The following is a 54697-nucleotide window of genomic DNA, read 5'->3' as shown; positions in this document are numbered from 1 at the left end:
TACTTAAAGACGCTCCCGCAAAACGCGGTTCATTTTTTCGACAGGCGCGTCTTCGCCGGTCCATCGCTCGAAGGCCTCGACGCCCTGGTACAGCAACATCCACGCGCCGTCGACCGTCGTCGCACCCGCCTCGGCCGCGTCCCGCAGGAGTCGGGTCTCGATGGGGTCGTAGACGGCGTCTAACACACCGAGGTCGGCGTGCAGGGCCTCGGCTGGAACCGGCGACCGGTCTGCTTTCATCCCGACGCTCGTGCAGTTGACCAGTACGTCGGCCGCGGCGACGAGTTCGTCGAGCGCGTCGAGACCGTGCCCCGTCGCGTCGGGCACCTCCTCGGCCAGGTCGTGGGCCTTCGCCTCGGTTCGGTTCGCGATGTCGACGGTCATCCCCTCGTCGGCGAGGCCGAACGCGACTGCCCGGCCCGCGCCGCCGGCACCGACGACGACCGCGGTCCCCTCCAGTGCCACGTCGTGGTCCCGGAGTGCGCGGGTCGCACCGACGGCGTCGGTGTTGTAACCGGTCGGCGGATCGGTGGCGAAGTCGACGGTGTTGACCGCGCCGATGCGCTCGGCCAGCGGAGCCGGCTCGACGGCGTCCAGCACGTCCTGCTTGAACGGGATCGTGACGTTCAGCCCCGATACCCCCAGGGTTGCGGCCGATTCGACCCCTGTCGCGCCGGCGTCCGCGGGTGGCTCGAAGGTGACGTAGCGGGCGTCGATCCCCAGTTCCTCGTAGGCCGCCTCGTGCATCGGCGGCGACAGCGAGTGTCCCACCGGGTTCCCGATCAGTCCGTACACGTCCATACCGGTGGCGAGTCGTGGGGTCGGCATAATCGCACCGCTCCCGGTCCGGTCGCGCTCACTGCACGCGAACGCGGCCGCACGAATTGGCAAAGCTTTCGTGCTGGTGCCGTCTCCGCTGGGGTAGTGACTCGACTTCGCCATCCGCTCGTGGCGGTCGCCGTCGCGGTCGCCCTGACGGCACCGTGGGTCGCGGTCTTTCTCACCGGGGCCGGCGTGGGAATCGTCGCGGAGGTCGTCGTCAGCGGCGTGGCGATCCTCGGCGCGTCGTTCCTGCTCGCCTGGGGTGCCGAGACCGCCGAGAAGGACGTGCCACGGGCGTTCGCCATCGCGGTGCTGGCGGTGCTGGCGGTCGCCCCCGAGTACGCCGTCGACGCGCTGTATGCCTGGAGTGCCGGCGCTGGCGGCGCGACGGCCGAGGCGTGTTCGGCCCTCAGCTCCGCCCAGATCGAGGCGCAGGCGACGCCGGTCGCCGCCGCGTGTCACGACGCCAATCTCGCCATCGCCAACATGACCGGTGCCAACCGCATCCTCATCGGGATCGGCTGGGCCGGCATCGCCGCGTTCACCGTCTGGCGGTCGTTCGACACGCGGGACCCGGCGGTCGTAAACCGCGACGGGTGGCTCGGCGACGCCGTCCAGCTCGACGAGGACATCGCCACGGAGATTACGTTCCTCTTCCTGGCGACCGCGTGGGCGTTCGCGGTGCCGCTGGGTGGCGGCATCGACCTGCTCGATACGCTCTTGCTGGTCGGCCTCTACGTCGCCTACATCGGACTGGTCCTCAAATCCGACGTTGAACAGAGCGAACACACCGTCGGCGTGCCGAAGTATCTCCAGGGGTGGTCGCTCCCGTGGCGACCGCTGGCCGTGCTCACGCTCTTTGGCTACTCGGGGGCGATGATCTTCATCGCGGTCGAGCCGTTCGCCCACGGCCTCGAAGTCATCGGCATCCAGAACGGGATTCCCGAGTTCTTCATGATCCAGTGGGTCGCGCCGCTGGCCAGCGAGTCGCCCGAGTTGATCGTCGTCGCGGTGCTGGTCAACAAGGCCCGCTCGACGGCCGGGTTCAACGCCTTGATCTCCTCGAAGCTCAACCAGTGGACGCTGTTGATCGGGACCATCGCCGTCGTCTACTCGATTGCGCTCGGGTCGGTCGGGACGCTCCCGTTCGACGCCCGCCAGTCCGCCGAGATCTGGATCACCGCCGGTCAGTCCTTTTTCGCGCTGGCGATCCTCTGTAACCTCGAGATCTCGATCCGGGAGGCCGTCGTCCTGTTCGGGCTGTTCATCTCCCAGGTACTGATCGAGTTCGCCCTCATCAGGAGTCTGATCGAGTTGCCCATCACGAGCCACGACCTCCTGCTCGCGTACACGGCCGTCTACCTCGTCGGCGGGACGCTGTTGTTCGTCAAACGCCGGCACGCGCTCCGTCGGCTGTTCGGGCTGGCCGGTGACGCGGTCCGGACCGCCGTCGGTCGCGAGCCCGTCTACATGGAGCGAGCGGACTGATGCTCGGAATCGTCGTCTCCCGCGCGGATCGTGCTTCCGAACACGTCGGCGACCACCTCCGGGACCTGTCCGACTGGTCGGCGGTCGAGTGTCCCGACCACCCCGACGCCGCGGGCCCTGCCTACCGGACCGACGGGGCACAGCTCCGCGAGTTCGACGCGTGGCACCTCCACCTGGCCGACGCGGCCGACGCCTTTCCCGCTGACCTCGATTTGCTCGTCTTCGCGTCCCGGCACAGCGGCGAGACCGGCCCGTTGCTGACGGCCCACCACACGGGCAACTTCGGGCCGGCCGAACACGGCGGCGAGGACGACGCACTCGCACGAGCCTGTCCGCACGCTCACAGCCGCGTCCTCGACGCGCTGGCCGCCCACGCACCCGAGGACTACGAGGTCGGGATGGAGTGTACCCATCACGGCCCGACCGACGTGGGCGTGCCCTCGATGTTCGTCGAGGTCGGGAGCGGAGAGTCCGAGTGGGGCGATCCGGCGGCCGCCGAAGCGGTCGCACGGGCCATCCTCGATCTGCGTGGGGTCGCGCCCGACGCCGACCCGGAACCGGAGACGAACGGCGCCGACGGGGCGATCGCCCGCCGTCATCTCGTCGGGTTCGGCGGCGGTCACTACGCGCCGCGGTTCACGCGGATCGTCGAGGAGACCGACTGGGGCGTCGGCCACCTCGCCGCCGACTGGGGGCTGGACGCGATGGGCGACCCTGCCGCGAATCGCGACCTCGTGGACGCGGCCTTCGAGGAGAGCGCGGCGACGCACGCCGTGGTCGAGGGCGACCGTCCCAACCTCGAAGCCGTAATCGAGGGATTGGGCCACCGCGTCGTCGGCGAGACGTGGGTGCGCGAGGTCACGGGCGTCCCGATCGCGCTCGCGGGTCGGCTGGAAGACGCAGTCACCGCTGTCGACGACGGACTGCGGTTCGGCGAGCCAGCCACCGATGCCGATCCGGACGCGGAGTTCGAGACCGTGGCGCTCCCCGCCGAGTTGCTCGACAGAGCGCAGGGGATCGACCAGGAGCGCACGCGGGAACTCGTCGCGGCCCGCGCCCTGGCCTTCGAGACCGAGGAGAACGGGAACCGGGTCGCGGGCCGCGCGGCCGTCACTTCCCGTGGAGATTTCGCGATGACCGTCGACGGTATCGTCGACCTACTCCGGACGGCGTACGACTCGGTCGAGCGCCGCGAGGACGCCGTTATCGCCCGGGAAGAGACGTTCGACCCGGAGAAAGCGAAGACGCTGGGCGTCCCGGAAGGCCCGAAGTTCGGCCGCCTGTCCGCGGGCGAACCTGTCGAGGTGAACGGACGCACCATCCCACCCGACCGGGTCCGCTCCGAACGGGAAGATCGCTTCTCCCTGTGATTTAATCCGCTTCTAACGGGCCGAACGTAACGTATGACGGGCGGCTGACAGGAGGGGAAAGATAATTAATCCTGCTCTGCAATTTCCCCTTTAAATATGGACTCCATTATTAACGACGCCATGGAGGAAAGTGAGGAGGAGTCGGCACAGGCACCCCAGGAGACCGAGACGGGCGGAACGACGGCCACCGAGGACGTCTCCACGTCGGGCCAGATGTCCGACGAGGAACTGGCCAGCGTCGTCAAGGATCTCGAAACGAAGATCACCGTGGTCGGCTGTGGCGGGGCGGGCGGGAACACCGTGACCCGGATGATGGAAGAAGGGATCCACGGCGCGAAACTCGTCGCCGCCAACACGGACGCCCAGCACCTCGCCGACGAGGTGAAGGCCGACACGAAGATTCTGATCGGCAAGAAACGCACCGGCGGCCGCGGCGCGGGGTCGGTCCCCAAGATCGGCGAGGAGGCCGCCCAGGAGAACATCGAGGACATCCAGCAGTCCATCGACGGCTCTGACATGGTGTTCGTCACCGCGGGCCTCGGTGGTGGGACGGGCACCGGCGCGGCCCCGGTGGTCGCCCAGGCCGCACAGGAAGCGGGCGCGCTGACAATCGCCATCGTGACGATCCCGTTCACCGCGGAGGGTGAGCGCCGGCGGGCCAACGCCGACGCCGGGCTGGAGCGCCTGCGCGCGGTGTCCGACACCGTGATCGTCGTGCCGAACGACCGTCTGCTCGACTACGCGCCCTCGATGCCCCTGCAGGACGCGTTCAAGATCTGTGACCGCGTGCTGATGCGCTCGGTCAAGGGCATGACCGAACTGATCACCAAGCCCGGCCTCGTCAACGTCGACTTCGCCGACGTTCGGACGATCATGGAGAACGGTGGCGTCGCCATGATCGGCCTCGGGGAGTCCGATTCGGAGAACAAGGCCCAGGACTCCATCAGATCGGCGCTGCGATCGCCACTCCTGGACGTGGAGTTCGACGGTGCCAACTCCGCCTTGGTCAACGTCGTCGGTGGGCCCGATATGTCCATCGAGGAAGCGGAGGGCGTCGTCGAGGAGATCTACGATCGGATCGACCCCGACGCGCGGATCATCTGGGGCGCGTCGGTCAACCAGGACTTCGAGGGCAAGATGGAGACCATGATCGTCGTCACTGGCGTCGAGAGCCCGCAGATCTACGGCAAAAACGAGACCGAGGTCGAACAGGCCGCCGAGAACCTCGGCGACGACATCGACTACGTCGAGTAGTCTCGCGGTCCTCGTTCGCCGCGTTTCCGTTTCTGTTTCCGCTCTGCACCAATAGATAGAAAAAGGGGCAGGGGCTACACCGGGGTATGCAAGTACCGTACGACCTCACCTCCTACGTTCGGGTGCTGAAACTCGCCAGCACGCCGTCGTGGGAAGAGTTCTCCCAGATCGCCAAGATCGCGGGAGCCGGGATCGTCCTGGTCGGCCTGCTGGGATTCATCATTTTCCTGCTGATGAGCTTCATCACGAGCCCCCCCGTCTAACATGGGTATCTACGCTGTCAAAACCACGGCCAGTCAGGAACGCACCGTCGCGGACATGATCATGAACCGCGAGGAGCCGTCGATCCACGCGGCCCTCGCCCCCGACAGCCTCACCAGCTACGTGATGGTCGAGGCCGACGACGACGCCGTCTTCGAGCGCATCTCCGACGAGATTCCGCATATGCGCGGCGTCGTGCAGGGAAAAAGTTCCATCGCCGAAGTCGAACACTTCCTCTCGCCGAAACCCGACGTGGAGGGGATCGCGGAGGGTGACATCGTCGAACTCATCGCCGGCCCGTTCAAAGGCGAGAAGGCCCAGGTCCAGCGGATCGACGAGTCCAAAGACCAGGTCACCGTCGAACTGTACGAGGCGACGGTGCCGATTCCGGTCACCGTGCGTGGTGACCAGATTCGGGTGCTGGACTCTGAGGAGCGATAGGGCGTTCCGCTGTTCCTCCGCTCGCAGGGACTTCGAAGAACGATAGCAACTGCGACGAGCGCAGCGAGTCGCAGCTTTTTCGATTACGGTCAGTACCCTTTCCAGCGCGCCAGTAGCAACTGTCCGCCGAGGGACGTGACGAGGAACGCACCGATGCTGGCGGGGAACGGCGAGAGTGCGAGTAGCTTGGTCCCGGCGACGAAGAGGCCGGTGAACGCCGCGGTCGCGGCGGCGGCGGCCACGATGACCCACGCGACGGCCTTCCAGGTCCGGTCGTAGCTCGGCCAGTAGGTGTTGTAGCTGGTCGGGACGCCGACGGCCAGCGTCAGCAACAGGAGGAAGTCGGCCCCTTCGCCGTCGAACGCGAGGTGAAAGCCGTAGGCGACCGGGACGGCTACGAGGATGGCGGCGTAGATGGCGACGTTGCGCTGGGCGGTCGCGCGGTCCCAGAGCGAACGTTGGGTGTCGGCCGAGTGGGAAGGCATAGTCGACGCGTGGGCGGCGACGCGGATAAAAACAGGCGCGGCTTTTCCGGACCAGAAAATCGCCCGGTCGAGGGGGACTGTCTCAGGCCCTGGTGCCGTTGCCTTCGAGGCGGTCGATGACTTCGTTGATGTCGGCGGAGTCCTCGATGGCTTCCTTGACTTTCTCGCGGCGGCGCACCTCGTCGCTGGTGGCGTCGTAGGCGCGGACGTACTCGGCGCGGCTGTGTTCGTCGAAGGCGTGGCGGATCGCGAAGTAGCCGTCCGGGAGGACGGTCCCACAGACCTGACACTCGATGCGGTCGTGTTCGGTCGCCTGGTGGATGATGAGGTCCTCGACGCGGTCGAACCGCTCCGTGTCGCCCTCGATCGCACACTCCCAATGTGGCATCGACCTGATGCAGTCGGGCAACGGATAAAAACGTTCGCCAGGGCTTGCCGCGTGAAACCAGAATCCATATGGCCCGACCGACGAAACCCCAGCACGAGTATGGCCGGTAGGGCGACCGACGATGGGTTCCGGGTCGATATGCACGTGAAGATCCTCGACGACGAGGTGGTTCGGCGGGCCAAAGCGCGAGGCCTGGACGCGCTCGTGTACGCACCCCACTTCGAGCGCTTACCGGACATCGAAGAGCGAGCCCGGAAATACTCCGACGAGGAGTTGCTCGTGATTCCGGGTCGTGAACTGTTCACCGGGGACTGGCGGTCCCGTCGGCACGTCCTCGCCATCGGCCTCACCGACCCGGTGCCGGACTTTCTCACCCTCGACGGCACGATGGCCGAACTCCGCCGGCAGAACGCCGCCGTCGTCGTGCCCCATCCGGAGTTTCTGACGGTGAGTCTCGACCGTGACCAGATCCGGGAGTATCGCGACCGGATCGACGCCGTGGAAGTGTACAACCCGAAGCATCTGGATCGGGACAACCGACGCGCCCGCGAGATTGCCCGCGAGACCGACCTGCCGGCGTTCGCGTCGTCGTACGCCCACCTCCCACAGACCGTCGGCGAGGTCTGGACGACGTTCGAGGAACCGATCGACAGCACCGCGGATCTCGTGACCGCGTTGCAGGCTGGCGCGCCGCGTCGGATCTTCCACCGCGACGGGCTCTCGCACGCGCTGCGGTGCAAAGCCGAGTTCGCGCACCTGCTCTGGGAGAACACGTACAAGAAGTTCGACCGGATCTACCTGCAGGGCACCGAGCCGACCCATCCCGGCCACATCGCGTACCGCGACGAGTTCGACGACGCACGCCGCTACTGAGTCACATTCCAAGCGCCGTCGTCCCGTGGTCGATCAGTTCCTGGGGAACGTACGCGGGGGCGTAAAAGACCAGCAGGCCGATGATGAGCAACTCGACCCCCGTGATGATCAGCGTCGCCAGGTTGGCGTACTTGCTGGAGGTCGCGACGCCCACGGGCAGATTGAACTCCCTGTCCCACGGGTACAGCAGTGCGAGCCCGCGCTTGCTCCCGACCAGATCCAGAATGTAGTGGGTCAACACGCCCAGCCAGACGAACTGGAGGTTCTCGAACACGAACGGATAGGCCAGGAAGATGCCCAGCACGAGGAAGTTGTGAAGCGTCTTCCGGTGACGGCCGAAGGCTGTGTCGACGTCGGGAAAGAGCGCACCCAGCGTCACCGGAATCGTCACTTCGGCGATGGTGCGGAACGTCCCCAAGTCACCGGCCGGTTCGAGAATGTACCCCAGGCCGATGCTCAGGAGAACGGCATTCAGGACGTGGCCCTCTTTGTTCATCCGTGCGGTGGCAGGTCCGGCCCCCTCAAAGGCTTTCCCGTCCCGTCACGTCCGCTCGGCGACGTGATCGTCGAGTTCCGACAGCGCCAACCGTGCGATCCGTTCGCGGACCGTCGCGCGGTTCCCGTCGATCTCGTATCGGTCGACGCTGGCCGTCGAGGTGCTACTGCCCCACTCGCCGGCGTAGGCGACGGCGACGAAGGCGGTGCCGACGGGTTTCTCGGACGTGCCACCCTCCGGACCCGCGACGCCGGCGGTCGCGAGCCCCCAGGTCGTGCCCGCAGTATCGCGGACGGCCCGGGCGAGGTCGCGGGTGACCGGCCCGCTGACGACGCCGTGGTCGTCGAGCAGTTCGCGGTCGAGGGCGAGCAGTTCCCGCAGGGAATCGTAGGAGTAGGGGACCAGCGCCCGGTCGAGGTAGTCGCTGGCTCCCGGCGCGGCCGTCAACAGCGTCGCGACGAGCCCGCCGGTACAGCCCTCGGCGATGGCGACGGTGTGGTCGGCCTCGCGGAGCCGATCACCGACGGTCTCCTCGATGGGCGGGTCGGAGCCGAACTCGTGCATGGGCAGAGGGTCGGTGGCGGAGCGCTTGAAGCCGGCGGTGGCGACGATTCGCGGATCGACCGCAGTGGGAAAGACACAGGAGCGACCCGGACCCAGCGAACGTATGGACTACGAGCGGCCGCAATTTTTCCGTGTCATGCAGTACGCCGACGCCGCGGCGGGGGACGTCATCGACATGGTGAGTGGCAATCCGGACTGGGAACCACCGGGGGCGCTCCGGGAGGGATTGATCGAGTACGCCGACGGCGACCCCGAACAGTTCCAGTATCCCGCCAGCGAGGGCCTGCTGGAGTTACGCGAGGAGATCGCCGCCCGGCGCAACGTCGACCGCGACCAGGTGCTGGTCACCAACGGTGCCGGCGAGGCCAACCACCTCGCGATGGCCGAGGGGCTCGCCCGGGGGGCGGGCGACGAGGTCATCCTGACCGATCCGGTCTACCCCTACTACGCCGGGCGGACGAACCTGCTGGGCGGGCGAGCCCGGTACGTGGCGGTCGAGGACGACGGCCGACTCGACCCCGACGCGGTCCGCGAGGTCGCCAGCGACGACACCGCACTCATCGTCGTCAACAGCCCGAACAATCCCACCGGGGCGGTCTATCCCGAGGCGACGATCCGGAAACTGGTCGACGTGGCCGAGACCTACGACGCCCTGCTTGTGAGCGACGAGGTGTACGACCACTTCGATTACAGTGGCACCTTCACCAGCGCGCTCGCGGTCGACTCCGAGCACCGGATCGTCACCAACGCCGTCTCGAAGTCCATGGCGATCACGGGCTTCCGGGTGGGGTACGCTGTCGTCCCCGACTGGCTGGTCGACCGCTTCCGGACGCGGCATATGCTGACCAACGTGACGTGCAGTCGGCCGGCCCAGTACGCGGTCTGGCGAGCACTCAGGGAGACGCCGCCGGACTACTACGCTGAGAACCGTGCGATGCTCCGCTCGCGGGTCGACGCGTTTACCGACGCCCTCGACGAGGCCGGGGCCGAGTACACCACGCCCGATGGGAGTTTCTACGTCATGGCTCGCTTCCCGGACTTCTCGGGCACCATGGAGAACGTCGAGCGACTGATCGACGAGGCTGGCGTCGCCGGGATGCCGGGCGCGGCCTTCGGCGAGTCGCGTGCCGACTGGTTCCGGTTCGCCTTGGTGACGCCGCGCGCGCCCGAAGCCGCCGAGCGCCTGGCCGACTACTTCTCCGACGGGTAGCCGGTTACGCCGATCAGGGGGCGACGCGCTCCCGGTGGACTTCCTCGGTCTCGCCGTCTTCGGTCAGGGTCACGACGACCTCGTCGCCGCCGTCGTGGATCTGGACGACGATGTAATTGGCCGCTCCCGCCGGGTCGATGGCGTTCTCGCCCCCGGCACGCGTCGACTCGGCCCGCAGCGACCCGTCGCTCTCGAACTCGGCGGTCACCACCCGTGCGGTCGTCCCCCACGGGTTGTTCGCGTTCTCGGGGACCTGGACGCGGATCTCGTCGACGATGCGCATGGCACCGGTTCGTTCCCGGTAGACCGGTCGCGTCTCGCCGTCGACGGTCGCAGTCACGACGATCTCGTCCCCGTCTGGATCGAGGTCGACGGTCACCGATCCCGCATCCGCCGGCGTGTCAGTGGCGACTTCGTCACCCGCGCTCGTCGATGCGACGGTTACGGTCCCCGCTGGGGCCGACTCGGCGAACCGGACGTCGGCACTCCCGCCGTCGTCCGTGACGCTCACCGTATCGACGACTCGTGGGCGGAGCGCCGGCGGGTCGGACGCCGCATCGGTCTCGACGCCCTGCCAGAGGATCCGCCACTCCCCGTCGGCGGTGACGACGAGTGACCGGTACTCCACGGCGGTGCTGCCGACCGTTCGCGCCGAGACGACCGCCGCGTCACGCCCTTCGAGCACGGACGCCAGTTCGCCGTCCTCGAAGACCCAGTTCACACCGGTGATCGACCGGGCGTCCGCGGCGCTGGCGTTTCGCGTCCGGACCTCGGTCTCGACGCGCTCGACGCGCTCGACGGCCGGATCGAGCCGGAACGCCTGGTCACCCTCGACGTTGTCCGGGTGCATCGGGTGGTCCGGATGCAAGAGCGCGATGGCCCCCTCCCGGTCGCCCTCGACGGTTCGGGTTATGAACGTCTCGACGACGCTCGTCGGGGCGCCGTTCGACCCGGATTCCGAACCGTCCGCCGTCGACGTGGTGGTCCCCGCGTCCGTCGCCATCTCGGTCGTTCCGTCGGCACTCTCGTCGCCCCGGGTACAGCCGGCGAGTGCGGCGGCCCCGGCGGCCCCGAGCGCTGTCACGAATCGTCGTCGATTCATACACGACCGTACGCCCACCGGTCGTGTAAGACCGGCAGCGCCGTTGCTGGTCTGGAAACACTGTCCGGATCGACGACGGCCGCCCCGAGCCGGAATCCGGGGGTTCATACCCGAGGACGCCCCCACCTTCTCGCAATGAGCGACCGCGAGGGAACCGGGACCGAAACCGGATCGGTGTCGGCGACTGCCGAGAGCGACGGGGACGGGGACGACGCCGAGGACCCACCCTGGCGGCCGTACTTCGGCTACGACGTGCCCTACGAGAACCAGCCCGACGCCGTCGAGGCGGCCATCGAGGTCGGCCGGAAGAACGGCTACCTCGCGATGGAAGGCCCCTGTGGGACGGGCAAGACGATGGCCGCGCTGACCGCCGCGACGACGCTCGTCCGCGAGGACGACTACGAGCACGTCGTCGTCGTCACGCCGGTCAAACAGCAACTCGACCAGTTCGTCGAGGACCTCCGGGTCGTCAACTCGGGGCTGGACGACCCGCTGGACGGTATCGCCCTCGTGGGCAAACGCGACCTCTGTCCCTACGGCCGCGAGGACCTCTTTCCCCGGGACGCGAGCGTCCACGACCGCTGTGAGGACCTCCGGGAGGACACCGCCCGACTCGTCGAGGCCGACGGCGGGACCGACGGCCACAGCGGGGCCGCGGCCGACGCGGCGGTCGGCGGCGACGTGGACGGCGAGGACCAGTGGTGGGACCCGAAACGCGGGGCCGACCTCGCGAAGGCGGCCCGCCGGGACCCCGAGCAGTTCAACACGATGGCCGACGACCGACTGGAGACGGCCGGCGTCGAGTCGCCGTACCGGCGCGAACAGCCCCGGGCCCCGGAGGAGATGGCCGACGGCGACGATCCGCCGCTGTACTGCCCGTTCGAGGCAGACTGGTACGCTCGCGACAAGGGCTCGCCCGTCGACTTCAGCGACGGCGAAGACAACGTGCTCACCAGCGAGGAGTTCCTGCCCGAATCCGTCGCCCACGGTACCTGTCCCCACCGCGCGATGGGTGTCCTGCTCGGCGAGGCCGACGTGGTGATCGGCAACTACAACCATCTGTTCGATCCCGACTCACGGCCTCTGCTCTCGCAGGTGCTGGACGAGAGCACCTTCGTGATCGTCGACGAGGCCCACAGGTTAGAGGGGCGGGTCCGGGACCTGCTCTCGGATCGGGTGGGCCGGCACACCCTGGTGCGAGCACGCAACGACTGCAACCAGTTGCTCCAGCTCCGGGGCCAGAGCCGCGACCACGAACGCGAGGTCGACGACCGGCTGGCCAGCCACGACGTGCCCGCCGCGGCCGTCGAGGCGGCGCGGGACTTCTACGACGACGTGGTGGGCTGGCTCGACGAGCGGGTGACCACCCACCTCGATTCGGAGTTTGGCCGCGGCTGGGAGCAGGACCTCCGATCACTGCCCGAGGAGGACATGGAGGTCCCGCTTCGTGACCCCGAAACGGAGGAGATCGACGACCTCACCGAGTGGGCCGAACGGGAGGGGTACGGTGGCGACCTGTGGCGCTCGCTCGCGGCGGTCGGGACCGCCGTCGAGACGACGCTGGACGAACTCGGCGAGTCCCGGCAATGCGTCGCGGCCGCCGTGGGGGCGGTGATGGGCAACTGGTACGAACGCGATCACGCGACCGCGTTTCGGGAGATCGAACTCGAACACTCCCCCTCGGAGACGGGTGCGACCGCCACTCCCTGGCAGGAGGTCTACACCGCCGGTCTCCTGCTGTACGACTGTATGCCCGCCCAGGCCCTCCGGACGATCTTCGACGAACTCGGCGGCGGCGTCCTGATGAGCGCGACGCTGGAACCGCTCGACGTGTTCACCCGCGTCTCCGGGCTGGACGCCCTCGAACGGTCCGGGACCGGCGGGCTGGCGGCCTCCGAGGACGATCCGGGCCGCCCGGTCGAGACGCGATCGTACGGGCTCACCTTCCCCGAGGAGAACCGGGCGAGCTGGCTCGTCGACGCGACGGCCTACACCGCCCGCAACCGCGGCGACCCGGTCCGGGACCACGGCAACCGCACCCGCGACGAGTACGAACAGGTCCTCCGGACCGTGGCGCGTAGTCCCGGCAACGTGATGATCGCCATGCCGAACTACCGGGAGGCCGCCTGGGCTGGCAGTTACCTCCGGGACGTGGTCGAGAAGGACGTCCTCGTGGACGAGAGTTCGAGTAACGAGGCGACCGACGACCTGAAGCGGGAGTTTTTCGCCGGTCCGGGGAAGGTGCTGGTCACCAGCACGCGCGGGACGCTCACGGAGGGCGTCGACTACGACGGGGACAAACTCCACGCCTGTGCGGTCGTCGGCGTCCCGCTGGTCAACATCGGCTCGCCGCGCGTCCGCGCTGTCCAGGCCGCCTACGGGCGCGCGTTCGGCGACGACGTGGCCTTCGAGTACGCCCTGACCGTGCCTGCGGTCCGGCGCGCGCGACAGGCCATCGGGCGCGTCATCCGTGGGGCCGACGAGGTGGGCGTCCGGATGCTCGTCGGCGAGCGCTACACCGAGGACGCCGTCCACTCGGTCCACGAGTACCTCTCGCCCGCCGAGCGCAGCGAATTCGTCCGGATGACGCCCGATTTCCTCGGTCCGCAGTTCGACTCGTTCTGGCGCGACCACGACGTGCCCGAGTGACCCAGTGCTCGCCTCCCGACTTCGTTTCAGAAAGCATATGTGGCGTGATTCCCCGCTTTCAGTCGGATGCCTGAGTGTCAGAACTGCGGTTCTTTCGTGACTGAGGCGTACGTCCGGGTGTTCACGCCCGAGACTCTCGACGCACCGCGTGTCTGTCCCAACTGTGAGGACAAGATCAGGGACGGCAACGACGTCCGCGAGGCTCGCTCCTCGCGGTCCTGACGCGGTTTCCCCTTTTCGTCGCCCGTCGACTTCCGTCAGCCACCACGCCGGACCGACGGGTACACAAGTCCCCCGACGAACCCGTAGATATGGATCTCGAGGTCGAGGCCGTCGAGGAGATCGACGAGACGGCCGTCCCGACAGGCGTCGACGCGGCCGACTACGTCCTCTACGGCGGGAAAGGTGGCGTCGGCAAGACGACCATGGCGGCCGCGACCGCGCTGGCCAGCGCTCGCGACGGCACCGCCACGCTCGTCGTCTCGACCGACCCCGCTCACTCGCTGTCGGACACCCTGGAGACGGACATCCCCGCGGACCCCGAACGCATCCGCGAGGACATCCCGCTGTACGCCGCCGAGATCGACCCCGAGGAGGCCGTCGGCGACGGCCCCTTCGATTCCGAAGGTGGCCTCGGCGGGATGGGTGGACTCGGACAACTGCTCGGCGGTGGCGGGCCGATGGGCGGCATGGGTGGACAGGGTGAGCAGGCAGGTGGTGCGGGTCCGGTCGGTGGAGCGGGGCCCGACGCCGAGGGCGATGCGGCCGCGGCTGCCGACCCCCTCGCCGGGCCGATGCCCGGGATGGACGAGGCGGCCGCGATGCGACTCCTGCTGGAGTACATGGACGACGAGCGCTTCGACCGGGTGATCGTCGACACCGCACCGACGGGTCACACCCTCAGACTGCTCGAACTGCCCGAACTGCTCGACTCGATGATGGGCCGCCTGCTGAAACTGCGACAGCGACTCAGCGGCCTGTTCGACTCCCTGCCGTTCGGCGGCGGTGACGACGAGCAGGGCGCTGACATGGAGGACCTGGAGGTGCTTCGCGAGCGGATCGAGCGACTCCGGGCCGTGTTGCGCGATCCGGCGAAGACGGACTTCCGGATCGTGATGGTGCCAGAGGAGCTGAGCGTGATGGAGTCCCAGCGGTTGCTCGACCGACTGGAGTCGTTCGGGGTGCCCGTCGAGACCGTCGTCGTCAACCGCGTCATGCAGGACTTGACCGACGTGGCCGACGTGGAAGGCGACTGGTTCGTCTCGCCGGATCTAGAGGACTGTGAGTTCTGCCAGCGGCGGTGGCAGGTCCAGCAGAAGGCACTCAAAGAAGCCCAGGACCTGTTCCGGGGCCACGACGTGAAACGCGTTCCGCTGTTCGCCGACGAGGTGCGCGGGGAGAACCTGTTGCGGGTCGTCGCGGCCTGTCTCGACTAGTCGACCAGCCGCGAGACACCGACGCCCATCCCGACGATCAGCAGGCCCAGCAAGCCGTTCAGGACGAGTCCGATCTGCCGGCCGTTGACGAAGTTCTGGACGCCCAGCCCGACGAACACCGTCCCCACGAGCACGTGCAGTGCCAGCACCGCCGTCGACAGATCGAAGTCCATACCTCGACTCGGGGCCGCCGGACAAAAAGTCGCCCGAAACCCGCCCGTCGCCGCTCTCACTCCCGGCCCGGCACGACCAGTACGTGCAGGTCGTTGACGTTCGTCCCCGTCGCCCCCGTCCGGAGCAGGGCGTTCCGCTCGTCGAGGAACGTTGCCGTGTCGTTGTCCGCGAGCGCCCGATCCGCGGCCGCGTCGTCCACGACCGTGTCGGCGTCGACGAGCGCGCCGGCCGTCCCACTCTTCCCGTCCCGGCCGTCCGTGTCGACCGCCGCGAGCACAGTACCAGGGGGGAGCGACCGGGCCGCGCTCAGCCCGAACTCGCAGTTGGGGCCGCCGCGACCGTCGCCGTCGACCGTGACCGTCGTCTCGCCACCCGAGAGGACGACCGCTGGCGGGTCGACGGGGTCGCCGCTCTCGCAACTCTCCCTGGCCACCGCCGCGTGTGTTCGTGCCACTTCGCGGGCCTCGCCCTCGATGCCTGCGGCGAGAACCAGCGGCGTGAATCCGGCGTCGGCGGCCACCGTCCGGGCCGCGTCGATGGCTGTCCGCCCGTTCGCGAGGACGTGCGTCCGACCGTGCTCGAAAATCGGATCGTCGGCGTCCGGGGTCTCTGCGATACCGCCGGCCACGCCCCGCTCGATCCGCTCGTCGACCGCCGTCGGCGGCGTCACGCCGTAGTCGTCGAGGGCGCGTCGAGCGTCGGCAAACGTCGTCGGGTCCGGAACGGTCGGTCCGCTGGCGATCACCGATGGGTCGTCGCCGACCACGTCCGAGAACAGCAGGGAGATCACCGTGGCAGGGGCGGCCGCGCGGGCCAACTGACCGCCCTTGATCGCCGAGCAGTGTTTCCGGACGGCGTTGACCGCCTCGATGGGCGCGCCAGCCGAGAGCAGTGATTCGGTTACCTCCTGGAGGTCCGAGAGCGCGAGGCCGTCGGCCGGCGCGGGCAGGAGCGCGCTCCCGCCGCCGGTCAGGACCGCCAGGACCAGCGCGTCCGCGTCCGCATCGGCGGCGGCCGCTCGGACCGCTCGCGCGCCCTCGACGCCGCGCTCGCTCGGGACCGGATGGTCTCCCTCGCGGACGGTGACCCGCTCGGTTTCGACGGGGTCGTCGGTGACCACCACGCCGCCGTCGAGTCGGTCATCGAGGATCGGCTCCAGTGCGGCCGCGACCCCCGCCGCGGCCTTCCCGCCGCCGATGACGACCACGCGCTCGAACGCGCCGAGGTCGATCACGTCCCCGGCGACCCGGAGCTGGTCGCCATCGACCGTGAGCGAGTCGCGGACGACCCGCTCGGGACGGGCGGCGTCGATGCCTGCCTCGACGCAGGACAGCGCCAGATCGTGAGCGGGGGTCCGTGTGAGGTCGTCGCGGTCGTCGATCACGCGAGTTTCTTCGCCAACCGGTACACCCCGTCGCGCAGGCGGTCCGGAACGAATCGCAGCAGCGAGGAGTATTTTGCGACCTGCCCGACCGGGTAGCGCGGCTCCGGATCGGGCGAACAGGCCGCCTCCAGGATGGTCTCGGCCACGTCCGTCGGCGGGACCGACAGCGCGCTCGCCCCGCCGAAGGTCTGGCCCTCCTCGTAGAAGGCGTAGATAGAGTCGTAGGCCCCCGAGCGCTCGGTGCCGTTCTCCAGCTCCTCGTCGGCGCGGTCGTCGAAGTTGGTGTCGACGGGTCCGGGTTCGATCAGCACCGCGTCGAGGCCGTAGTCGTCGACCTCGCCCCGGAGTGCGTCGGTCAGCCCTTCGAGAGCGAACTTCGAGCCGTTGTAGACGCCCATGCCTGGCGTGGCGATCCGGCCCGCGACCGAGGAGACGTTGACGATGGTCCCCTCCCCCTGCTCGCGCATATGGGGCAGGGCCTCGCGGATCAGCCGGTGCGGGCCGTAGACGTTCACGTCGAACTGGTCGTGGACGCGGTCGGTCGGCACGTCCTCCAGCGGGCCGAACTGCGCGTAGCCGGCGTTGTTCACGAGACAGTCCAGTCGCCCTTCGTCTTCGACGACGCGCTCGATAGCGGCCTCGACGTGTTCGGGCTCGGTCACGTCGAGTTCCTGTGTCTCACAGCCTGCCTCGGCCAGGTCCTCGATGTCGGCCGTGTCACGCGCCGTGGCGTAGACCGTCCACCCCTCGTCGTCGAACGTCTGTGCCGTCGCGCGGCCGATACCGGACGACGCCCCCGTGATCAGCACCGTCTTGTCTTCCATACCGGTCGCCTCGCCCGGGTCGCTGTTAAATTGTGAGTATTTCTCCTGCCCGCACGGGCCTCCGACCGACGCGCGAATGGGCAGGCTATTGGGGGCGGCCCGCCTGATACCGACAGGATGTACCTCGCAGACGAGACGTGGCCCAATCTGGGCACGTACTTCGAGGAGGAGTCGCTGGCCATCGTCCCCCTGGGCTCGACCGAACAGCACGGCCCCCACCTCCCCGAGGGGACCGACCACATGATCGCCGAGGCGCTGGCCCGCGAGGCCGCCGAGCGAACCGGCTATCTCTGTACCCCGACGATCAACGTCGGCGTCTCGCCCCACCACCGCCAGTTCCACGGCACGATGTGGGTCGACGCGCCCGTCTTCCGGGACTACGTCGAGAGTTTCTCCCGCAACCTCTCCTACCACGGCATCGACCGCATCGTCTACGTCAACGCCCACGGCGGCAACGTCGAACACCTGCAGGAGGTCGGCCGCCGCCTCCACGAGACGGAAACGGCCTACGCCATCGAGTGGATGTGGGACGAGTCCATCCCGGACCTCGTCGACGACCTCTTCGAACGCAACGGCCCCCACGGCGGCCCCAAGGAGACCGCGATGATCATGCACATCGCGAACGAACTCGTCCACGACGACCGCCTCGAAGACGCCCGCGACGGCGGCCTGACCGAGTGGGACGAGATGGGCGTCCACGGCGCGAAAACCTTCTACGACGCCGCGGACAACACCGAAAACGGCGTGCTTGGCGACCAGACCGACGCGACCCCCAAGAAAGGCGAGGAGCTGTTCGAGGCCGCCAGCGACCAGCTGGTGAAACTCTGTGACTGGCTCGACGACCAGCCCTTCGAGGACCTGATGCCGGAACCGCACGTCCGCGAACGCGAGTGACCCCTCAGTCCGCGATCTCGCCTTTCAGATCGTCGGCGTACTGATCGGCAAGCCGGGTCGGTTCGGGGAGCTTGTAGCCGGCCGAACAGGCCAGCACGAGGTCGCCGGCCGTCTCGGCCCCGACGCGGTGGCCCGGGCTGACGATCAGGGGGTTGATGTACCGGTTTGGCGAGTCGTACTGCCGGGACTGGACGGCGTGGCCGATCACCGTCCCGTCGGCCGCGGTCACGTCCTCGTTGGCCTCGATACCGACTCGCTCGCCCTCGGACAGCCCGTCCGTCGACGCGACGGGTCGCCCACAGAGCAGATTCTTGGCGACGCCGATGCTCGGCAGATCGAGGGTCACACCGACGTGTGTCGCCAGCCCCGCCTCGCGGAAGTGGATGCGGCCGCTCCCGTCGAAGAATGCGAGGTCGGGTTCGACCGAGAGTTCTCGGAAGCCCGCGAGGATCGCGCCGCCCTCACGGAAGGAGAGCAGGCCGGGGATGTACGGAATCTCGGTCGGCGCGACGGCGTGAGCGCGCTCGATGACCTCGCCGTCCTGCAGTGCGACCAGCGCCGACACGGCGCGGTCGTCGTCGAGGAAGGCCTGGTCGACGCCGACGACGACGGGGCCACCGTCGCTACTGCTGTCCGTTTCGACGAGTGCCCGCTGGCCGGTCTCCCGGTCGGCACAGACTCGCTCCGGATCGAACTCGAAGTCGTCTTCGAAGACCGCGGCGTCAGCGATGTCGCACTGGAGCGCTTCCATCTCGTCGCGGTCGAGATCCGCGTCGGGGACGAACTCGGGATGGACGGGCTCCATCTGTCAGAATCGGCCGCCGGGACCACCCGGACCGCCGGGGCCGCCCGGGCCGCCCGGACCGCGACCCATCCCGCCGCCGAACTGGAGCTGGCCGGGGGCACTGATCTTGTCTTTGACCCGCTGGCCGTAGACGAGACCGATCACGAGGCCGGCGAGGTGCGCCCCGTCGGCGACGTTCCCCCCGCCGAAGACCGGGACGTTGATGCCGAAGATACCGAGGATGCTGATCCCGGCGAACCCGACCGTGAGGACCCAGATCGGGATCGGAAGCAGGAACCACAGGTAGACCCGCAACTGCGGATTGAGGACCGTCAGTACGCCCATGATCGCCAGTGCGGCCCCGCTGGCACCGAGCGCGCTACCGGGCACGCCCTGAACGGTGAAGATGAGAAGCTGTCCGAGCCCGGCGAGGATACCGCTGCCCAGGAACAACAGGGCGAAATCCCGCGACCCGACGTACTTCTCGACGATCCGTCCGAAGAAGTAAATCACGATGCTGTTGACGGCGATGTGGCCGAACCCACCGTGGGAGAAGATGCTCGTCACCCACGTCCAGACGTACTCGGGATGCTGGGTAGAGATGGTGAACACCGCAGCCCAGACCTGACTCCGCAGTCCGAACCCAAGCGCCGGGAACACGAGGAACTGGAACGCGAACGTGATCCACATCAGTCCCAGAAACAGGAACGTCATGTTCCCGCGGAAGTAGCTGAACACGCTCCCGGGGCCCGTGTCGAGTCCGAGTTTCGCCAGCACACCGCCGCTCGAATTCGAGGATCCGCCCCAGCCGCCACCGCCGCTGCCGTCGACGGTGTCGTCGAAGCCGCTGTCGAAGACGCCGCTGGGGTCGTTCCAGTTTTCCAGCCCCGGACAACTGTGGTTCTCGGGGAGGCGGTGGTCGCCGCAGTACGTCCCCCCGCAGTGGCGACACTGATACGGCATATTTTCCTCTTTCCCACACGCGTCGCACTTCGCCATTGTGCCGGGGTAGGGCACGCCTCCGGAAAGGTCTTCCCCACCGTTCCGACGGCCGCTCGGGCCGCGAGCGTCCGAGAACGTTTTGTCGGTCCCGGCCCCAGTAGCAATCGTGCAGGAGTTCCAGCGCAAACAACTGCTCGAACGGATCGAGCGCGAGGGGGCGACCGTCGGCGCGGACATCCCCGACGAGATCGAGGTGCAGGGCGACTCCATCGACCTCAGCACCTTCGTCTTCGAAATCAAGCGCCGGGACACGGTTCCGAAAGGCGAGCGCGAGCGGGTCGAGCAGGCCAAGAAGAACCTCCGCCGGGAGCGACTCCAGCGCAAGCAACGGATCGAGGAGGACGACATCACCTTCGAGGAGGGCGAGCAGATCGCCCAGGCGATCATCGGCATCGACCGCGCGCTGAACGCGCTGGAGAACCTCGGCCCGACGAACCTCGAACAGGAGGCCGAACTCAAGGACACTCAGGACCAGAAGCGCTGGACGAAGTTCCTCAAGAAAGCGCTGGGCCACGAGGACGACGACAGCGGCGTGGGTGTGGGTCGCGGCCGCTGAACACTTTGATACCCCGGGCCGCCGAAGGACCCGGTAATGAGCCGCAACGCGGAGGTCGCGAGCCTCCTGGAGGAGTTCGCCGACCTGCTCGAAGCGAAAGACATCGAGTACAAACCCCGCGCGTACCGCCGTGCGGCCGAGAACATCCGCGGCCACCCCGCCGCCGTCGAACACCTCGCGGCCGACGGGGAAGACGCCGTCAAAGAGATCGAGGGCGTCGGTGACGCCATCGCCGCGAAGGTCGTCGAGTACTTCGAGACCGGCGGCATCGAGGAACTCGACGACCTCCGCAACGAACTCCCCGTGGACATGGCCGCGCTCACGAGCGTCGAAGGTGTCGGCCCGAAAACGGTGGGCACCCTCTACGACGCGCTGGGGATCACCACGCTCGACGAACTGGGGGCGGCCGCCGAGAACGGCGAGATCCAGGAAATCTCGGGCTTCGGCGAGAAGACGGAGGAGAACATCCGCGAGGGGATCGAGTTCGCTCGCGAGGCCCACGAGCGGGAACTGCTCGGCGAGGCCAGGCCCTACGGCGACCGCGTCCGTGACTTTCTGTCCGGCGTCGACGCGGCCGCCGAGGTGGAACTCGCGGGCTCGATCCGACGCTGGCGGCCGACAATCGGCGACGTGGACGTGCTGGTCGGGAGCGACGACGCCGACGCCGTGGTCTCCGCGTTCGCGGACTGGGAGGCCGCCGACATGGTGATCGAGGCCGGCGAGAGCAAGGCCAGCCTCCGAGTCGACGACTTCCGCATCGACCTCCGCGTGGTCGCCGAGAACGAGTTCGGGGCCGCGCTCCAGTACTTCACCGGGAGCAAGGACCACAACGTCACGCTGCGTAACCGGGCCATCGACCGCGATCTGAAGATGAACGAGTACGGTATCTTCGACGTGTCCGAGGTCGAGAACTCCGATTCCGGCCAGCGGGTCGGCGAGCGCGTCGGCGGCACGACCGAGGACGAGATGTACGACGCGCTGGATCTCGACTGGATCCCGCCGGAGCTCCGCGAGGACCGCGGCGAGATCGCGGCCGCTGCCGACGGTGCGTTGCCGGACCTGCTCGAAATCGGCGACGTGTGCGGCGACCTCCACACCCACACCGAGTGGTCCGACGGGGGCAACACGATCCGGGAGATGGCCGAGGGCGCGGCCGCGCTCGGCCACGACTACCTGGCGATCACCGACCACGCCACCGGACCGGGGATGGTCGGCGGCGTCGGTCTCTCCGACGCGGACCTGCGCGAGCAGATCGAGGCCATCCGGGCGGTCGACGACGAGGTCGAAGTCGACCTGTTTGCGGGTGTCGAGGCCAACGTCGGGGCCGACGGCTCGGTCTCGGTGGCCGACGACGTGCTCGACGCCCTCGACGTGGTCGTGGCAGCGCCCCACGCCGGCCTCGACGGCGACGGGACCGACCGGCTCGTGACCGCCGTCGAACACCCCGAAGTGGACGTGCTCGGCCACCCGACTGGCCGGATGCTCAACCAGCGCGACGGGCTGGACGTGGACATCGAGCGACTCGCCGGGGCCGCCGCGGACGCGGGGGTGGCACTGGAGGTCAACAGCGACCCGCGGCGGCTGGACCTCCAGGGGAGTCTCGTCAAGCCGGCCGTCGAAGCCGGGGCGAGTATCGCCATCGACACCGACGCCCACCAGCCCGGGACGCTGGAGTACGTCCGCTACGGCGTCCACACCGCACGCCGGGGCTGGGCCGAAGCCGACGACGTGGTAAACGCCCGCGGCGCCGACGGCGTCCGCGAGTTCCTGGGACTGTGACGGGTCGACCGCCCAGTCCGGCCGACGGTTCCCGAGAGGGCCCGGAACGCGCCCACGACCGCCTCGTGCTGGACGTGATGCTGGGCAAACTCGCCACGTATCTGCGGATGTGCGGGTACGACGCCGCCTACGCGCTGGACCGGGGGATCGAGGACGACGACCCCATCCTGACGCTCTCGCGGGCGGAGGAGCGCACCCTGCTGACCAGGGACCGGGGACTGGCGGCCCGGACCGACGATTCCGTCCTGCTGACGGCACGGGAACCCGTCGAGCAGTTGCGGGATCTCCGCGAGGCGGGGTTTCGGCTCGAACTCCCGGATCGGCCGGTGCGGTGTAGCCGGTGTAACGGCGTCCTCACGGCCGTCGACGGTGGGGAGTCGACACCTGGGTACGCACCCAACCCTTCCGAGACCGATGTCTGGCGGTGTGTGGACTGTGGGCAGTGTTTCTGGAGAGGGAGCCACTGGGCGGATGTGGCCGAGACGCTGGCGGGGCTGTGACGCTGTGGGCCGTCGTCGTGGCTACGTTCAGTTCCCTGACAGCACGCCGTTACAGCGGGTGACGAAGTTGCCGAGTCCCTGTGCGATGTCCCGGTCGAGCGACACGATCACGCCCCGGTTCGACGTCTCCCGGAGGTGGATCAGGGCCGCCCGCTCGTGGAGTTCGACGATCGCCTGCGTCTCGCCGATACCCCGGTACACGTCCGTCTTGGCGACCGGACCACTGTTCCGCGCCCGGTCGACGAGCGTATCGAGCGCGTCCCGCAGTTCCTGTGTCGCCACGTCGTCACGGATGTACAGCATCGTACAGTCGTGCTGGTCGTACTTCAGCGCGGCACGGAAAGCCTCGCCTGCGCGCCCACGCACCAGTTGGAGGAGCTCTTGATACTGCTCGTCAGTCATCAATTGAAATTCTAGACTGCACGTCATTTAGGTGTGCCGGGCGGCTCAGGACTGCTGGTCGGTCGGGCGCACCAGCAGTTCGTTGACGCTCACCCGTGGCGGCTGGGTGACGGCGTAGCGGATCGCGGCCGCGATGTCCTCGGGCTGGAGGACGGTCATGTCCTGAACCATCTCGGCCATGCGTTCCTGAACCTGTTCGTCGGGGATGTGCTGGCCCAGTTCCGTGTCGACCGCGCCGGGTTCGATCACGGTCACGCGGACGCCGCTGTCTGCGGTCTCTTTCCGGAGCGACTCCGAAAAGGCGTTGACGCCGAACTTCGTTGCGGCGTAGCCACCCGAGGTCTCGTTGGCGCGGCGACCCGCGACCGAGGAGATGTTGACGATGTGCCCGCTGTCCTGTTCGAGCATCCCGGGCAGGGCCTTCCGGGTGGCCGCCATCAACCCCATCAGGTTTACGTCGAGCATCTGCTGGAGGTCCTCGAGATCGGCCCGGATTACGGGCGCGAGCAGCATGACGCCCGCGTTGTTGACCAGCACGTCGAGGCCGCCGAGTTCCTCGCGGGTCTGTTCGATCATCCGCTCGACGTCGTCGGTCTCGGTCACGTCGGCCGTGATCGCCAGGGCCTCGCCGCCCTCGTCTTCGATTTCCTCGGCGAGGGTCTCGATCCGGTCGGTTCGGCGGGCGGTGACCGCGACCGCCGCGCCGGCGTCGGCCAGTGTCTTTGCGGTCGCGCGTCCGATACCGGAGGACGCGCCAGTTACGAGTGCGACGTCGCCGTCGAGGTCGTGGGGTGTCGTCGACATACGCGAAAACAGCAGGGTCTCAGCCGTCTAAACGTGGCGGCTGGGGCAATCCGGACGGCCGCCCAATCATCGGAACTCCGGCTCGCGATCTTCGACGAACGCTTCCATCCCTTCACGCTGATCGGGGTGGCCGAACAGACCGCTCCAGACGCGCTGTTCGTACTGGAGGCCGGCGTCCAGGTGCATCCGGTGGACCTGGTTGAGTGCCTCTTTGGCCGTTTGCAGTGCGAAGGCGGGCTTTTCGGCGAGGTCGTCGGCCATGTCGCGGACGAACGAGTCCAGTTGGTCGTGGGCGACCACGTCGCCGACGAGTCCGAGGCGGTCGGCGTCCTCGGCGTCGACGCGCTCGCCGAAGAAGACGAGCCGACGGGCGTTCTCGTCGCCGACGAGGCGGGCGAGCCGCTGGGTGCCGCCCCAGCCCGGGACGATCCCGAGGTCGATCTCCGTCTGTCCCAGCACGGCGCGCTCGCTGGCGACGCGCATATCGGCCGCCAGCGCGAGTTCACAGCCGCCCCCGAACGCGTAGCCGTTGACCGCCGCGATCACCGGCGCAGGGAACGTGTCCACCCGATCGATGACGTGGTGGCCTTTCTCGGCGTACTCTTTGGCTGCCTCGACGCCCATGTCTTTCATGTAGGCGATGTCCGCGCCCGCGACGAAGGCGTCCTCGCCCGCGCCCGTGACGATCAGGACCCGCGTGTCGAGGTCCTCGGCCTCGTCGAGTGCCTCGTCCAGCGCGTCCAGAGTTTCGACGTTGAGCGCGTTCAGGCGGTCGGGGCGGTCGACGGTGAGGGTCGTGATGCCGTCCTCGTGGTCCAGTGTGACTGTATCCCAGTCCATACCCACCCTCCGGCGGGCGTGGAGATAAGCGCTGGCCCGGCCTTCGGTCCGATGCAGAACACCAAAATACGTCCTCGGTGTAGCGACGGGCGATGACGCTTTCGGAGGAGGCCCGCGAGCGACTCGCGGACGTCGTCGCGCTCCAGCCGACGAAAAACGCCGAACTCCAGGATCGGTGGGACCTGGAGAGCGGTAGCGAGGTCCACCAGTACCTCGAGAACGAACTGAAAGAGTACTACTATCGCGACGAGAACAGCCTGATCTGTGCCACCGAGGACGCCGCCGCGCTCGTGGGTGCCGACGACCCCGAGGGCGAGCGCGTCCTCCGCGTCCCGCCGCTCCAGGCCGCCGTGATCGAGGTGTTGGCCGGGCCCGAGGACCGCTCACAGAGCGTCGTCTCGGTCCTCCACGCCCTCCGGGACGCCGGCCACGACGCCGCGGTCGACGACGTGCGGTCCGCCCTCCGGAGCCTCTCGGATAAGGGCATCGCCGAGCGAATCCAGCGGACGGTCCCGACCTTCCGGCTGGCGATGGCTCGCGAGGAGTTCACCGTCGAAGAACTGGACTGACGGGACCGGCCCGCGCGCGGCTCCGGCTCGGAGACACCGACCCGGCGGGTCGTCCCCGTCAGAGCTCCTCGTGCTGTGGGAGTTCGTCACCACACCGACGGCAGTACCGCATCGGCGCGCGTGACTCCTGTCCCTCTCTCCCGACTGTCACCTTCCGGCCACAGTTCTCGCATTCGATTTTCATGGTCACTCCCGGCACGCCGGCCCGCGCCAGCGAGCGAGATGTGTCAGGTACGACGGCCAGTGTGATAAAGTCCCGCACGCGACGGATCGCTGTCGTGTTCTACAGCCCCGGCCGCCGACGCCGGCGCTGTTCGTCGAGCAGGCGTTTGATGGCCTTCCCGGGCCCGCCCTCGATGGGCCAGTCCCGCTGTCGCCAGGTCGGCGGCTCCGGCGAGAACTCCGGACAGGAGCCGGCGCACTCGCTGGCGGTCTGGTGACACGCTTTCTCGTCGCACCACGGAAGCGCGTCGCCGGTCTCGGTCCGGAGCCGGAAGTGCCGGCAGTCCGGCCGCATCGTGTCCGCGTAGGCTCGCCAGCCCCGGCCGTAGGCCCGTTCGGCGATCTCGCGGCGCTTGCCGACTTTCCACTCGGGGTCGGCGTACTCGAAGCGCGCCGCGGAGGCGTCCCGGCCGCTCCCCGTCGGTCGTTCGGTGATCCGCGTTCCGGGTTCCTCGGGCGCGAGCGTCCGGGGGTTCCAGGCAACGTCGACCGCCGTCTCGCCTGCCTGCGCGTTGGCCGTCGGATCGACCGTCAGGATGCCCGCCTCGACGGGCACGTCCTCCAGCAGCGCGGGCTCGACGGTGCCACCCTCGCGGGCCGTCGCCACCCACACCTCGTCGGCCAGCCCCAGCGCCACGTCGCGTTCGAGTTGCGGGGCGAGAGTCCGGGCCGCGGACCGATCGAGGTCCGGCTTGTTCTCGATGGCGACGATCCGCTCGATCCACTCGGGATAGGGCTGGTGGCGGCGCAACTCGATCCGACCCGAGCCGGCCCGCCGTTTCTCGATCAGGTCCCTGTCGGCGGCGTCGTGGACTGCCTCGCGGACGTACTGCCAGGGGTAGCCCGGGTCCGGGAGCGCGTCCCGGTACCACGCCCAGTCGGCGGGCGCGTGGCGGACGACGCCCAGCAGGTCCGAGTGCAGTCCCTCGGCACCGAACGCGGCCCGCTCGCGGAGGGCGGTCCGGTCGGCCTCGACGACGATGGTGTCCCACCGTCGGTACTTCGTCCCAAGTTGGCGCGCGACGAGGACGGCAGTGTCGGGGTCGCGATCGCCGCCGGGCGGCCAGCAGCGTTCGGCCCACTGGCAGACCCGTAACTCGAAGACGAACTCGGGTTCGGTCGACACACGGTCCTCTGTGGACCGATGGCTCAAACCGTTGTCGCCCCGAGCGACCTAGAACTCGGTTTCCTCGTTCAGGAACTCGTGGGCTTGCTCCAGGATCTCGCGGGGACCGTCCTGCGTGACGGTGTTTACGGCCTGCTCGTAGTCGCGCCACTGCATATCGCGGTGTTCGTTCGACAGTTCCGCGCTCGCCTCGAACGATTTGGCGATGAACAGGTGGACTGTCTTGTGAATCGTCTTGCCGTTCGCCTCGAACACGTAGTCGTAATCCTCCCGGAAGCCGTCCAAGAGCCGGAAATCCATGATTCCGGCCTCCTCTTTCACTTCGCGTATCGCAGTCTGCTGGAGTTCCTCCTCGCCTTCGACACCGCCCTTGGGGAATTCCCAGTCGCCGGGGCGGCTCTTGAGCAGGAGGTACTCCCTGCGGCCACGCGTATCGCGAAAGAGGATGGCTCCCGCGCTCGTGGCCTCTATCATTACCCTACGATATTCGACCAGTACTTAAGAGAATATCGGAGGGATCACGGTCCCGGGTCGGGGCGATGCCGGAGAGATGGGTTTTTGCCCGTCGCCGTGCTCGACGAGATATATGCCGTTCGTCACGAAGCTCACGCTCGAAAGCGGCGATCGCCACCGCCTCGAGGACGTGGTCACCACGATCAAGGAGACCGCCGCACGCAAGGGCGTCGAACTGAAAGGGCCACACGCAGAGCCGACGCGAGACCTCAACGTCCCCCAGTGCAAACGCCTCGCCGACGACGGCGACCGCTTCCAGCCCTGGACCTACACCGTCTACACCCGGACCATCGAGATCGTCGGCCACGACGAGTTCGCCCGCTCGGTCGCCGAAGGCGACTTCCCCGACGGCGTCCACGTCTCCGCCGAGATCGAACAGCGCCGCCAGATGAACTGATTCCTTAAGTCCGCCGCGGTGCTCGTGTGGGTATGCACCCCGTCGACCGCGACCGCCTCGTCTCGCTCCGCCGCGAGTTTCACCGCCACCCCGAACCCGCCTGGCGGGAGTTCTGGACCACCGCCCGGATCGTCGAGGAACTCGACCGGATCGGCGTCGACGACCTGTTCGTCGGCCCCGACGCACTCGACGCCGACGCCCGGATGGGCCTGCCCGCCGATGCCGATTTCGACGCGTGGCGCGACCGCGCCCGCGACGCCGGCGTCGACCCCGACCGCCTCGACCGCCTCGACGGCGGCCACACCGGTGCGATCGCCGTTCTCGACGGGGACCGAGCGGGCCCCACCGTCGCCCTCCGGGTCGACATCGACGGTCTGCCCCGCGAGGAGTCCGACGACCCCGACCACCACCCTGCGGCCGCGGGCTTCCGCTCGGAGACCGGCGCGATGCACGCCTGCGGTCACGACGCCCACGCGACCATCGGGCTGGGCGTCCTCGAGGCCCTCTCGGATCGGGACTTCGCCGGCCGACTCAACGTGCTCTTCCAGCCCGCCGAGGAGGTGGTCGGCGGCGCGGCCCCGATGGCCGAGAGCGGCCACATCGACGACGTGGACTATCTGCTGGCGCTCCACATCGGTCTCGATCATCCGACCGGCCAGGTCGTCGCGGGTATCGAGGGTTTTCTCGCGGTGAGTCACTTCCGCGCCGAGTTCGGGGGCGAAGGCTCCCACGCCGGCGGCCACCCGGCGGAGGGCCGCAACGCCGTCCAGGCGATGGCCACCGCCGTCCAGAATCTCTACGCGATCCCCCGCCACGAGGACGGCGCGACCCGCGTCAACGCCGGCGACGTGGGCGGCGGAACCGCCGCGAACATCGTCCCCGAACAGGCCTACATCGAGGGCGAGGTCCGCGGCGAGACCACCGCGCTGATGGAGTATATGCGCGACCGCGCCGACCGAGTGCTCGATCAGGCCGCCGCCATGCACGACTGCGAGGTCGGGATCGACACCAGCGGCCAGGCCCCCAGCGCCGAGAACGACCCCGAACTCGTCGACGTGGTCGAAGCCGTCGCCGGCCGCACCGAGGGCGTCGAGTCGGTCCTGCGCCACGACGACCTGGGTGGCAGCGAGGACGCGACCTACCTCATGCGCCACGTCCAGGATCGGGGCGGCAAGGCCGCGTTCGTCTGTGTCGGCACCGACCACCCCGGCGGCCACCACACCGCGACGTTCGACGTGGACGAGGACTCCCTGCCCGTCGGCGTCGCCGTGCTGGCCGACACGATCACGCACCTCGGACGCGAGGCTCCCTGAGTCGAAAAATCGGAAAAGCGGTCGCGGCCTCAGTTCGTCCAGGTGTTCAGCGTGAACGTCGACTTGCTCCCCGGATCGTCCCAGACGACCTTGACCGTCGAACCTTCGAGGTTGAGTGCGTCCTGATCCGGGATCGGCTCGCTGTCCGCTTTCAGCGTCACGCTCTCGCCGCCGGAGACCTCGTCGTTGTCGTTGATCTTCGAGTCGAACTCGTCCCACTGGAACCGCTCGTTGAGGCCGTTCTCGTCGACGTTGGACGGTGATGTTTTCTCGTACGTCTTCGCGCTCTGGATCACCACGTCGAGGTTCTTCGCCTCGATCGTTTCGCCGCTATCGTGGCCGACCTGCAGGTTGTCGTTGCGATACTCGTCCCCGTTGATCGTGCTGGTGTCCTGCTCGTAGTCGAAGACGATCGCCGCGTTGGGCTTCGTCGTGTCGTTTTGCTGCCCGATACTCAGGAAGAAGGTTGCGGCCGTCGCTGCCAGCAACACGGTGATCGCGACCATCAGCACGACGCCGATGACCGGTGACACGGCCGATTCGTCCGTGAATAGTGCTTTTGCGTTCATCGTTGTCCCCCACCGGGACGGAACCCACCGTCGAACCCGCACAGCACCACGTGCCCACGTAGGTACCGTCCCCGTTGTGTCTCATCTGTTTCTCGTTCGGACTGATAAATCTTGAGCGATTGATCGACGGGGGTTTAAGTAATACCGACGGAGAGCGGGTCTCGCGGCCTCAGTACTTCGGTTCGGCCCCGGTCGTCTCGTAGATCTCGTCCATCACGTCGTCCCGGTCGGCGCGCCAGGACTCGAACCCGTCGGGGGAACTGGGGTAGTCATCGTAGTGAGAGAGCAGTCGGTCGGCGAGGTTCTTCGTCTGGTAGAGATCGTAGATCGTCTTCCAGTGGCCGAAGGTCTTGATCGCCGTCTTGACCTTCAGGGGCAGACTGATGTCGGTCGACCCCTCGTAGAGCGCTTCCGCGAGTTGCTCGCCCGGCATCGCCGCCAAAAGCGCCATCAGGTCGTCCAGATCGTAGGCGGTCGTGAAGATGTTGTACACGTCCAGGGCGGCGTAGCGCCCGCCGAAGTGATCCATGATGCGGCTGTTGTACTCCCAGAGCGCGCCCTCGCCGAGGTCGCCGTCGCTGATCGCGTCGATGGCCTCTTCGGCCGCGTACTGCCCGGCGTAGGCCGCGCCGGCGATGCCACCGCCCGTCGTCGGGTTGACGTGGCCGGCGGCGTCGCCGACCGCGAGGAAGCCGGGCGCGACCGCCGAGTCGTAGGGCCGGCGGGTCGGCAGCGCCGCGCCGAGTTTGTCCGTGACGCGGGCGTTCTGGAACTCCGGCCGGTTCTCGATGTCCGCTCTGAGGTCCTCGACCAGTTGCATCGGCTCCTCGTTCATCTGGAACCCCAGACCGACGTTGATCTCCGTGGCGGTCCGCGGGAAGTACCAGAGGTAACCCGACGCGCGCTTGGTCGGCTTGAACACGAGGGCGTCGGACCAGTCTACGGGCTCGTCGACCTCGATGATCTCGCGGTAGCCCGAGGAGAACTGCGAGTACTGGACGTTGGTGTCGAAGGTGGCCGCCGAGAGGTCGGCGTTGTCCTGCAGGATCGACAGCGCACCCGCGGCGTCGATGGTCACGTCGGCCTCGTAGGTGATCGGCTCGCCCTGGCGCATCGCGTCGACGCCGGTCACGCGCCCGGTCTCGTCCTGACGCACGTCTTTGACGACCGTGTCGTAGTGGAATTCGACGCCCGCCTTCTCGGCACCCTCGATCAGCAGGCGGCCGTACTCCCAGCGGTCGATGACGGCGAGTTCGCCCGGCACAGGGATGTCGAGCACCGCGTCCTCCGAGGGAATCTCGAAGCGCCCGTGATCCACGACGGTGTTGGTAAAGGCCGGTTCGATCTGGGATTTCGGAATGCTGTCCGGGAACTTGTCCGCCCCTTTCAGTGCGTCCCCGCACGCGATGTGTCCGGCTTCCTGCTCGGACTTGCGCTCGACGATGACGACGTCGAGCCCTTCGCGTGCGGCGGTCGCGGCCGCGTAACACCCTGACGTGCCCGCCCCCACTACGACGATGTCGTACGTCCGGGTCCCGCCACCGACGCTCGAATCGTCGGTGTCGGACTCCTGTGTAGCCATGTCCGCCCCTGATTGCCCCACCGAGAAAACTCTTTATTCCCGTCCTGTCCTTTCCGATGGGACGGATTGTGGGATAAAGACCTTTGATAGGTGGTGCCCAATCGAGGAGCATGACCGATTACACCGTCGAATTCGTGGGGACGGGAGAGCAGATCACGGTCTCGGAGAAAGAGACGATCCTCCGCCGGTGCATCGAGGAGGGGATCGCTCAGGAGTACTCCTGCCGGGTGGGAATGTGTCTGGCCTGCTCGGCCAAGATCGTCGAAGGAGAGGTCACACAGCCGGCGGCCCACGGCTTCACCGACGAGGAGAAAGAGGAGTACGCCCTGACCTGCATGGCGCGACCGCAGTCCGACCTCGTGCTGGATCGCGGGCAGTACCCGCCCAGCATCGACGAGGAGGTCGAGGGGACGACTGGCGCGGCCGCCGACGACTGACGGTCCCTGTCCCGCTGAGCCGATCCAAAGGTATTCGGCTCCGCTTTGCCTCGGTAGGGTAGCGATGGAGAATTCGGCGGTCGTGTCACCCCTCGACGGGTTCGTCGAGATGCGGTCCTGGCTCTGGTGGCTGTCGATCACCTTCTACGGGATCGGTGACGTGCTCACGACGGCGACGACGCAGTTGGCCGGTCCCGTCGCCGAGGGAAGTCCGGTCGTCGGGTGGGCGGCGGGCGCGTACGGGCTCTTGGGACTCGTCGGACTCAAGATCGTCGCGTTCGCGGTCGCGTACGCCGTCTGGCGCTCCGTCGACCACCCGCACAACGTCGGCGTGCCGCTCGCGCTCTCGGTTCTCGGCGTGGGACTGACGACCTGGAACCTCGTCGTGATCGGCGCAACCTTCTCGGGCTGACAGGTTCCCCCCCGATCGTCATTGAAACGCCGAAAAAGTCAGGGGTATCCGGTAAACGGGCAGTCGTTGGTGGCTAATCATGCGGATTTAAGCCACGGGGGATGAGAAATAAACGTAGATGTCAGACGCAACCGAGCTACCCGAGAAACCGTGGTTCGTCGAGTACGAGCAGTTCGGCGTGCCGGAGTCGCTCGAACCGTACCCCGACCAGCCGGTTCACCAGTTCCTCTATGATTCGGCCGAGGAGTACCCCGAGCAGGGGCTCGTCCAGCTGGGCCGGAAGTACACGTATCCGGAACTGGTCGACGACGTCGAACGGCTGGCCACGGCGCTTCGCGACCGGGGGGTCGAGAAGGGCAGTCGCGTGGCCACCGTGTTGCCGACCTCGATCCAGTTCGTCCTCGCGGAGAACGCCATCTCCCGGGCCGGGGGGGTCCACATCCCGAACGACTTCCTCGACGCCGAGGAGGACCTGATCTACCGGCTCGAACAGGGCGAGCCCGAGGTCCTCATCGGGCAGGACAAACACCGCGACCTCATCATGAGCCTGAAAGAGGAACTGGATCTGGACAACGTCATCCTCACCACTGTCGACGACTACGGCGAGAGTCCGCCCGAGGACCACGAGGACGTGGCGGGCGTCGAGTGGCTCTCGGACGTGATCGAGTCGACCGAGCCGAACCCGCCCGAGGTCGAATTCGACGTGGCGGAGGACGTGCACACCCTGCTCTTTACGGGTGGCACGACCGGCCTCCCGAAGGGCTGTCAGCTCACTCACCGGAATCTGGTGGCCAACGCCTTGCAGGCAAACGCCGCCCAGTCTCGGATGGCGGACATGATGCGCGGCGACGAGGGTGCCGTGATGGCGCTGCCGATGTACCACGCCTACGGCTACTCGGTCCAGCACTCGCTGATCGAACTCGGGCTGGAGATTCTGATGGTGCCCGACGCCCGGGACACGGAGATGATGGTCGACCTGATCGAGGAACGGGAACCCCTCATCATGCTCGGCGTCCCGACGCAGTTCATGGAGATCGTCAACGAGGACCTCGACCAGGACGTGGTCGGCCTCTCCGGGTCCGCGCCGCTGGCCACCGAGACCAAAGAGCAGTTCGAGGAGAAATCCAAGGGCGTCTCTCAGGGATTCGGGCTCTCGGAGATGTCGCCGGTCACCCACTTCAACACACGCGGACTGCAGGATATGCTGCTGGGTGAGGACACCCGCGAGGAAGGGTTCGATATGCCGACCATCGGCGTGCCGGTGCCCGATACCGAGGTCAAACTCGTCGACGTGGACAGCGGCGAGGAGATCCCGCTCCAGAAAGCCATCGACGAGGAACTCGAAGGCGAGATGTACCTCAACGGCCCCCAGCGGATGAAGGGCTACCTCGACGAGAGCAAGTCCCCGTTCGACAAGGACGGGTTCGTCGCGACCGGCGACGTGGCCAAGATCGACGCCAAAGGTCGTTTCTACATCGTCGATCGCGTCAAGAACATGATCAACGTCTCCGGGCTGAAGGTCTACTCCGAGGAGGTCGACGAGGTTCTGTTCTCGCATCCGGGCGTCCACCGCCCGGCGACCATCGGCGCACCCGACCCTGACCGGCCCGGCAGCGAGATCGTCGTCGTCTACGTCGAACCCGACCCGAACTACGACGGCGACCTCACCGAGGACGACATCCGTGACCACCTCGAAGGCAAAGTGCCGAAACAGGCCATGCCCGAGGAGATCAACATCGTCGACGAAGTCCCGACGACCGACGTGGGCAAGACCGACAAGCACTCGCTCAAGGGCCGTCACGACTAAGCCGCCGTCGAGGCCCGTCTCGCCTCTGGAATCGCCGAAAACTTCTTTATCCTGTTGTCGGGGATATGTAAGTATGCTTTTGGATACTCGCGTGTCCTGTCGCCCACCGCGGGCCGACCGCGCCCGGACTGTGCGGTCGGCGGAGGTGGTGTGATGGCGCTCGCCGAGACGGTACTGGCGAACAAGCTGAAGATCGTCGGCGTGTTCCTCGCCGGGGGCACCGTCCTGACGGCGCTCGCCCTCGGTGGCTTCCTCCCCGTTCTCGACGGCGGCGACGAGATGATCGACCGCGTGCCAGGCGAGGCCGATACCGTGGTGTACGTCGACCCCAGTGTCGTCTCCGATCCGACGACCAAGCGTATGATCAACGCCACGCTGGAACCGTTCGCGGCCCAGGCGTCCTACGAAGGGCCCGCGGACTACGGAGAACTGATGGCCGAGTACGACAACGAGACCGGCGAGGACGAACTCGCGCTCTCGAAACTGCACAGCGTCATGATCTACGGGTCGACGGCCGGCAACGAATCGGGCGACGAGTACTACGGTGTCGTCGTCGATTCGGCGTGGGACAACTCGGAGTTCGTCGAGACCGTCCGGAACGACAGCGACCTGTCGGAGACGACCTACGAGGGCTACACGGTATACGTCAACGAGTCAGCGGACGACGGGCAGGCGGAACTCCTCGGCGTGCTCGGCGAGGGTCTGTACGTCATGGGCACCGAGGCGGCGGTCGAGGACGCCATCGACGTCGACCGCGGTGCGTCCGACCCGGTCTCGGGCGACCTCCGGGAAACCTACCGGAACACCCGGGACGGATACATTCAGTTCGCCACTTCGCTGGAGAAATCCGACATCAACGACAGCACGCTCCCCGGGACCGCCGGCGGTTACTCCCGCGAGCAGGTGCGTGATCTCTTCGAGGACACCCACACTGTCGCCGGTTCGTACTACACCGACGGTGACGCCATCGGGTTCGAGACCCGGTTCGGAACGAACGGCGAGGACACGGCCGGCGACCTGACGAACCTGGTCGACGCCGGCGTCGTCAGGGCCAAGAACAACGCCACCAACGAGAGTGTCGTCTCTGTCTACGATTCCGTCGAGGTGAACCAGGACGGGGCCGACGCCGTCATGCGGATCGAAGTCGACAGCGACACCGTCGCCGAGGCGATCCAGTCCACCGTCGAACCGTTCGCCCGGCTCCTCGGGTCGTTCGGCCAGCGCGGCGAGACGACCGCTGGCGGTCCGTCGTCCGGTCCCGGCCCTGGCGCGGAGAGTGACTCGGGGTCATACGCGATCCCGGCCCCACGGTAGAACGAGGATCGCGGTTCCGGTCCCCGTCAATCTCAAGTCCCCCCGATTCGATAGCCCGCCGTCGATGGACATTCTGTCGCTGTTGCGAAAGGAGGTCGTCTGGTCGCGACATCGGCTGGTGACGCTTTGCTTTCTGCTCTTGGTCCTGCCGGCCTTCTTCGCGACGACGACGGCCGCCTTCGGCACCGTGATCCCCGAAGACGCACCGGTCGGCGTCGTCGCCGAGAACGAGTCGGTCACGGACGACGAGATCGCGCTCGTCGAGGGCGGACTGACGCTGTTTTCCGAGCCCCGAGTGTACGAGAACACCTCGGCCGCCCGGCGGGCGTTGCAACGCGAACGGGTCTACGCCGTGCTGGCGGTCCCACCGGGGCTGTACGACGAGGGGGCGCAAAACGCCACGTTCACGCTGATCGTCGACGGGAGTATGGTCCCGTTCGAGCAACCGTCGAAGGCGATCCAGGGCATCGCCGGCGCGTCTCTGGACCGGGAGTTCGACGCCGACGTGACCGTCCGGCGCGAGGTCGTCGGCGGCACCCACTCCCTCTCTGAGTATCTGCTTCCCGTCTTCCTGCTCGGGATCGTCATGCTGTTCGCGTTCACGTATCTGCCCTACAACCTCGCGCGGGAACGCGACGTACTGGACCGCCTGCGCGTCGAGTCCTCGCTGGACGCCGTCGTGGCGACGAAGATCGGCTACTTCGCCGTCCTCATGCTGGTCCCGACCGTCGCCTTCGGTGCGGCCGCTGCATACCTGAATTACTCGGTGACGCTGTTCGCGCCGGGAGCCATCGCGGTCCTGCTGTTAACCTTCGTCTATCTGGCGGCGATCAGCACCTCGATCATGATACTCACGAACTTCGACACCGTCGGGCGATTCCTCAACGTCGCCGTCCTGCTGGCAGCGATCACTTTCTCCAATCTGGTCTACCCGGTGGGCTTTTTCTCCTCGGTGCGCCGGGAGATCGCGCGCCTGATTCCGCTGCACTACTCGATGATCGTCACCCGGAGCCTGACGCTGAAGGACACGCCCCTGGCGATGTACGGGGATTACGTCCTCGGACTCGTCGGGTTCACCGCCGTGTCTCTGCTCGTGTTGAAACTGTCCATCGAACGGTACAAACGAACGATATGATGCGATCCACCGACGACGGCGAGACCGGCGGCGACGATGGGGCCGAACAGGACCCGATCCTCGAACTGCGCGGCGTCAGCAAGTCCTACGGCGACGTGACGGCGCTATCCGGCGTCGATCTGGCGGTCGTGCCGGGGACGATCCACGCGCTCGTCGGCCCGAACGGCTCGGGCAAGACGACGCTATTCCGGATCGCGCTCGGGTTGACCCGGCCGTCGAGCGGGACGGTCGACGCGCCGCCCGAGGGGATCGGTCCGGGGTTCCAGCGAGCCAATTTCTACCGGGATCTGACCGTCGCGGAGAATCTGGACGTGTTCGCCGCGCTGACCGGGGCCGACGACGACGCCTGGCGCGAGGAGATCTGTTCGACGCTCCGACTCGACCGTGTCCGCGACCGGCGGGCCGGCGACCTCTCGGGTGGGTTCGCGAAGAAACTCGACCTGGCCCTGTCCCTGCTGAACCGCTCGCCCGTGGTCTGTCTGGACGAACCCATGGGCGACCTCGACGACGTGTCGAAATCCAAACTCCTCGATCTGCTGGCCGACTACCGCGACGAGGGCCACGCCGTCGTCGTTTCGACGCACCATCTCGGGGCGTTCGAGGACGTGATCGACCACCTCACCGTCCTCCACGACGGTGAAATTCTCCTCGACGAGACCCGCCCCGCCATCGATCTCGGCGACCACGACTCGCTACAGGAGTTGTACGTGTCTCGATCACTGGCGGCCGAACGTGACACGACGGATGGTACTTAAACACCCGTTATACAGCCCTGTTTTAAATTGCCTAAAGTCTCTTGCAACGAGGCTATGTGGTGTACTACCAACTGTACTGTGGATCATGACACAGGTGGAGGACACTTCCCGGGATATGCGCCTGGACCCGGAGTCGTTCGCACAGGGGTATTTCAAGAACGCCGTCTATCGACACTGGGACCCGTACGAAATCGAGGGGCTGGAGGAAGACAAAGAGAAGTTCCTGGAGTACGAGCCGACCGAGAGCGAGATGGAGGAGAGTCGGATGGCCGTCGCCCGCTTCGGCGCGGGCGAGGAGGCCGTCACGGAGGACCTGATGCCGCTGGCGATGGTGCTTTCGGACATCAACGACCAGATGTTCATCTCCAGCCAGATCTACGAGGAGGCAAAGCACACGCAGTTTTTCGACCGCTACTGGCGTGAGGTGTTCAATCCGGTCGCCGAGGAACTCGGACTGGAAGTGACACAGCCGACCGATCAGCGCTACTTCAACGACGACTACATCGCCGTCTTCGACAAGACCGAGGACGCGATGAATCGTCTGCTCGAAGAGGACACGCCCGAGAACCGCGTTCGTGCGTACTGTCACTATCATCTGGGCGTCGAGTCCGTCCTCGCTCAGACCGGCTACTACGGAATCACGTCGGCGTTCAGCGACAAGGGGAGCGACGAGATCGCGCTGGGTGACTGGCCCGACTCGAACGGGCTGGTCAACGGTATCGCCAAGATCCGGTCCGACGAGGGTCGCCACGTCGGCTTCGGGATGCAGAAGGTCCGGGGCTACGTCCAGTCCGGCGAGGTCGACGAGTCCGTCGTCCAGGACGTGCTGATGGATCTGATGCCCCACATCGCGGGTACCGTCTCCGACTTCGAGGAGAACGTCAACCCCGTCCCGCTCGTGGAGTACGCCCGCGACAAACTCATGCGCCGGATCGACATCATCACCGAGGAAGACGCCGAGATCCCCGGCGTCGAGGAACTCGTCAAACTCGACGACGGCGAGTCGAGCGCGACCGCGGATTAATCCGCCGACCGCCGCCCTTTCTTACGCGTCCGGATAGTCCTCGGCCCACGGATTGGCGTCTTCGAGCGCCGCGGCGATCCCCAGCAGGTCGTCCTCGGCGTACCGCGACCCGACGATCTGGAGGCCCACCGGCAACCCGTCGTCGGTGAGACCGGCCGGGGCGGCCACGACCGGATGGCCGGTCATGTTGAACGGCCAGGTGAGGCCCCAGTCCATCGGGAGGCCGCCGGCCCGCTCGCCGTCGATCTCCGAGGGGTAGGGCTCGTCGTGGGTCAGCGGCGGCGTCGAGAGCGTCGGCATCACCAGCGCGTCGTGGTCGTCCAGTACGGCCTCGACCGCGTCGTACAGCTCCGTCCGGACTTCGTTGGTCCCCAGGTAGTCGACGGCGTCGTACCCCTCGCCCATCCCGACGGTCTGGACGAACGAACTGGAGAGGTCGTCGGCGTCGTCGCCGGCCACGTCGATGCCGTACTCCGCCTCCAGATAGCCTGCCATGACGGCGAACAGCGGGGTCGCCTCGGTGCCGTACGCGTAGTTCAGCGTCCCCTTGTCGGGACCGTCCACGTCGACTTCGGAGACAGTCGCGCCCGCCTCGGCCAGCGCGTCGACGGCGTCACGACAGATCGACGCGACGGTGTCGGCCACCGGGAAGGTGTCCAGGTCCGGCGTGAACGCAACGTCGAACTCGCTGGCGTCACGGTCGGTCGCGTCCGTGTAGTCGTCTCTGGGCGCGACGACGCTGAACGGGTCGCTGTCGTCCTGACCCACCAGCACCGAGAGCATGAGCGCGAGATCGTCGACGGTGCGAGCCATCGGCCCGACGACCCCGACCGGTGTCGTGGAACTGAATGCGTCGGGTCGGTTGTCCTTCGGGACGAGGCCGAAGGTCGGCTTCACCGAGACCACGTGACAGCACGACGCCGGGTTTCGGAGCGAACCGCCCACGTCCGAGCCGGTCGCCAGTGGGGCCAATCCCGCGGCCAGCGCCGCCGCCGACCCGCCGGAGGACCCGCCGGCGTTGTAGTCGAGATCGAACGGCGTCGCCGTCGGTCCGACCAACTCGTTGTACGTCTGCATCGTGTGGCCCAACTCGGGCGTGTTGGTGGTCCCGAGCGGGATCGCGCCGGCTTCTTCCAGTCGCTCGACGATCAGGCTCGACTCCTCGGCCACGTTGTCGGCCAGCGGCGCGAGTCCCATGGTGTGCGGGACGCCCTCGATCTCCATGTGAAGGTCCTTGATCGCGACAGGGACCCCGTGCAGCGGACCGAGGTCCTCGCCGTCTCGCGGGTCGGTACTCTCCCCGCTCGACCGGTCTGCGCGCGCCTCGACGGCCTGCTCGGCCTCTCGGGCCTGCTCGCGGGCCCGCTGTTTCAGTACGTTCACGTAGGCGTTCAGCTCGTCGTTGTGGTCGTCGATGCGGTCGAGGTACGTCTCGACCAGTTCGACCGGCGACACTTCACCCGCTCGGATCGCCTCTGCGAGATCGGTCGCGGATCGGAACGCTGTGGACATGGCCCGATACCCGGACGGAACCGGAATAATAGCTTCGCCTAGTGGCTGTCTCTCGGTTTCTCCATCTCCGCTCGCTCGTTCGGCGGCTCTCCTTTCAGTCGGGCCGTCCGACTCGCGGCTCCATTCGTCGCCGCTCGCACGTTCGCCGGCCTCCCTGCGGTCGGCCGACCGTCAGTCGTCCGCGCTCGCCTCTTCGCCCTCGCCCCGATGGGCCTGTGCCGACGCCCGGAGGTCGTCCGAGACCGCCGGCGCGTCGTCGGCGTCGATCCCGCCCTGGGCTTCGATCTCGTCGAGCGACATGGGGAACCGCCGCAGGCCGTAGTGGATGTCGATACCGGCCTTTGCCCCCTGCCCCATCGCGACGGGGATCTGGTTGTGGCCGGGCACCACGTCGCCGACCGCGTAGACACCGTCGACGCTCGTCGCCCCGTGGTCGTCGACTGCGATCGTCCCGTCGTCGTTCAACTCGACGCCGAGTTGCTCGGCGAGGTCGTTGTTGTAGTCCGAGCCGTACATGGCGAAGCCGCCGCGGTACTCCTCGTAGGTCCCGTCCTCGAACACGAAGCCCTTGAGCCAGCCGTCGTCTTCTTTCTCGATGGCCTGGATGTCCGAATCGTACACCTCGATGGGATGTGCGGCGAGCTGTTTGGCGGTCTCGTCGCTCCACTCGGGCTCGTGGCCCCGAGTCAAGATGTCCACCTCGTCGGTGAAGTTGAGCATGATCATCGCGACTTTCGCCGCGCTCTCGCCGTGGCCCATCACGTAGACGGGCTCGTCGACGAACATATACGCGTCACAGTGCAGACAGTAATGCAGGCCAGCGCCCGTCCGCGGGAGCGGTGGGTCCGGGCGGTCGTCGCTGAACCCGGTCGCGAGGACGACGCGGTCGGTGACGGCCGTCACGTCGCCCGCCTCCAGCCGGATCCGGCCGTCGTCGAGGTGTTCGGCGTCGGTCACGAAGTCGCGGTGGTAGTCCGCACCGTACCCCTCGATCTGTTCGATGGCCGTCTGGAGCAACTCGTTGCCCGACGTCTCCTCGGTGATCCCGATGACGTTGTGGGTGTCCTGCATCATCGCTGCCCGGCCGCCGCCGCGGTTGATGACGGCGGTGTCGTGACCCAGTCGTGTCGTGTACAGCGCCGCGGTCAGCCCCGCGGGGCCGCCGCCGACGACGACGACCTCGTACTCGTGTTCCTCGCTCATTGGTATTCGTCTGTAGGGAGGGGCGACACTAAACTCTCTGGTTACCTATCGGTTATCGTGCCCTCGTGTCACGGAACCCCCGAATCCGGAACCGCCGCAAACTATCCGTAGCGGTCTCGTGGGTGCCGTTACCACGGATCATACTCTCCATAGGTCACACGAAGGACAGGCCATATATGACTGGGGTGCGTATATCCCGACGAACAGACCCGGTGTCAGCCGACCGCCACTCATTCAAATCATGACAAGCCGTGTATTCAGACTCCATTCGACACTCGAATTGCCGCTCGAAGACGTGTACGAGTATTTCGAAGACCCCGATCTCCCGGTGGAGATGGAGGACATCGACATCACTCGTCGCAACAACACACTGATAATCAGTGCTGTGGCTGCCGACGAGAGCATGAGCAAGTACACGCCGACAGCACAGTTGAAAGCAAGCATCACGGAAAACAGGGTGTACGAGGAAGAGCCCGAAGACCGACCGGGTGGCCCCGGTGGCGGCAGTGGCGGTGGCGGCCCGCAGTGGGGCACACTCGAGGAAGAAGAAGAGGAAATCGAGTCAGAACTCGTCGAATACGCCTGTTTCAAGGGCGACCGCGAAACCGTTCTCCAGAATACCGCGCTGCAGTACCCGATGTTCGAGGTACTCTGCGGTATCGCCGAGATCGCCGAGAAGGGGACGCTGACCGCCGTCGTGGCGGTCGACGGCGAACTCCACGCGACCCGCATCGTCGACGGCGAGGACCGACCCGCCTCCGTCAACGTCGTCGAAGAGCCCAAGGAAGACGACGGGGCAAACGGCGTCAACTGGCGGGACAACAAGTTCATATCGGATTAAGCCTGTGTATTTCTACACATAGGCAGGGCATCCATCCCCGAATGGTACATCAAATCGGGAAGGTCCGGTAGCGGAACCCTCTACCAGAACGTCTCGTTCCGTAGCTTCATACACGCCTCCATGCCCATCAGTTCCTACTGTCACCATTTCTTTTAAAATGTGGAAGAGCTTGAAGATGGTATCTCCGAACTCACCGAGTTCCAATCCGGGCGCTCGTTCCGCACCTCGGCTGGTGGGAGTTAGTCAAACGAGTATATGGCTCTCGACTTCACTCGTTGTTCGGCGGCGATAGCGTTGCGTCACACTTCCAGCACTCTCGGTCGTATTCGCCCACTGCGGTCCCACAAAACGGGCACTGCGCTTCAAATCCCACAATACTCACCACCCTTCGTCGGGAACGCGTCAGCGATTCCTTTGCGATAGTCTCTGTCACCTTGTTTCAATCCGAGGGAAAGCGCCCTCCGGACGGTCTGGCTGTACTGGTCGATTTCGATACAAGTGCGCTCGTCGGACGAAAGAACCATTCCTCGTTGATTAGCCATCACTCTGGTATTCAATCCACACTTGGGACAGACGGCCAGTTCGTTGCTACCGCTGTAGGGCCACAGATGTCCACAGTCGTTGCACTGTACTATCGTATCGCCGGGCTTCGAGTGTTCAGGTAGCATACATACACCAGTAGAACTGCCGGATGTATAAATTATTAGCCGATATAATGAAAATATCGAATTAAAACCGTCCAATGTGGCGAATTACAATAGAACGGTCAATGAAAATCTCGAATTTGTGCGGTCGAAATTGGAATGGAGGGTTTCGTAGAATAGGGAGTTCCGTTCATTGACCACCGACCGAACAGTCACCACTACGGGTTGTTGTGTACGACCGGAAAAGGTAGGGCGTCTACAGTGACGTGCCAGCCCGAATCTCGTAGTCGTCAATCACGGCGGCGTCTTCACCGATTCCGGGGTACTGTACCTCGAACGCCCACGTCTCGCCTGCTGACCAGCCGTTGATGTTATCCATGAACGACTCGGCCAGCGTATCGCCCTCGTAGAACTTCACCTCGACTTCCGCGTATGAGAGTTCACCGCCACTGACGTTCTCGGCTTCTCCGACGACCTTGACCGTCTCGCTCATTTCGCCCTCATTCTCGCGGACCATCTCGTGATTCAGCAGTTCCACGTCTTTCGAGGACCCGTCTCCGCTGTTTCCGTTTGAGCCACTGTCTCCGGACGTACTGGTGCCGCCACCGTTGCCGTCCTCGAAGTCGCCGGATTCGCTCTCTGAACAGCCAGCAAGCGCGAGGCCGCTGACAGTCGCACCAATCGTAGCGAGGTACCGTCTCCGATTCAGTTCCATAACAAGCTGGCAAACAAACGGCAGGAACTTATTGTTTCCTATAATCACTATCGCTTCTTCAGGTCACTATTCGGCGGTGCTATCGCTTGACGCCGCCTTCCGGCGAACAATGCGCCTCCCTGCGGAGTGGTTTACCCAAGTAGACGACCGAATTTTAGAGTATCTACAAGAACACAAGAGCGGAAGCCCAACACAAATGGCGAAACACGAGAATATTCACTTCACTCGCTCCTACGTTCACAAGCGGTGCAAGATACTTGCGGACTATGGGTTGATTGAGGACTATGGTAACGGCGTCTATATCATTACTGACGAGGGTGAAGCGTACCTCGCTGGCGAACTGAATCTTAACGAACTCGAACCGGACGACGAGAATTGAATCCGGGCCGTCTACGTCGCGGTCAACGTCTCTTCGATTACGACCGAGCTCGTCGGCGTGTGGACGACACGAACGGTTACTTGGTCGCCGTTCTGAAGTGGACAGTCGGAATTGGGAATACGGAACAGAATGGCTTCGCCCGACGCGTATTCTGGTTCGTGTAGGGCGCTCTTGTCGGGACCACCGAGATAGGGCGGGCGTTCATCGAAAATATCGTCGCCCTCGATGTTGTTCTCACCAATCGCGTTTCCTCCGGCCCCATCGACGGGGAGATTCACCAGCCGACCGTGTTTCCCGCAGGCGGCGGTCGCGTCAACGACGACTTCCATGTTCGAAGTTTGAATCGGGTCGCCCGCCACGTGTCGAATCCGAACAAAGCCGTTGTCACTTCCTTCGCCGTTCGATTCGAGTGTTCCGGAAGACTGTCCGACAACGGGTCCCGTTTCCGTCGTTTCCTCTGTAAAACCGAGCGCGAGGACTGAAATCGTCGCCGCCAGCACCACCACTATCGCTACCAGCAGGACATTCGAGACAACAGGGGTGACAGCACGCGACGACCGGGGAAGCCGCATTCTGGTTAGGTCTTCGGTATGTCAGACCAAAGGGCTTCATATTCGCTTGCGTTCCGGTGTCTGGTTCGTCGCCAACGGCTTGCGAGTGGGCGTCAGCAGGGTCGTGAGCGTGGTCGGCGTCGAAGCGAGTGGTATTACCGTCGTTTCTAACGTGTATTCTGCGGCGCTGTGCGACTGTGTGAGCGCACTCTAATTCACTTCGGTAATCCTGCACCACTTATTAATACCCAAGAATAATAAGATTATAGAACGTAGTTATAATAGAGGCTCACTGTCTCTTCGGGGCGATTTCCCGAAAAGCCCGCCTGCTGAAGACAGGCAGGCAGTGGGTCTTCAGGAGCGAAGACCAATGCAAACTACGTCTGCCGAGAGGCATGAGAGTACCGACCTCGAACAGCGCGATGTACGCGCCCTGACGGAGTACATGAGCGTCCTACCCCTCGGGGGCGACGTGTACTCGGTGACGACCGAGAGCGGGTCAGAGTACCGTGTGGACGCCCTCGAAGGGCGCTGTACCTGCCCGGACAAGCAGTACAATCTCGACGACGGCGAACTCTGTAAACATGAGCGTCGAGTTCGATTCGCCACCGGTCAATGGGCTATCCCCGCGTGGGTTGACGCCGACGAGGTAGACGCGCAACTCGGGGAACACGTGGAAGAGACGCCAAAGGTCGCCGTGACTGACGGTGGTGTGACCCTCGCAGAGTTCGGTGCCGACGACGGCGACGACGACCGGCCCGAGGACTGCGACTGTAGCCCGCACTTCGAGGGTCTTTCCTGCTGGCCGTGCTACAGGGACGGCTTCGAGACGCCGAACCCGAATGCCACGGAGGACGACGAATGATGGACGCCCCTACGTGTCCCCGTTGCGGCGCGGCCCTCGAATACGGCGCACTGTTGGACTGTGTGACCGGCCAGCGCGGATGGGCCTGTGATGAGTGCAACGTCGCCTACTCATCGCTGGAGGTGGGCCAATGACCCGACCGTCTCCGGCGGCGGCGCTGAACGGCGTTCAGGTGGGCAACATCTGCGATAAGGGCAACCATCGGATTCGGACGGGTGACATAGCCGTCGTCTACGCGACCTACTACGACGCCGACGGGTGGGTCGTCCGACGCGTGATGTGCGATTGCGGAAGTCGTACTATTGGACTACCCACTGACGGTGCCGACGAGGTGATTGTCGAGGCTGTCTGGTGGGCCGGGCGGCTGGTCGGTGTCAAGACCGTGGATAGGAGTAGGCCGTGAAGCGCTGTTGCGGCTGACGACATGACTTTTTATCATTCCATCAGATTGGTAACGTATGGTAGACCCGGAAAAGACAGAATGGTCAAACCTTGATTGGAAGTCGTATCAGAAAATCGTCGCTGGTCTACACGCTCTTGGCGAGGATGTTGAAGTAGAACACGAATACGAATATCCGGTTCACTCGGGCGGCACGAAGGAGATGGATGTAGTAGTGTGGGATAAACGAGGGCGATATACCGTTACGACTCTCATTGAGTGCAAGTTCCAAGGCAGGGCGATTAAAAAAGAAGTTGTAGACAGTTTGGTTGGCGTCTTGGATAATTCCGACGCCGATAAGGGAGTCGTTGTCTCGAAGAATGGCTTTCAGAGCGGAGCAAAAGAGAGGGCAGAAGGGTCAGGAATTGAGTTGTGGACACTACGACAAATAATCCCTGATATTGACCTTGAAGACCGGATTCGGCAGGTCAACATAGATTTGACTGTGAACCAACCAAGAATTGAAGTCCTCGACATGGATGTTCGTGCGGTGGAAGAGGAACAAGAGGGGAGAGAATTAGAGGCGACTTTCACTCCACAGAACAGCATGATATACACCCTCGATAGAGAACCGACGGGCGAAACTCTACTTGACCGGTTGAACCAACGGCTCAATTCGGTGGATGAAGGTGAATATACAGAAGAGTTCGAGGAATCATTGTTGCTGATTCAGGGCGAGTTCTATCAACTCGCTTCTGTGGACTATCGAGTCACATACTCTTCGGGAACTATCGAGTATACCACGGACTTACTTGACGACGCGGACTTGACCTTGAAAGACGAATTGGGAGATACCCACGAGTTCGTGTCCCTGACCGAAGCCCTTCGCACATTCGTAGAAGAAGTAGATAACAACGATTAGGTATGCCCGGTCTGCTATACCATTCCGAAGAAGGCTATACGCGAGCGAAATCGCCGTTCGATAAAGCAATCCGCGAAACAGCAGACGCCAAGCAAGTACGAATTGTTTGTCCGTATATTGGCCCGAGCTACCTGAAAAGCGTTCTCACCTCTGCTGACGATTGGCGGATATTGACCGATGTGGAAGCGTGGATTGGAACGTTCGGTGGCAGTACGCGGGGCGAGATACACGAGTTGATAGCGACCAACCGCGAGCGGATTCACCACTTCCCCGATGTTCACGCGAAGGCCATCATATCCGACGATACGGCTGTCGTCGGCTCGGCCAACCTCACGGAGAAGGGCGTGGTCGGTCGGACAGAGATAGGGGTTCGGTTCACCGACGACGAAAGGGTAGACGAACTGAACGAGTGGTTCGACCGCCTCTGGTCTGAAAGCGGCCCTGTCGATAGCGGGGAATTGGATGAGTTCGTGGAATCGTCTTCCTCTACACCAACGACCCATACCGAGTCCGGTACCTCGCTTTCCTCGGACGCCCCACGAGTGAGCGCGACCTTCGTAGAGGACACCGAACTTACCACCGAAGACATTGACGCTGACGAAGAGGCGCACGAGACGCTGGTACATCGCGTTCAACAAGCCTCGAATCGAGAATGGGCGACTGACTTCTTCGACCTGCTGAACGACCTGATAGCCGTGACTGGTCTTGCTGAAGACGACGCGCGGCTGGTCACATCCATCGCCCAAGACGACCGAATCGTCGTATCCATCAACAATCGCTACGTCCTCGGTGCGCTCTTTTCGGGCGAACCGACGACCGGGTTCATCGTTGGTGCCGACACCGAGAACGTGGACGAACTAATCGAAACTGCCGACGAACACATGGCGTTCAATGCCCTCTCCGGGGAAGACACGGACGAGACACCGCATTGGGTCGAGTTCACCGGAAAGCCGGAGAGAATGGTATCACAGTCGTTCCGTCGAGCGTGGATTAGCGCAGTCTACGACGAGTTAGAGCGAGCGAGTGGGTCGCCATATCAGGACTCGCATGAGCCACTTGTTCACCGGGTGGCAGTTGATAAAAAGTATCGAAATAAGGTGCTTCAAGAAGCATTTTAAACCCATTTAGAACTGACAAAATCCAACTAAAACCCACATTTAGTCTCTCGGCGGTTGGATATAGGAATCAGTAAGCATTTCTAATAACCCCTGTTGGCCAATCAACTTCATTCTCTCTCCATATGACTGTGCTTCTTGGACAGCATTCTTCGTGAACGTGCTACTGGTCACAATAACTGAATGAGTGGCATTCCCTTTTGCTAAAGGACTTGCCATTTCCCTAACAGTCGATGGGGTGACTTTACTCTTGCCGGGTGTATACTGCTTAACCTGAATTGCTACGATTTCATCGCCATTTTTAGCATATACATCAACACCCTCGTCTCCACTCTTGGAAGATACTTGAGTCGAATACCCGTAGTTCTCCCACAATTGAGCCACGAGTCTTTCAAACTGGTAGGGTGAATACTCAAACAAATCATTAGGTTCCCAGACCGTGTTAGAAATACGCTCTATTCGATTGTTCAACTCTCTTATTATTTCGGGGTCGCCTTCGGTGATTGCGGATTGTATTTTCTCTTGAGCCTCGCTCTCCACAATATCAGTTTGACTTATATCAACGCTTCGTAGGAAATCCCGGATATTCTTGACTCGGTCACGGAGGCGCTGATGTTTTTCAACTTCTTGCCTAATCTTACCAATAGCGATTGAATCAGGCGTAGATTCTAATTCTTGGATTATCTTATTCTTTGTCGCTTCGGTTGGGACTCTCCTGTTCCATTGTTGGATTTTATTCAACTCGATAGAGCAACTACGTAGTTCTCGAATTTTATTTGTATGTTCGATAGCGGAATCAGGCTTCGTATACGGGTCTGTCCTTTCTATAGCGGTATAAAAATGACTTTTAGAGACAATTCCGGAATCATCCTCAATATCGTCCAGTAATTTCTCTTTTTTCTCGATGCCATCTACTATCTTTTTTGACTTCTTTATTTCCGATTCATAACTACCTATCTGCAAGAAGTCACTCTGTTGAACGTCCTCAATTGTGTTCTTGAGTGGGTTCTCATACTCACCATTACCCACAGATTCTAACCTATTTTCAATTTCTCTATATTTATCATTTATCTTTGATATGCTCTCTAAACTATTGGTCACACTATTAATTTCCTCTTCAGCCTGCTCAATAGAATCATAGTTACTCGGGTCTACTGTTCTGATTCCATTAGATAGTGATTCAGTCTCTCCCGGATACGAATTGAATATGTCTTCAGACCTCGAAATTAAATCCCGATATTCCTGTTTGACCTTATGCCACTTGTACCTATCAAATCCTTTTTTACCACCAACTATTGAGGCAATCCCTGTACTGCTGACAACGGTACCCGTGATTATATCATCCGCAGTTTCTATTTTGTTTATAGACTTTCTGGCAAGTCGTTCAGATTCTTCGTACTTGGCCTGATTGTACGCCTGTTCGGCTCTACGAAGTAGGTTATCTCGACCAAGAAAGTTTGAGACAGAACGTTTTACTCCAAAGTATCCTCGTGCTTGTTTAGCCCGTTGTATCAACGTGTAGGCTCTTGACCCTTTAGGCCCAAAGGCGTGGACGACCCCTTTATTGTCAGTAACAAACAAATATTCTCCAGCAATGACTGGCGAAGATGAAATTGGCGTACCAACGTCATATTGCCAGCGTGTTCCCCCATTCTGCTTATTCAATGCATAGACATTCCCGTTTTTAGAGCCTATAAATACAGTATTATCGTATACGATAGGGGACGAAATCAACTCTCGCAGTCCTTGTTTTTCCCACTGAACCTCACCTTGCTCTGTATCGAGAGCATAGAGAGTACCACTTTCATCACCGCTAACTCCAATATATAGCGAATCTGAATCTACAGCAGGTGAAGATACTATCCAAGAATTGTACTGTTCGGGATTTTTCACCCACTCTATATTCCCGGAATCTGAATCAACACTAACGATATTTCCACTATCATCCCCGAAATATATTGAACCATTCTTTATTGCTGGTGAAGAAATGATATGGTCTACTTCTCTATTTTCCCAGACCGTTCTGGCCCCACCCTCATTTATTTCAAATTTCCCAATTCCTTGGTCAATAGAGGTATACAAGTATCCAGAATCATGGGCAGGAGTGGAAGTAGCACTGAAAAGTCCTGAAGACACAGAGGGAACTATTGAAAAGGATTTTTCGCCGGTCTCTGAATCGTAGGCATGATAGCCAGTTCCATCTTCATCACTACCACCGATAATCACAAACCCAGAACCATCTGATTGCATATATTTTGGCGAACTCTCTTTGCTATTATCCAGATTATCGCCTTCGGTCCAGCTCACGGTGCCGGAAGAAGATTGGATTTTAATTGTTGCCGCATATTGATTTGTTGAACCAACGTAGAGTGAATCTCTATGGACCACTGGTGAAGAGAATAATCTCCCGTATGAGTCCATGTCATATTCCCAAATATCTCTCCCAGTCTTTGCGTCTAACGCGAATACACCCCCTTGATACACAGGTGCATAAACAGTCCCGCCAACGACTGATGGTGACGGAGTGATAACCCGGTGATATGTATACCCTTCTTCGTATTCATTTGGGTTATCTATCTTACTACCACCGTCAAACGACCATGCCAACTCAAGAGGGAAATCCGAAGGCCCTACGTCCGACGATTTGACTCCTGTATTCTGTTTGTTCCCTCTAAATTCGGGCCAGTCCGACGCAAGCGAAGGGCCGGACAGTTCATTGCTCCGTTGTGCTGGCGAAATATCAGCAAGCGATACTCCAGAGGCGAATAACCCCAAAATAGACCTTCGAGAGAAATCCTCTGGCATTGGTATATAACTAACTTCGGACGGAGCGATATGATATTTATGACTGATTAGCAAGTCAACCTTAAATAGGGTGTATGTGTGATTCCAATAGCCCTACCAGCGCGAAACTTCTACACGCTCGCGTGAAGCCTTGAGGTACGCCTGTGCGACCGTTTTTGTGTTCCGAGAAAGTAGGTGAACCAACCACACGACACGCACCGCTATCCGTTCGGTTGCGAGGAAGAGGGAAGGGTCGTCCGGCCAAGGTCGTCCTTCCCCTGTCGTGGAAGAGGCTACGACAATGCAAAGTAGGAACGCTATCAGTAAGAATCCACCGTATCGGCCACCCACCTTGGAAGGCGTTCGACGCCGCGTGGAACGTGCAATCAGAGGAATCTACAATGGACACGGGGACGTGCTACTCGAAGCCCTGCCGGTCGCAGGTAAATCCTATTCGGCCCTGAAAATCGCCAGCAAGACCGAGACGCCGTTACTCTATCTCGCGTCCCGAGACTATCTCAAGAGTGACGCTGAAGCCTTCTGCGACAAGTTTGGACTCACTCACAAGCGTATCCCGACCCCGCACAAATACTGCCCTGCGTTCGATAGGAGCGACCAAGACCACTACGACGGTCGGGCAGTGAAGTCCTACAAGAACGGTGTCGGCGGTCGGGAAATCCATGAGCGACTTGACGATATACGGTGCGGCGGGGACTGTAGGTATCTTGACCTGCTTAACTTCGACCCGTCGGCACCCGACGTTCTGATTGGCGACCCGAGCCATGCCTACCGAGACGAGTACCTGAAGGGGCGCTTCGTCGTCAAAGACGAGTTCTCGGTGAGTGAGTTTGAAACCGAGTTCAAGAACCCGCAACAGGTCGTTGACCGCTTCCTTCAGAGCGTCACCCTACGCTACGACAGTTATCAGGACGTGCTGAACGCACAGCCCGACGACAATAGGTGTGCTGACGCGCTTGATTGGTATGGAGAACACGGACTGTATCAAGACACCAGTAACGTCCTCGAATCCCCGAATGAAGAGTACCATGCGCTCGCTCCGACGCTGACATTCGCGCTACTGGCCGGGCATGAGTTAGGAAATGGGTGGGAACGGCTACCTGTCTCGGATTGGGCTGACTTGTTTGGAATCAACGCGTCAGGTGTCAACTCTAACGCTATCTGTGTGCGTGACCCCGACGAAAACACGATGTACCTTCTAAACCCACCCAATTTCGACATTGCCGACGGGTTCCTCGGTTTAGACGGTACGCCGACGCCCGCCATGTGGCGAATAGCAACCGGGCTTGACCTAACACACCGTGACGTTCTCGAAGACCGCGAGAAGCGAAAGTACGTCTCGGACGTGTTGAATCACACCATAATCAGGACGAATGACGACCTGAAGCCCTACCAGAACAACCGGAATGGGAGTATCACAGCTCCGAAAGACACGCAAATCTTGCATTGGATACACCGGAAAGAAGGCGAGAAACCCGGCTTCATCACGAGCAAGAAGGCGATTGACAACGTGTACCCGGAGTACAACGACGGTGAGTTGTTCGACTACGTTGATACCCCTCGGAACTTCAGCAACGTCTTGAGTTACCAAGGCTTCGCAGACAAGCACCTCGGGTTCGTCTCCGGCTCTCGGCATTACGGCGACCCCTACATCAAGAAGTGGGGCGCATATGCGGGTGAGGCAGTCGCGTCAAACAGTAAGCGAGGGACGGCGAAGAGTTACGGCGAGTTCGGCAACAAGATTCACCGACACATGAAGCGGCAGACGCTTCAGGACGTGCTTCGGTTCGGGCGCGACACCGAACCCACGACGGTCTACGTGAACACGGCGGCGCTTCCCGATTGGGTGCCGAGTGAAGCGGCACACCTCGTTCTATTCAGTGAAGACGCCCGAGAGGTAGCCGGGTACCTTCAGGACGAGGGTACTGAAGGTGGGAAAGTGGGCGAAATAGCCACCGAGACAGGTGTTAAGAAGCGAAACGCCCGGAAGAAGGCCGAGGCACTCGCAGAAAATGGATTCGTGACCAAGTACGACGACCTTCCCGACGCGGCGGCGTATGTGTGGGACGAGAGTGAATAACTTACAGTGATAACCGTATCAGAATATATTATAGCGCCCGAACAGACCTACTCATAGTTGTTATTAGAGGGTGCGTTCGGAACCGTTAATAGAAGCCGGAGGTCGTATTATCAAGAGTTATTTGGCAGTGAGGACTCTCGGTTTGAGGTGTCGGAATCACTTCGTCGGTGGTGAGTGAACTCCCCATGCCATTCCAAGTCAGGGGATGAACGAACCCCGAACCCCCTGACGGGGTTCGATTCTCTTTCAGAAACGCTTTCATTCCGAGTTCGACCCCCGAAAACGGAGCTTTCTGATAAACTTCTGTCATTTGTGCCATACTCACTCCGCCAGCTACGACACCACCGACGCGACCGGGACCGGGGAGCCGGGGACCCACCCGACTGCCCCCACCTACCCCCTGTCGTCACACGGCAGTCACAGGCACCTGTGAGCGGTGTCAGAGACGGGGGGAGCCGGGGAGCCTCTACGGGGCCGGGTGGGCTGGCAGGGTGCCGGGGGACCGCCGGGGGAGTCCGGGGCTGGTCCCCGGAGGGGGACCGGGCCAGCCGGGGGCCGGGGATGGGGGTGCAACGAGCGTAGTCGGCGTCACCACGGCGGTCGCAGAGGGGACCCCCGGTGGGGTGAAATTCGCACGAGTGGTCACTCCCCCCCTCTGACAGTCATTTTCAGAGGGGGTGATTCGGCAGTAGTTTCACGGTGCTGTGAAGCGGTATAGCGGCTCGTACTGGCCGCGTAGCCGGTCGTGACGGTCGCCTTCGAGAGCGTGACCCACTTGTCGGCGTCGGGCTTCGAGTGCGAGAGTGGGGCCATTAGGGCCGGTGACAGTCGCTCGAAGAGGGCGCTCGTGGCGGGTTCGTCACGGTACGGCTCTTTAGTAGTTTTTTCAGGGAATCATGCAACAGCCCACATACCCTGATTCTGCTTCTGGGTGTGTCACTCTCGACGCTGAACGAGAGCAAGGTGAATAAGCAAGCCGAGGATTCCAAGGAAGCCTAACGCGACACCTCGGAGTTTCGAGTTCGCCAAACCTCGCTTCTCCGAATCCGAGTAGACGTAGTACCCAACGGTCGGCCAAAACACGAGAAGATACAGGCCGACACGAATCAGCAGGCCGTTGTATGCGGTCAACAGGTTCATGACTTACTTCTCGCATTATTGATTACTTGCGGGAGAATGACACCGACGATAAGCAAGACTGCGATATTCACCCACGTCGGAAGGTTCGTGAGCGTTGAACTGGCGTAGAGAAGGACGATTGCCAACAGCCCGAAGGCGACAATGACCTGATTCTCGCGGGAAACCATAGTCGGAAGGTAATCGGGAACTGAAATAATACCTCGGCCTCGTCATGTGTTCCCGAATTATGCCGTCGGCGCGGGCGACTCACTGCCGAGTTCGTCAAGGCGACCGTAGGTAATTTCGTCAGGGTCGCCGTCTATCAGGTCAAATCGAGCAAGCCCTTTCCGGACGGTCACAGGGGAGCAATCAAACTCGTCGCGGGCCGCTATCTCGTCCGCTGACAGCCCTTCCTCGACGTACAGGCGGCGTAGTGTCGGCTCGTGACGCCACGGTCGGAGTACCCCCAAGCGCTCGGCATGAACCGTCACGCGACTCACTTCCACTCCCAACTCGAACGCTATGGTTCGGGACGACAGGCCCTTCTCATGGATGGCCCATTCGAGGAAGTCGCTGTCTTGGTGTGGTTTCTCGTCCGGGATTTCGTCTTCGGAGAGCCGGAAGGGCATGGGGGAAAGTAAGAGGTACACGTAAGTAGTGATTTCGCGTATGCGGCTTCCGAGTCCTACTGCCGGGATTTCTTATCGCACGGTCGCCACCATACCCGACTGGCCCCGACCTTCTTCGTCCGGAGTTCACCGAGCGATTCCAAGTCCTGTAGGTAGTTGCGTGCCGTGTTCCGATGAACGTCGGTAGCAAGTTGTTCCGCGATTTGTGGTGCTGTGAACGGCTCGCACGTATCGGGGTTATCCTCGAAGACTGCTAAAACCTCGTCAATAGACGTACTCGGGTTGCGACCGGCCATAATGTCGCCTTGCACAATCGGGCGAATGACAACTCGCGCCCCGGAGAATCTAATATGCACATCGACAAAAATGGGAAAGAGTGGCTGTAGAGTCCAATATGAAGTCTTTTCCGACTGGCGAAGTAAGGCAGAATATGGCGGTTATGGGACACTTCCACGATACTATTCACTCATGAACCACTCACAACCAACCCCAACTGAAGACTCCTTGAGCCATAAGGTCATTGAGGCCGTAGCCCAAGAGAGAGGCACCGAACCCGAAGACCTGCCCGAAACGTTGCACAACGTGGTTGACACCGACGCGTTAGACGCTCTCTTCGCCGGTCAGGGTAGTAGAAGTGGTTTGGTGACGTTCCGGTTCTGTGAGTACACTGTCACCGTTACCGGAGACGGCGATGTGACCCTCGAAGAATAGTGATTCACCCCGGACAGCGACCAAAAGCCGATTCGTCGGTGTTCGTGGGAGTGAGTTCGTCGGCGTTGGACTACTCGTAATAACTCACTCGCTTGACGACCTCGGCAAAGGCGACGTTCTGACGTACATCGGTAATCTCGACAGTGACACGCTCGCCCTGTTCGGTGTCGGGGACAATGACGACAAAGCCACGCTCGACTCTGGTGATACCGTCGCCCTGTTCGCCAATGTCTTCGATTTCGACGGTACGCTGTTCGCCCTCTTCGACAGGGG

General features: G+C 63.8%; 60 protein-coding genes. 33 read left to right on the top strand and 27 right to left on the bottom strand.

Features of this window, described 5'->3' with window-relative positions; all coding sequences use genetic code 11:
* Positions 1-3: 3 nt before the first annotated feature.
* Positions 4-801, bottom strand: a complete 798-nt coding sequence (locus tag BMX17_RS02330) for a shikimate dehydrogenase (RefSeq protein ID WP_092657247.1) — start codon at positions 799-801, stop codon at positions 4-6.
* Positions 802-948: 147 nt separating this feature from the next.
* On the opposite strand from BMX17_RS02330, the gene BMX17_RS02325 reads away from it, so the two are divergent.
* The 5 genes from BMX17_RS02325 to BMX17_RS02305 all read left to right on the top strand — a co-directional run bounded on the left by BMX17_RS02325 (position 949) and on the right by BMX17_RS02305 (position 5636).
* On the top strand, positions 949-2310 hold the full coding sequence (locus BMX17_RS02325) for a sodium:calcium antiporter (protein WP_092657795.1): 1362 nt from the start codon (positions 949-951) through the stop codon (positions 2308-2310).
* Positions 2310-3680 (top strand): D-aminoacyl-tRNA deacylase, encoded by a 1371-nt coding sequence (locus tag BMX17_RS02320; RefSeq protein ID WP_092657245.1) that lies wholly within the window; start codon positions 2310-2312, stop codon positions 3678-3680. Before BMX17_RS02325 ends, BMX17_RS02320 begins: the two co-directional genes overlap by 1 nt.
* 96 nt (positions 3681-3776) lie before the next feature.
* Positions 3777-4934: a cell division protein FtsZ gene (ftsZ, locus tag BMX17_RS02315; protein WP_092657243.1), complete on the top strand. Its 1158-nt coding sequence runs from the start codon at positions 3777-3779 to the stop codon at positions 4932-4934.
* An 86-nt stretch (positions 4935-5020) separates the two neighbouring features.
* Positions 5021-5197: a protein translocase SEC61 complex subunit gamma gene (locus BMX17_RS02310; RefSeq protein ID WP_092657241.1), complete on the top strand. Its 177-nt coding sequence runs from the start codon at positions 5021-5023 to the stop codon at positions 5195-5197.
* 1 nt (position 5198) lies between these two features.
* The gene (locus tag BMX17_RS02305) at positions 5199-5636 is read left to right on the top strand and encodes a transcription elongation factor Spt5 (RefSeq protein ID WP_092657239.1); all 438 of its coding nucleotides are present in this window, start codon (positions 5199-5201) and stop codon (positions 5634-5636) included.
* Between the two features lie 89 nt (positions 5637-5725).
* On the opposite strand, the gene BMX17_RS02300 is transcribed toward BMX17_RS02305, so the two are convergent.
* Together BMX17_RS02300 and BMX17_RS02295 are read right to left on the bottom strand one after the other, a co-directional pair.
* Positions 5726-6121 carry a hypothetical protein gene (locus tag BMX17_RS02300; protein ID WP_092657237.1) on the bottom strand — a complete coding sequence of 132 codons (396 nt, stop codon included), beginning with the start codon at positions 6119-6121 and terminating at the stop codon, positions 5726-5728.
* 82 nt (positions 6122-6203) lie between these two features.
* Positions 6204-6509, bottom strand: a complete 306-nt coding sequence (locus BMX17_RS02295; RefSeq protein WP_092657235.1) for a DUF7565 family protein — start codon at positions 6507-6509, stop codon at positions 6204-6206.
* Positions 6510-6608: 99 nt separating this feature from the next.
* Here BMX17_RS02295 and BMX17_RS02290 point away from each other — a divergent pair, with 99 nt between their 5' ends.
* Positions 6609-7382: a PHP-associated domain-containing protein gene (locus BMX17_RS02290; RefSeq protein WP_244514924.1), complete on the top strand. Its 774-nt coding sequence runs from the start codon at positions 6609-6611 to the stop codon at positions 7380-7382.
* Position 7383: 1 nt separating this feature from the next.
* Here BMX17_RS02290 and BMX17_RS02285 read toward each other — a convergent pair whose 3' ends face one another.
* The gene (locus BMX17_RS02285) at positions 7384-7878 is read right to left on the bottom strand and encodes a metal-dependent hydrolase (protein ID WP_092657233.1); all 495 of its coding nucleotides are present in this window, start codon (positions 7876-7878) and stop codon (positions 7384-7386) included.
* A gap of 45 nt (positions 7879-7923) precedes the next feature.
* Entirely contained in the window at positions 7924-8442 is a 519-nt protein-coding gene (locus BMX17_RS02280; RefSeq protein WP_092657231.1) for a CinA family protein, read from the bottom strand.
* Between the two features lie 103 nt (positions 8443-8545).
* Between BMX17_RS02280 and BMX17_RS02275 the strand changes: the two genes are divergently transcribed.
* Positions 8546-9652, top strand: coding sequence for a pyridoxal phosphate-dependent aminotransferase (locus BMX17_RS02275; RefSeq protein ID WP_092657229.1), 1107 nt, complete (start codon positions 8546-8548; stop codon positions 9650-9652).
* 13 nt (positions 9653-9665) lie between these two features.
* On the opposite strand, the gene BMX17_RS02270 is transcribed toward BMX17_RS02275, so the two are convergent.
* Positions 9666-10754, bottom strand: a complete 1089-nt coding sequence (locus BMX17_RS02270) for a hypothetical protein (RefSeq protein WP_092657227.1) — start codon at positions 10752-10754, stop codon at positions 9666-9668.
* 135 nt (positions 10755-10889) lie between these two features.
* On the opposite strand from BMX17_RS02270, the gene BMX17_RS02265 reads away from it, so the two are divergent.
* The 3 genes from BMX17_RS02265 to BMX17_RS02260 all read left to right on the top strand — a co-directional run bounded on the left by BMX17_RS02265 (position 10890) and on the right by BMX17_RS02260 (position 14839).
* Positions 10890-13403, top strand: a complete 2514-nt coding sequence (locus tag BMX17_RS02265; RefSeq protein WP_092657225.1) for an ATP-dependent DNA helicase — start codon at positions 10890-10892, stop codon at positions 13401-13403.
* A 66-nt stretch (positions 13404-13469) separates the two neighbouring features.
* On the top strand, positions 13470-13625 hold the full coding sequence (locus BMX17_RS25825; RefSeq protein ID WP_170845305.1) for a DUF7563 family protein: 156 nt from the start codon (positions 13470-13472) through the stop codon (positions 13623-13625).
* Between the two features lie 89 nt (positions 13626-13714).
* Entirely contained in the window at positions 13715-14839 is a 1125-nt protein-coding gene (locus tag BMX17_RS02260) for an ArsA family ATPase (protein WP_092657223.1), read from the top strand.
* Here the strand turns inward: BMX17_RS02260 and BMX17_RS25820 are convergent.
* The 3 genes from BMX17_RS25820 to BMX17_RS02250 are packed head-to-tail and all read right to left on the bottom strand — an operon-like array spanning position 14836 to position 17221.
* Entirely contained in the window at positions 14836-15012 is a 177-nt protein-coding gene (locus tag BMX17_RS25820) for a hypothetical protein (RefSeq protein WP_170845304.1), read from the bottom strand. The two genes, BMX17_RS02260 and BMX17_RS25820, sit on opposite strands and share 4 nt — an antisense overlap.
* A 56-nt stretch (positions 15013-15068) precedes the next feature.
* Positions 15069-16397: a glycerate kinase type-2 family protein gene (locus BMX17_RS02255; protein WP_092657222.1), complete on the bottom strand. Its 1329-nt coding sequence runs from the start codon at positions 16395-16397 to the stop codon at positions 15069-15071.
* On the bottom strand, positions 16394-17221 hold the full coding sequence (locus tag BMX17_RS02250; protein WP_092657220.1) for an SDR family oxidoreductase: 828 nt from the start codon (positions 17219-17221) through the stop codon (positions 16394-16396). The genes BMX17_RS02255 and BMX17_RS02250 overlap by 4 nt, the downstream gene beginning before the upstream one ends.
* Before the next feature lie 117 nt (positions 17222-17338).
* Here BMX17_RS02250 and BMX17_RS02245 point away from each other — a divergent pair, with 117 nt between their 5' ends.
* On the top strand, positions 17339-18115 hold the full coding sequence (locus BMX17_RS02245; protein ID WP_092657218.1) for a creatininase family protein: 777 nt from the start codon (positions 17339-17341) through the stop codon (positions 18113-18115).
* A 4-nt stretch (positions 18116-18119) separates the two neighbouring features.
* On the opposite strand, the gene BMX17_RS02240 is transcribed toward BMX17_RS02245, so the two are convergent.
* Positions 18120-18920, bottom strand: coding sequence for an endonuclease V (locus BMX17_RS02240; RefSeq protein WP_092657216.1), 801 nt, complete (start codon positions 18918-18920; stop codon positions 18120-18122).
* Positions 18921-18923: 3 nt separating this feature from the next.
* The gene (locus tag BMX17_RS02235; protein ID WP_092657214.1) at positions 18924-19898 is read right to left on the bottom strand and encodes a rhomboid family intramembrane serine protease; all 975 of its coding nucleotides are present in this window, start codon (positions 19896-19898) and stop codon (positions 18924-18926) included.
* Between the two features lie 109 nt (positions 19899-20007).
* Between BMX17_RS02235 and BMX17_RS02230 the strand changes: the two genes are divergently transcribed.
* Genes BMX17_RS02230 through BMX17_RS02220 form a run of 3 tightly spaced genes read left to right on the top strand, consistent with a single transcriptional unit; the run spans position 20008 to position 22736 of the window.
* A complete protein-coding gene (locus BMX17_RS02230) occupies positions 20008-20457 on the top strand; it encodes a DUF5788 family protein (RefSeq protein WP_092657211.1) in 450 nt (149 codons plus the stop codon).
* Between the two features lie 36 nt (positions 20458-20493).
* A complete protein-coding gene (gene polX, locus BMX17_RS02225; protein WP_092657209.1) occupies positions 20494-22236 on the top strand; it encodes a DNA polymerase/3'-5' exonuclease PolX in 1743 nt (580 codons plus the stop codon).
* Positions 22233-22736 (top strand): Mut7-C RNAse domain-containing protein, encoded by a 504-nt coding sequence (locus BMX17_RS02220; protein ID WP_280141352.1) that lies wholly within the window; start codon positions 22233-22235, stop codon positions 22734-22736. The genes polX and BMX17_RS02220 overlap by 4 nt, the downstream gene beginning before the upstream one ends.
* 27 nt (positions 22737-22763) lie before the next feature.
* Here BMX17_RS02220 and BMX17_RS02215 read toward each other — a convergent pair whose 3' ends face one another.
* From BMX17_RS02215 to BMX17_RS02205, 3 genes are all read right to left on the bottom strand, one after another.
* A complete protein-coding gene (locus BMX17_RS02215) occupies positions 22764-23138 on the bottom strand; it encodes a DUF7522 family protein (protein ID WP_092657207.1) in 375 nt (124 codons plus the stop codon).
* A 45-nt stretch (positions 23139-23183) separates the two neighbouring features.
* On the bottom strand, positions 23184-23942 hold the full coding sequence (locus BMX17_RS02210) for an SDR family oxidoreductase (RefSeq protein ID WP_092657205.1): 759 nt from the start codon (positions 23940-23942) through the stop codon (positions 23184-23186).
* 66 nt (positions 23943-24008) lie between these two features.
* A complete protein-coding gene (locus tag BMX17_RS02205; RefSeq protein WP_092657203.1) occupies positions 24009-24782 on the bottom strand; it encodes an enoyl-CoA hydratase/isomerase family protein in 774 nt (257 codons plus the stop codon).
* A 92-nt stretch (positions 24783-24874) separates the two neighbouring features.
* On the opposite strand from BMX17_RS02205, the gene BMX17_RS02200 reads away from it, so the two are divergent.
* Positions 24875-25351 carry a DUF5797 family protein gene (locus BMX17_RS02200; protein WP_092657201.1) on the top strand — a complete coding sequence of 159 codons (477 nt, stop codon included), beginning with the start codon at positions 24875-24877 and terminating at the stop codon, positions 25349-25351.
* 58 nt (positions 25352-25409) lie between these two features.
* Here BMX17_RS02200 and BMX17_RS27220 read toward each other — a convergent pair whose 3' ends face one another.
* From BMX17_RS27220 to BMX17_RS02190, 3 genes are all read right to left on the bottom strand, one after another.
* Complete coding sequence (locus BMX17_RS27220; RefSeq protein ID WP_280141351.1) at positions 25410-25535, bottom strand: hypothetical protein; 126 nt, start codon at positions 25533-25535, stop codon at positions 25410-25412.
* Between the two features lie 99 nt (positions 25536-25634).
* The gene (locus BMX17_RS02195) at positions 25635-26699 is read right to left on the bottom strand and encodes a DUF5787 family protein (protein WP_170845303.1); all 1065 of its coding nucleotides are present in this window, start codon (positions 26697-26699) and stop codon (positions 25635-25637) included.
* 48 nt (positions 26700-26747) lie between these two features.
* Positions 26748-27173: a bis(5'-nucleosyl)-tetraphosphatase gene (locus tag BMX17_RS02190; protein ID WP_092657197.1), complete on the bottom strand. Its 426-nt coding sequence runs from the start codon at positions 27171-27173 to the stop codon at positions 26748-26750.
* A gap of 112 nt (positions 27174-27285) precedes the next feature.
* Between BMX17_RS02190 and BMX17_RS02185 the strand changes: the two genes are divergently transcribed.
* Positions 27286-27609: an uS10/mL48 family ribosomal protein gene (locus BMX17_RS02185; RefSeq protein ID WP_092657195.1), complete on the top strand. Its 324-nt coding sequence runs from the start codon at positions 27286-27288 to the stop codon at positions 27607-27609.
* Between the two features lie 32 nt (positions 27610-27641).
* Positions 27642-28922, top strand: coding sequence for an amidohydrolase (locus BMX17_RS02180; RefSeq protein WP_092657193.1), 1281 nt, complete (start codon positions 27642-27644; stop codon positions 28920-28922).
* A gap of 29 nt (positions 28923-28951) precedes the next feature.
* Here the strand turns inward: BMX17_RS02180 and BMX17_RS02175 are convergent, their stop codons facing one another.
* Together BMX17_RS02175 and BMX17_RS02170 are read right to left on the bottom strand one after the other, a co-directional pair.
* Positions 28952-29491 (bottom strand): type IV pilin domain-containing protein, encoded by a 540-nt coding sequence (locus tag BMX17_RS02175; protein ID WP_092657191.1) that lies wholly within the window; start codon positions 29489-29491, stop codon positions 28952-28954.
* A 169-nt stretch (positions 29492-29660) separates the two neighbouring features.
* Positions 29661-31073 carry a geranylgeranyl reductase family protein gene (locus BMX17_RS02170; protein ID WP_092657189.1) on the bottom strand — a complete coding sequence of 471 codons (1413 nt, stop codon included), beginning with the start codon at positions 31071-31073 and terminating at the stop codon, positions 29661-29663.
* Positions 31074-31183: 110 nt separating this feature from the next.
* On the opposite strand from BMX17_RS02170, the gene BMX17_RS02165 reads away from it, so the two are divergent.
* The 7 genes from BMX17_RS02165 (at position 31184) to BMX17_RS02135 (ending at position 37957) form a co-directional block, all read left to right on the top strand.
* On the top strand, positions 31184-31510 hold the full coding sequence (locus BMX17_RS02165; protein WP_092657187.1) for a 2Fe-2S iron-sulfur cluster-binding protein: 327 nt from the start codon (positions 31184-31186) through the stop codon (positions 31508-31510).
* A gap of 64 nt (positions 31511-31574) precedes the next feature.
* Positions 31575-31922, top strand: a complete 348-nt coding sequence (locus tag BMX17_RS02160; RefSeq protein WP_092657185.1) for a DUF5658 family protein — start codon at positions 31575-31577, stop codon at positions 31920-31922.
* A gap of 118 nt (positions 31923-32040) precedes the next feature.
* Complete coding sequence (locus BMX17_RS02155; RefSeq protein ID WP_092657180.1) at positions 32041-33729, top strand: AMP-binding protein; 1689 nt, start codon at positions 32041-32043, stop codon at positions 33727-33729.
* 153 nt (positions 33730-33882) lie between these two features.
* Complete coding sequence (locus tag BMX17_RS02150; protein ID WP_092657179.1) at positions 33883-35043, top strand: hypothetical protein; 1161 nt, start codon at positions 33883-33885, stop codon at positions 35041-35043.
* 64 nt (positions 35044-35107) lie between these two features.
* On the top strand, positions 35108-36178 hold the full coding sequence (locus tag BMX17_RS02145) for an ABC transporter permease (RefSeq protein WP_092657177.1): 1071 nt from the start codon (positions 35108-35110) through the stop codon (positions 36176-36178).
* Positions 36178-36933 carry an ABC transporter ATP-binding protein gene (locus BMX17_RS02140; RefSeq protein ID WP_092657174.1) on the top strand — a complete coding sequence of 252 codons (756 nt, stop codon included), beginning with the start codon at positions 36178-36180 and terminating at the stop codon, positions 36931-36933. Before BMX17_RS02145 ends, BMX17_RS02140 begins: the two co-directional genes overlap by 1 nt.
* 85 nt (positions 36934-37018) lie before the next feature.
* Positions 37019-37957, top strand: coding sequence for a ferritin family protein (locus tag BMX17_RS02135; RefSeq protein WP_211611268.1), 939 nt, complete (start codon positions 37019-37021; stop codon positions 37955-37957).
* 21 nt (positions 37958-37978) lie between these two features.
* Here the strand turns inward: BMX17_RS02135 and BMX17_RS02130 are convergent, their stop codons facing one another.
* Entirely contained in the window at positions 37979-39469 is a 1491-nt protein-coding gene (locus BMX17_RS02130; protein WP_092657172.1) for an amidase, read from the bottom strand.
* A gap of 171 nt (positions 39470-39640) precedes the next feature.
* Positions 39641-40672 (bottom strand): NAD(P)/FAD-dependent oxidoreductase, encoded by a 1032-nt coding sequence (locus BMX17_RS02125; protein WP_092657170.1) that lies wholly within the window; start codon positions 40670-40672, stop codon positions 39641-39643.
* 241 nt (positions 40673-40913) lie between these two features.
* Here BMX17_RS02125 and BMX17_RS02120 point away from each other — a divergent pair, with 241 nt between their 5' ends.
* Entirely contained in the window at positions 40914-41513 is a 600-nt protein-coding gene (locus BMX17_RS02120; RefSeq protein ID WP_092657168.1) for a DUF7110 family protein, read from the top strand.
* Between the two features lie 900 nt (positions 41514-42413).
* Here the strand turns inward: BMX17_RS02120 and BMX17_RS02115 are convergent.
* Positions 42414-42872 carry an FxLYD domain-containing protein gene (locus BMX17_RS02115; protein WP_092657166.1) on the bottom strand — a complete coding sequence of 153 codons (459 nt, stop codon included), beginning with the start codon at positions 42870-42872 and terminating at the stop codon, positions 42414-42416.
* A gap of 76 nt (positions 42873-42948) precedes the next feature.
* Between BMX17_RS02115 and BMX17_RS02110 the strand changes: the two genes are divergently transcribed.
* On the top strand, positions 42949-43251 hold the full coding sequence (locus BMX17_RS02110; RefSeq protein ID WP_244514923.1) for a helix-turn-helix domain-containing protein: 303 nt from the start codon (positions 42949-42951) through the stop codon (positions 43249-43251).
* Positions 43252-43262: 11 nt separating this feature from the next.
* On the opposite strand, the gene BMX17_RS27215 is transcribed toward BMX17_RS02110, so the two are convergent.
* Entirely contained in the window at positions 43263-43823 is a 561-nt protein-coding gene (locus tag BMX17_RS27215; RefSeq protein WP_092657162.1) for a type IV pilin domain-containing protein, read from the bottom strand.
* A gap of 349 nt (positions 43824-44172) precedes the next feature.
* Here BMX17_RS27215 and BMX17_RS26630 point away from each other — a divergent pair, with 349 nt between their 5' ends.
* The 5 genes from BMX17_RS26630 to BMX17_RS02085 all read left to right on the top strand — a co-directional run bounded on the left by BMX17_RS26630 (position 44173) and on the right by BMX17_RS02085 (position 47086).
* A complete protein-coding gene (locus tag BMX17_RS26630) occupies positions 44173-44667 on the top strand; it encodes an SWIM zinc finger family protein (RefSeq protein ID WP_211611267.1) in 495 nt (164 codons plus the stop codon).
* Positions 44667-44801 (top strand): hypothetical protein, encoded by a 135-nt coding sequence (locus BMX17_RS27210; RefSeq protein WP_280141350.1) that lies wholly within the window; start codon positions 44667-44669, stop codon positions 44799-44801. The genes BMX17_RS26630 and BMX17_RS27210 overlap by 1 nt, the downstream gene beginning before the upstream one ends.
* Complete coding sequence (locus BMX17_RS02095) at positions 44798-45070, top strand: DUF8112 family protein (protein ID WP_092657160.1); 273 nt, start codon at positions 44798-44800, stop codon at positions 45068-45070. The genes BMX17_RS27210 and BMX17_RS02095 overlap by 4 nt, the downstream gene beginning before the upstream one ends.
* A gap of 55 nt (positions 45071-45125) precedes the next feature.
* A complete protein-coding gene (locus BMX17_RS02090) occupies positions 45126-45968 on the top strand; it encodes a restriction endonuclease (RefSeq protein ID WP_092657158.1) in 843 nt (280 codons plus the stop codon).
* A 170-nt stretch (positions 45969-46138) separates the two neighbouring features.
* Positions 46139-47086, top strand: coding sequence for a phospholipase D family protein (locus BMX17_RS02085; protein ID WP_394327883.1), 948 nt, complete (start codon positions 46139-46141; stop codon positions 47084-47086).
* Between the two features lie 39 nt (positions 47087-47125).
* Here BMX17_RS02085 and BMX17_RS02080 read toward each other — a convergent pair whose 3' ends face one another.
* Positions 47126-49888 carry an outer membrane protein assembly factor BamB family protein gene (locus BMX17_RS02080; RefSeq protein WP_092657154.1) on the bottom strand — a complete coding sequence of 921 codons (2763 nt, stop codon included), beginning with the start codon at positions 49886-49888 and terminating at the stop codon, positions 47126-47128.
* Positions 49889-50240: 352 nt separating this feature from the next.
* Between BMX17_RS02080 and BMX17_RS02075 the strand changes: the two genes are divergently transcribed.
* Positions 50241-51965, top strand: a complete 1725-nt coding sequence (locus tag BMX17_RS02075) for a hypothetical protein (protein WP_092657152.1) — start codon at positions 50241-50243, stop codon at positions 51963-51965.
* 1136 nt (positions 51966-53101) lie between these two features.
* Here the strand turns inward: BMX17_RS02075 and BMX17_RS25815 are convergent.
* Positions 53102-53272: a DUF7987 family protein gene (locus tag BMX17_RS25815; RefSeq protein WP_170845302.1), complete on the bottom strand. Its 171-nt coding sequence runs from the start codon at positions 53270-53272 to the stop codon at positions 53102-53104.
* Positions 53273-53329: 57 nt separating this feature from the next.
* Complete coding sequence (locus BMX17_RS02065) at positions 53330-53713, bottom strand: hypothetical protein (protein WP_092657148.1); 384 nt, start codon at positions 53711-53713, stop codon at positions 53330-53332.
* A 468-nt stretch (positions 53714-54181) separates the two neighbouring features.
* Between BMX17_RS02065 and BMX17_RS02055 the strand changes: the two genes are divergently transcribed.
* Positions 54182-54424, top strand: coding sequence for a HalOD1 output domain-containing protein (locus tag BMX17_RS02055; RefSeq protein ID WP_092657146.1), 243 nt, complete (start codon positions 54182-54184; stop codon positions 54422-54424).
* A 70-nt stretch (positions 54425-54494) separates the two neighbouring features.
* Here BMX17_RS02055 and BMX17_RS02050 read toward each other — a convergent pair.
* Positions 54495-54697 (bottom strand): TRAM domain-containing protein (locus tag BMX17_RS02050; protein ID WP_139203403.1); only part of this gene is annotated, 203 nt, incomplete at its 5' end.

This window comes from Halorientalis persicus, from assembly GCF_900110215.1.
GTDB lineage: Archaea > Halobacteriota > Halobacteria > Halobacteriales > Haloarculaceae > Halorientalis > Halorientalis persica.
This window is presented reverse-complemented; position numbering and strand designations above follow the sequence as displayed.

Coding starts and splice junctions, on each gene's coding strand:
- BMX17_RS02305 (WP_092657239.1), top strand. CDS start 5,199: ATGGGTATCTACGCTGTCAAAACCACGGCCAGTCAGGAACGCACCGTC.
- BMX17_RS25820 (WP_170845304.1), bottom strand. CDS start 15,012: ATGGACTTCGATCTGTCGACGGCGGTGCTGGCACTGCACGTGCTCGTG.
- BMX17_RS27210 (WP_280141350.1), top strand. CDS start 44,667: ATGGACGCCCCTACGTGTCCCCGTTGCGGCGCGGCCCTCGAATACGGC.
- BMX17_RS02150 (WP_092657179.1), top strand. CDS start 33,883: ATGGCGCTCGCCGAGACGGTACTGGCGAACAAGCTGAAGATCGTCGGC.
- BMX17_RS02090 (WP_092657158.1), top strand. CDS start 45,126: ATGGTAGACCCGGAAAAGACAGAATGGTCAAACCTTGATTGGAAGTCG.
- BMX17_RS25815 (WP_170845302.1), bottom strand. CDS start 53,272: ATGGTTTCCCGCGAGAATCAGGTCATTGTCGCCTTCGGGCTGTTGGCA.
- BMX17_RS02160 (WP_092657185.1), top strand. CDS start 31,575: ATGGAGAATTCGGCGGTCGTGTCACCCCTCGACGGGTTCGTCGAGATG.
- BMX17_RS02140 (WP_092657174.1), top strand. CDS start 36,178: ATGCGATCCACCGACGACGGCGAGACCGGCGGCGACGATGGGGCCGAA.
- BMX17_RS02175 (WP_092657191.1), bottom strand. CDS start 29,491: ATGAACGCAAAAGCACTATTCACGGACGAATCGGCCGTGTCACCGGTC.
- ftsZ (WP_092657243.1), top strand. CDS start 3,777: ATGGACTCCATTATTAACGACGCCATGGAGGAAAGTGAGGAGGAGTCG.
- BMX17_RS02275 (WP_092657229.1), top strand. CDS start 8,546: ATGGACTACGAGCGGCCGCAATTTTTCCGTGTCATGCAGTACGCCGAC.
- BMX17_RS02215 (WP_092657207.1), bottom strand. CDS start 23,138: ATGACTGACGAGCAGTATCAAGAGCTCCTCCAACTGGTGCGTGGGCGC.
- BMX17_RS02210 (WP_092657205.1), bottom strand. CDS start 23,942: ATGTCGACGACACCCCACGACCTCGACGGCGACGTCGCACTCGTAACT.
- BMX17_RS02095 (WP_092657160.1), top strand. CDS start 44,798: ATGACCCGACCGTCTCCGGCGGCGGCGCTGAACGGCGTTCAGGTGGGC.
- BMX17_RS02165 (WP_092657187.1), top strand. CDS start 31,184: ATGACCGATTACACCGTCGAATTCGTGGGGACGGGAGAGCAGATCACG.
- BMX17_RS02130 (WP_092657172.1), bottom strand. CDS start 39,469: ATGTCCACAGCGTTCCGATCCGCGACCGATCTCGCAGAGGCGATCCGA.
- BMX17_RS02120 (WP_092657168.1), top strand. CDS start 40,914: ATGACAAGCCGTGTATTCAGACTCCATTCGACACTCGAATTGCCGCTC.
- BMX17_RS26630 (WP_211611267.1), top strand. CDS start 44,173: ATGCAAACTACGTCTGCCGAGAGGCATGAGAGTACCGACCTCGAACAG.
- BMX17_RS27215 (WP_092657162.1), bottom strand. CDS start 43,823: ATGCGGCTTCCCCGGTCGTCGCGTGCTGTCACCCCTGTTGTCTCGAAT.
- BMX17_RS02330 (WP_092657247.1), bottom strand. CDS start 801: ATGGACGTGTACGGACTGATCGGGAACCCGGTGGGACACTCGCTGTCG.
- BMX17_RS02055 (WP_092657146.1), top strand. CDS start 54,182: ATGAACCACTCACAACCAACCCCAACTGAAGACTCCTTGAGCCATAAG.
- BMX17_RS02115 (WP_092657166.1), bottom strand. CDS start 42,872: ATGGAACTGAATCGGAGACGGTACCTCGCTACGATTGGTGCGACTGTC.
- BMX17_RS02145 (WP_092657177.1), top strand. CDS start 35,108: ATGGACATTCTGTCGCTGTTGCGAAAGGAGGTCGTCTGGTCGCGACAT.
- BMX17_RS02270 (WP_092657227.1), bottom strand. CDS start 10,754: ATGAATCGACGACGATTCGTGACAGCGCTCGGGGCCGCCGGGGCCGCC.
- BMX17_RS02320 (WP_092657245.1), top strand. CDS start 2,310: ATGCTCGGAATCGTCGTCTCCCGCGCGGATCGTGCTTCCGAACACGTC.
- BMX17_RS02185 (WP_092657195.1), top strand. CDS start 27,286: ATGCCGTTCGTCACGAAGCTCACGCTCGAAAGCGGCGATCGCCACCGC.
- BMX17_RS02250 (WP_092657220.1), bottom strand. CDS start 17,221: ATGGAAGACAAGACGGTGCTGATCACGGGGGCGTCGTCCGGTATCGGC.
- BMX17_RS02125 (WP_092657170.1), bottom strand. CDS start 40,672: ATGAGCGAGGAACACGAGTACGAGGTCGTCGTCGTCGGCGGCGGCCCC.
- BMX17_RS02265 (WP_092657225.1), top strand. CDS start 10,890: ATGAGCGACCGCGAGGGAACCGGGACCGAAACCGGATCGGTGTCGGCG.
- BMX17_RS02310 (WP_092657241.1), top strand. CDS start 5,021: ATGCAAGTACCGTACGACCTCACCTCCTACGTTCGGGTGCTGAAACTC.
- BMX17_RS02080 (WP_092657154.1), bottom strand. CDS start 49,888: ATGCCAGAGGATTTCTCTCGAAGGTCTATTTTGGGGTTATTCGCCTCT.
- BMX17_RS02240 (WP_092657216.1), bottom strand. CDS start 18,920: ATGGAGCCCGTCCATCCCGAGTTCGTCCCCGACGCGGATCTCGACCGC.
- BMX17_RS02200 (WP_092657201.1), top strand. CDS start 24,875: ATGACGCTTTCGGAGGAGGCCCGCGAGCGACTCGCGGACGTCGTCGCG.
- BMX17_RS02235 (WP_092657214.1), bottom strand. CDS start 19,898: ATGGCGAAGTGCGACGCGTGTGGGAAAGAGGAAAATATGCCGTATCAG.
- BMX17_RS02190 (WP_092657197.1), bottom strand. CDS start 27,173: ATGATAGAGGCCACGAGCGCGGGAGCCATCCTCTTTCGCGATACGCGT.
- BMX17_RS02180 (WP_092657193.1), top strand. CDS start 27,642: ATGCACCCCGTCGACCGCGACCGCCTCGTCTCGCTCCGCCGCGAGTTT.
- BMX17_RS02065 (WP_092657148.1), bottom strand. CDS start 53,713: ATGCCCTTCCGGCTCTCCGAAGACGAAATCCCGGACGAGAAACCACAC.
- BMX17_RS02155 (WP_092657180.1), top strand. CDS start 32,041: ATGTCAGACGCAACCGAGCTACCCGAGAAACCGTGGTTCGTCGAGTAC.
- BMX17_RS02260 (WP_092657223.1), top strand. CDS start 13,715: ATGGATCTCGAGGTCGAGGCCGTCGAGGAGATCGACGAGACGGCCGTC.
- BMX17_RS02300 (WP_092657237.1), bottom strand. CDS start 6,121: ATGCCTTCCCACTCGGCCGACACCCAACGTTCGCTCTGGGACCGCGCG.
- BMX17_RS02205 (WP_092657203.1), bottom strand. CDS start 24,782: ATGGACTGGGATACAGTCACACTGGACCACGAGGACGGCATCACGACC.
- BMX17_RS02245 (WP_092657218.1), top strand. CDS start 17,339: ATGTACCTCGCAGACGAGACGTGGCCCAATCTGGGCACGTACTTCGAG.
- BMX17_RS02285 (WP_092657233.1), bottom strand. CDS start 7,878: ATGAACAAAGAGGGCCACGTCCTGAATGCCGTTCTCCTGAGCATCGGC.
- BMX17_RS25825 (WP_170845305.1), top strand. CDS start 13,470: ATGCCTGAGTGTCAGAACTGCGGTTCTTTCGTGACTGAGGCGTACGTC.
- BMX17_RS02280 (WP_092657231.1), bottom strand. CDS start 8,442: ATGCACGAGTTCGGCTCCGACCCGCCCATCGAGGAGACCGTCGGTGAT.
- BMX17_RS02170 (WP_092657189.1), bottom strand. CDS start 31,073: ATGGCTACACAGGAGTCCGACACCGACGATTCGAGCGTCGGTGGCGGG.
- BMX17_RS27220 (WP_280141351.1), bottom strand. CDS start 25,535: ATGAAAATCGAATGCGAGAACTGTGGCCGGAAGGTGACAGTCGGGAGA.
- polX (WP_092657209.1), top strand. CDS start 20,494: ATGAGCCGCAACGCGGAGGTCGCGAGCCTCCTGGAGGAGTTCGCCGAC.
- BMX17_RS02290 (WP_244514924.1), top strand. CDS start 6,609: ATGGCCGGTAGGGCGACCGACGATGGGTTCCGGGTCGATATGCACGTG.
- BMX17_RS02295 (WP_092657235.1), bottom strand. CDS start 6,509: ATGCCACATTGGGAGTGTGCGATCGAGGGCGACACGGAGCGGTTCGAC.
- BMX17_RS02135 (WP_211611268.1), top strand. CDS start 37,019: ATGACACAGGTGGAGGACACTTCCCGGGATATGCGCCTGGACCCGGAG.